Origin of the sequence: Azorhizobium sp. AG788 (genome assembly GCF_943371865.1) — a bacterium.
Classification (GTDB): Bacteria; Pseudomonadota; Alphaproteobacteria; order Rhizobiales; family Xanthobacteraceae; genus Azorhizobium.
Map to the genome: position 1 here is coordinate 1 of NZ_CALRWL010000050.1, position 46,867 is coordinate 46,867.

General features: G+C 68.0%; 44 protein-coding genes. 25 read left to right on the forward strand and 19 right to left on the reverse strand.

From position 1 onward, the window contains the following. Positions 1–64: 64 nt before the first annotated feature. Entirely contained in the window at positions 65–1,018 is a 954-nt protein-coding gene (locus AAG816_RS22210; RefSeq protein ID WP_341991872.1) for an alpha/beta hydrolase, read from the reverse strand. 127 nt (positions 1,019–1,145) lie between these two features. On the opposite strand from AAG816_RS22210, the gene AAG816_RS22215 reads away from it, so the two are divergent. The 3 genes from AAG816_RS22215 (at position 1,146) to AAG816_RS22225 (ending at position 2,683) form a co-directional block, all read left to right on the forward strand. Then, complete coding sequence (locus AAG816_RS22215; protein WP_341991873.1) at positions 1,146–1,616, forward strand: secondary thiamine-phosphate synthase enzyme YjbQ; 471 nt, start codon at positions 1,146–1,148, stop codon at positions 1,614–1,616. Positions 1,617–1,788: 172 nt separating this feature from the next. Further along, positions 1,789–2,100, forward strand: a complete 312-nt coding sequence (gene rpmB / locus AAG816_RS22220) for a 50S ribosomal protein L28 (protein WP_341991874.1) — start codon at positions 1,789–1,791, stop codon at positions 2,098–2,100. Between the two features lie 67 nt (positions 2,101–2,167). Then, positions 2,168–2,683: a queuosine precursor transporter gene (locus AAG816_RS22225; protein WP_341991875.1), complete on the forward strand. Its 516-nt coding sequence runs from the start codon at positions 2,168–2,170 to the stop codon at positions 2,681–2,683. 30 nt (positions 2,684–2,713) lie between these two features. Here AAG816_RS22225 and AAG816_RS22230 read toward each other — a convergent pair whose 3' ends face one another. The 3 genes from AAG816_RS22230 to AAG816_RS22240 all read right to left on the reverse strand — a co-directional run bounded on the left by AAG816_RS22230 (position 2,714) and on the right by AAG816_RS22240 (position 7,690). Beyond that, complete coding sequence (locus AAG816_RS22230) at positions 2,714–4,303, reverse strand: AMP-binding protein (protein WP_341991876.1); 1,590 nt, start codon at positions 4,301–4,303, stop codon at positions 2,714–2,716. A 195-nt stretch (positions 4,304–4,498) separates the two neighbouring features. After that, on the reverse strand, positions 4,499–5,089 hold the full coding sequence (locus AAG816_RS22235; protein ID WP_341991877.1) for a CAP domain-containing protein: 591 nt from the start codon (positions 5,087–5,089) through the stop codon (positions 4,499–4,501). A gap of 84 nt (positions 5,090–5,173) precedes the next feature. Continuing rightward, complete coding sequence (locus AAG816_RS22240) at positions 5,174–7,690, reverse strand: DUF3772 domain-containing protein (protein ID WP_341991878.1); 2,517 nt, start codon at positions 7,688–7,690, stop codon at positions 5,174–5,176. A 349-nt stretch (positions 7,691–8,039) separates the two neighbouring features. Between AAG816_RS22240 and dapE the strand changes: the two genes are divergently transcribed. Continuing rightward, positions 8,040–9,230, forward strand: coding sequence for a succinyl-diaminopimelate desuccinylase (gene dapE / locus AAG816_RS22245; protein ID WP_341991879.1), 1,191 nt, complete (start codon positions 8,040–8,042; stop codon positions 9,228–9,230). A gap of 26 nt (positions 9,231–9,256) precedes the next feature. Then, positions 9,257–10,039, forward strand: a complete 783-nt coding sequence (locus AAG816_RS22250; protein WP_341991880.1) for an alpha/beta hydrolase — start codon at positions 9,257–9,259, stop codon at positions 10,037–10,039. A gap of 48 nt (positions 10,040–10,087) precedes the next feature. Here AAG816_RS22250 and AAG816_RS22255 read toward each other — a convergent pair whose 3' ends face one another. From AAG816_RS22255 to AAG816_RS22275, 5 genes are all read right to left on the reverse strand, one after another. After that, the gene (locus tag AAG816_RS22255) at positions 10,088–11,074 is read right to left on the reverse strand and encodes an MDR family oxidoreductase (protein ID WP_341991881.1); all 987 of its coding nucleotides are present in this window, start codon (positions 11,072–11,074) and stop codon (positions 10,088–10,090) included. A 55-nt stretch (positions 11,075–11,129) separates the two neighbouring features. Further along, on the reverse strand, positions 11,130–11,903 hold the full coding sequence (locus tag AAG816_RS22260; RefSeq protein WP_341991882.1) for an HpcH/HpaI aldolase/citrate lyase family protein: 774 nt from the start codon (positions 11,901–11,903) through the stop codon (positions 11,130–11,132). A gap of 53 nt (positions 11,904–11,956) precedes the next feature. Continuing rightward, complete coding sequence (locus tag AAG816_RS22265) at positions 11,957–12,958, reverse strand: tripartite tricarboxylate transporter substrate binding protein (protein WP_341991883.1); 1,002 nt, start codon at positions 12,956–12,958, stop codon at positions 11,957–11,959. A gap of 589 nt (positions 12,959–13,547) precedes the next feature. Next, complete coding sequence (locus AAG816_RS22270; RefSeq protein WP_341991884.1) at positions 13,548–14,552, reverse strand: tripartite tricarboxylate transporter substrate binding protein; 1,005 nt, start codon at positions 14,550–14,552, stop codon at positions 13,548–13,550. 230 nt (positions 14,553–14,782) lie between these two features. Beyond that, the gene (locus AAG816_RS22275; RefSeq protein ID WP_341991885.1) at positions 14,783–15,355 is read right to left on the reverse strand and encodes a type 1 glutamine amidotransferase domain-containing protein; all 573 of its coding nucleotides are present in this window, start codon (positions 15,353–15,355) and stop codon (positions 14,783–14,785) included. A gap of 255 nt (positions 15,356–15,610) precedes the next feature. On the opposite strand from AAG816_RS22275, the gene AAG816_RS22280 reads away from it, so the two are divergent. From AAG816_RS22280 to AAG816_RS22290, 3 genes are all read left to right on the forward strand, one after another. Then, positions 15,611–16,795 (forward strand): pyridoxal phosphate-dependent aminotransferase, encoded by a 1,185-nt coding sequence (locus tag AAG816_RS22280; RefSeq protein WP_341991886.1) that lies wholly within the window; start codon positions 15,611–15,613, stop codon positions 16,793–16,795. Positions 16,796–16,863: 68 nt separating this feature from the next. Then, on the forward strand, positions 16,864–17,352 hold the full coding sequence (locus AAG816_RS22285; protein ID WP_341991887.1) for a lysozyme inhibitor LprI family protein: 489 nt from the start codon (positions 16,864–16,866) through the stop codon (positions 17,350–17,352). A 144-nt stretch (positions 17,353–17,496) separates the two neighbouring features. Beyond that, on the forward strand, positions 17,497–18,420 hold the full coding sequence (locus tag AAG816_RS22290) for a sugar kinase (protein ID WP_341991888.1): 924 nt from the start codon (positions 17,497–17,499) through the stop codon (positions 18,418–18,420). A 49-nt stretch (positions 18,421–18,469) separates the two neighbouring features. Here the strand turns inward: AAG816_RS22290 and AAG816_RS22295 are convergent, their stop codons facing one another. After that, positions 18,470–19,330 (reverse strand): SDR family oxidoreductase, encoded by an 861-nt coding sequence (locus AAG816_RS22295; RefSeq protein ID WP_341991889.1) that lies wholly within the window; start codon positions 19,328–19,330, stop codon positions 18,470–18,472. Between the two features lie 117 nt (positions 19,331–19,447). Here AAG816_RS22295 and AAG816_RS22300 point away from each other — a divergent pair, with 117 nt between their 5' ends. Continuing rightward, on the forward strand, positions 19,448–20,341 hold the full coding sequence (locus tag AAG816_RS22300) for a LysR family transcriptional regulator (protein WP_341991890.1): 894 nt from the start codon (positions 19,448–19,450) through the stop codon (positions 20,339–20,341). On the opposite strand, the gene AAG816_RS22305 is transcribed toward AAG816_RS22300, so the two are convergent. After that, positions 20,338–20,979, reverse strand: a complete 642-nt coding sequence (locus tag AAG816_RS22305; protein WP_341991891.1) for a LysE family translocator — start codon at positions 20,977–20,979, stop codon at positions 20,338–20,340. The two genes, AAG816_RS22300 and AAG816_RS22305, sit on opposite strands and share 4 nt — an antisense overlap. Positions 20,980–21,003: 24 nt before the next feature. Continuing rightward, positions 21,004–21,651 (reverse strand): bifunctional 4-hydroxy-2-oxoglutarate aldolase/2-dehydro-3-deoxy-phosphogluconate aldolase, encoded by a 648-nt coding sequence (locus tag AAG816_RS22310; protein ID WP_341991892.1) that lies wholly within the window; start codon positions 21,649–21,651, stop codon positions 21,004–21,006. Positions 21,652–22,057: 406 nt separating this feature from the next. On the opposite strand from AAG816_RS22310, the gene AAG816_RS22315 reads away from it, so the two are divergent. The 5 genes from AAG816_RS22315 (at position 22,058) to AAG816_RS22335 (ending at position 26,023) form a co-directional block, all read left to right on the forward strand. Then, positions 22,058–22,240 (forward strand): hypothetical protein, encoded by a 183-nt coding sequence (locus AAG816_RS22315; RefSeq protein WP_341991893.1) that lies wholly within the window; start codon positions 22,058–22,060, stop codon positions 22,238–22,240. Then, positions 22,237–22,977 carry a zinc ABC transporter ATP-binding protein AztA gene (gene aztA / locus AAG816_RS22320; protein WP_341991894.1) on the forward strand — a complete coding sequence of 247 codons (741 nt, stop codon included), beginning with the start codon at positions 22,237–22,239 and terminating at the stop codon, positions 22,975–22,977. Before AAG816_RS22315 ends, aztA begins: the two co-directional genes overlap by 4 nt. A 44-nt stretch (positions 22,978–23,021) precedes the next feature. Next, a complete protein-coding gene (locus tag AAG816_RS22325; RefSeq protein WP_341991914.1) occupies positions 23,022–23,846 on the forward strand; it encodes a metal ABC transporter permease in 825 nt (274 codons plus the stop codon). A 12-nt stretch (positions 23,847–23,858) separates the two neighbouring features. After that, a complete protein-coding gene (locus AAG816_RS22330; protein ID WP_341991895.1) occupies positions 23,859–24,812 on the forward strand; it encodes a metal ABC transporter substrate-binding protein in 954 nt (317 codons plus the stop codon). Between the two features lie 101 nt (positions 24,813–24,913). Beyond that, positions 24,914–26,023 (forward strand): GTP-binding protein, encoded by a 1,110-nt coding sequence (locus AAG816_RS22335; RefSeq protein ID WP_341991896.1) that lies wholly within the window; start codon positions 24,914–24,916, stop codon positions 26,021–26,023. Here AAG816_RS22335 and AAG816_RS22340 read toward each other — a convergent pair whose 3' ends face one another. From AAG816_RS22340 to AAG816_RS22350, 3 genes are all read right to left on the reverse strand, one after another. After that, positions 26,024–26,368: a type II toxin-antitoxin system RelE/ParE family toxin gene (locus AAG816_RS22340; protein ID WP_341991897.1), complete on the reverse strand. Its 345-nt coding sequence runs from the start codon at positions 26,366–26,368 to the stop codon at positions 26,024–26,026. Further along, on the reverse strand, positions 26,369–26,614 hold the full coding sequence (locus AAG816_RS22345) for a type II toxin-antitoxin system ParD family antitoxin (protein WP_341991898.1): 246 nt from the start codon (positions 26,612–26,614) through the stop codon (positions 26,369–26,371). It abuts the gene before it with no gap. Positions 26,615–26,693: 79 nt separating this feature from the next. After that, positions 26,694–28,130, reverse strand: coding sequence for a sodium:proton antiporter (locus AAG816_RS22350; protein ID WP_341991899.1), 1,437 nt, complete (start codon positions 28,128–28,130; stop codon positions 26,694–26,696). A 211-nt stretch (positions 28,131–28,341) separates the two neighbouring features. Here AAG816_RS22350 and leuS point away from each other — a divergent pair, with 211 nt between their 5' ends. The 3 genes from leuS to holA are packed head-to-tail and all read left to right on the forward strand — an operon-like array spanning position 28,342 to position 32,621. Beyond that, positions 28,342–30,966: a leucine--tRNA ligase gene (leuS, locus tag AAG816_RS22355; RefSeq protein ID WP_341991900.1), complete on the forward strand. Its 2,625-nt coding sequence runs from the start codon at positions 28,342–28,344 to the stop codon at positions 30,964–30,966. Next, complete coding sequence (gene lptE / locus AAG816_RS22360; protein ID WP_341991901.1) at positions 30,953–31,600, forward strand: LPS assembly lipoprotein LptE; 648 nt, start codon at positions 30,953–30,955, stop codon at positions 31,598–31,600. The genes leuS and lptE overlap by 14 nt, the downstream gene beginning before the upstream one ends. A gap of 4 nt (positions 31,601–31,604) precedes the next feature. After that, positions 31,605–32,621 carry a DNA polymerase III subunit delta gene (gene holA, locus AAG816_RS22365; RefSeq protein WP_341991902.1) on the forward strand — a complete coding sequence of 339 codons (1,017 nt, stop codon included), beginning with the start codon at positions 31,605–31,607 and terminating at the stop codon, positions 32,619–32,621. 23 nt (positions 32,622–32,644) lie between these two features. On the opposite strand, the gene AAG816_RS22370 is transcribed toward holA, so the two are convergent. The 3 genes from AAG816_RS22370 to AAG816_RS22380 form a co-directional block, all read right to left on the reverse strand. Then, complete coding sequence (locus AAG816_RS22370) at positions 32,645–32,815, reverse strand: hypothetical protein (RefSeq protein WP_341991903.1); 171 nt, start codon at positions 32,813–32,815, stop codon at positions 32,645–32,647. Positions 32,816–32,906: 91 nt separating this feature from the next. Then, positions 32,907–34,316: an MFS transporter gene (locus AAG816_RS22375; protein ID WP_341991904.1), complete on the reverse strand. Its 1,410-nt coding sequence runs from the start codon at positions 34,314–34,316 to the stop codon at positions 32,907–32,909. A 156-nt stretch (positions 34,317–34,472) separates the two neighbouring features. Further along, complete coding sequence (locus AAG816_RS22380; protein ID WP_341991905.1) at positions 34,473–35,144, reverse strand: response regulator transcription factor; 672 nt, start codon at positions 35,142–35,144, stop codon at positions 34,473–34,475. Between the two features lie 897 nt (positions 35,145–36,041). Here AAG816_RS22380 and AAG816_RS22385 point away from each other — a divergent pair. Together AAG816_RS22385 and AAG816_RS22390 are read left to right on the forward strand one after the other, a co-directional pair. Beyond that, positions 36,042–37,523, forward strand: coding sequence for a PAS domain-containing methyl-accepting chemotaxis protein (locus tag AAG816_RS22385; protein ID WP_341991915.1), 1,482 nt, complete (start codon positions 36,042–36,044; stop codon positions 37,521–37,523). A 196-nt stretch (positions 37,524–37,719) separates the two neighbouring features. Beyond that, complete coding sequence (locus AAG816_RS22390; RefSeq protein ID WP_341991906.1) at positions 37,720–39,201, forward strand: PAS domain-containing methyl-accepting chemotaxis protein; 1,482 nt, start codon at positions 37,720–37,722, stop codon at positions 39,199–39,201. 72 nt (positions 39,202–39,273) lie between these two features. Here AAG816_RS22390 and AAG816_RS22395 read toward each other — a convergent pair whose 3' ends face one another. Further along, positions 39,274–40,185 carry a LysR family transcriptional regulator gene (locus tag AAG816_RS22395; protein WP_341991907.1) on the reverse strand — a complete coding sequence of 304 codons (912 nt, stop codon included), beginning with the start codon at positions 40,183–40,185 and terminating at the stop codon, positions 39,274–39,276. Between the two features lie 127 nt (positions 40,186–40,312). Between AAG816_RS22395 and AAG816_RS22400 the strand changes: the two genes are divergently transcribed. The 6 genes from AAG816_RS22400 (at position 40,313) to AAG816_RS22425 (ending at position 46,707) form a co-directional block, all read left to right on the forward strand. Further along, positions 40,313–41,809, forward strand: coding sequence for a CoA-acylating methylmalonate-semialdehyde dehydrogenase (locus AAG816_RS22400; RefSeq protein ID WP_341991908.1), 1,497 nt, complete (start codon positions 40,313–40,315; stop codon positions 41,807–41,809). 70 nt (positions 41,810–41,879) lie between these two features. Continuing rightward, positions 41,880–42,104, forward strand: coding sequence for a hypothetical protein (locus AAG816_RS22405; protein ID WP_341991909.1), 225 nt, complete (start codon positions 41,880–41,882; stop codon positions 42,102–42,104). 381 nt (positions 42,105–42,485) lie between these two features. Then, complete coding sequence (locus AAG816_RS22410; RefSeq protein WP_341991910.1) at positions 42,486–43,628, forward strand: isobutyryl-CoA dehydrogenase; 1,143 nt, start codon at positions 42,486–42,488, stop codon at positions 43,626–43,628. A gap of 27 nt (positions 43,629–43,655) precedes the next feature. Beyond that, positions 43,656–44,549 (forward strand): 3-hydroxyisobutyrate dehydrogenase, encoded by an 894-nt coding sequence (mmsB, locus tag AAG816_RS22415; protein ID WP_341991911.1) that lies wholly within the window; start codon positions 43,656–43,658, stop codon positions 44,547–44,549. A gap of 137 nt (positions 44,550–44,686) precedes the next feature. Further along, the gene (gene mnmA, locus AAG816_RS22420; RefSeq protein WP_341991912.1) at positions 44,687–45,859 is read left to right on the forward strand and encodes a tRNA 2-thiouridine(34) synthase MnmA; all 1,173 of its coding nucleotides are present in this window, start codon (positions 44,687–44,689) and stop codon (positions 45,857–45,859) included. Positions 45,860–46,065: 206 nt separating this feature from the next. After that, complete coding sequence (locus tag AAG816_RS22425) at positions 46,066–46,707, forward strand: class I SAM-dependent methyltransferase (protein ID WP_341991913.1); 642 nt, start codon at positions 46,066–46,068, stop codon at positions 46,705–46,707. Positions 46,708–46,867: the final 160 nt, after the last annotated feature.

Here is a 46,867-nt window from a genome sequence, read left to right on the forward strand (position 1 = left end):
GGCTTTGGCCTCGCCACGCTGACGCTCAGGCCTGGGCGAGGCTGCGGCCTCGCCACGCCGAGGTTCAGGCCTGGGTGAGGAACTCCGCGATCCGCGCCCGGCCGCGCTCGGCCAGCGTGCCCACGAAGCCAACGAACACATGGCAGCCGCCGGGAAAGGCCTCCAGCGTGGCCTCATTGCCGCTGGCGAGCCAGCGATTGGCCATGAACAAGCTGTCGTCCAGCAACGGATCCCGCGTCCCCACCGTGAACAGCGCCGGCGGCAGACCCTTGAGGTCCGCCAGCAGCGGCGACACGTCGGGATGGTCCGCCTCCCCCTCCAGGCGCAGATAATTGCGCACGAACCGGGCGATATCGGCGGTGTTCAGCACCAAGGGCGTCTCGCCCCAGTTGCGGGCGCTGGGCGTGAGCCGCAGGTCGAAGCAGCCCGCATGTAGATTAGCGGCGCAGAATGGCATCAGGCCATGGCGATCGCGCAGCCGCAGCAGTGTGGTGACGGCCAGATGCGCCCCGGCCGATTCGCCGCCGATGGAAAAGCGCGTGGTGCCGAACAGGCTCTCGCCCTCCCGCAGCAGCCAGAGCGCCGCCGCCTCGCAATCGTCGGGGGCGGCGGGGTAGGGGATTTCCGGGGCCAGGGCATAATCCACCGACACCACCGCCAGGCCGGCGGCGGCGAGGGGATCGTTCAGTCCGTCATTCTCCCGCGCGGTGCCGATGGTCCAGCCGCCGCCATGGAAATGCAGATAGACCCCGCTGGGCGGACCGTCCGGCATGTAGATGCGCACGGGAATCGGTCCGCGCGGGCCGTCGATGGCGGTGGTGCGGGCGCGCGGGCTCTCCGGCGGCAGCGGGAAGGTGCCCTTGCCATTCAGCCGGGCTTGGCGGACCACCGCCACCGGCACCAGCCCCCGGTCGGGAATCGCGGACAGCGCCTTGATGATGGCGGCGTTGATCATTTTCGTGTCCGCCGCGACAGCAGCGTCGGAAAACAGCTCGGGAGCGATGGAAAGGCTGGGCATGGGCTCCGTTCAAGGCGAGGATTGGCGGCGCCGGTTGCGGTGCGCAATAAGCCTCACCGTGGCGCGGGCCGCGGCCGCTGGCAAGGTGCCGCAAGGCAAGGATGAACGCCCTGAGCAGGAGACCCCAGTGACGCGCACCCGACGCAGCCCCGCGCTCACCGTGCCGCTGGAGATCCAGGCCCAGAGCCTGCTGGAGGTGGACACCTCCGGCCCCGGTTTCACCGAGATCACCCGTGAGCTTCAGGCGTTTCTGACGGAAATCGCCGCCGATCAAGGCCTTCTGACGGTGTTTTGCCGGCACACCTCCGCCTCTTTGACCATTCAGGAGAATGCCGATCCGGATGTGCAGCGCGATCTCCTGATGGCGCTCGATGATCTGGCCCCGCGGGATCGCGGCTGGGTGCACGACACTGAAGGCCCGGACGACATGCCCGCCCATGTGCGCACCTTGCTGTGCGATACGGCGCTGACGATCCCGGTGCTGGAGGGGCGGGCACGGCTCGGCACCTGGCAGGGCGTCTATCTGCTGGAGCATCGCGACCGGCCCCATCGCCGGGAACTGGTGCTGGGCTTTCTCGGACGGGCACGGAGGCGGTAGAAGAGGGCGGCGGAGGCGGCATCCCGGCCGGTGGGGTGCCACTGCGGCTTGACGGCGCCGCGCCCGACCCTTATACGAGCGCCTTCCCGATACAGCGGGTTCGAGCCGACTGTCGCAGATCGCGACGACAGGCTTGTGACCCGCGTCCACGAACCAAAAAAGGACTTCTGCCATGTCCCGGCGGTGCGACCTGACAGGCAAAGGCGTGCAGAGCGGCAACCTCGTGAGCCACTCGAACCACAAGACCCGGCGCCGTTTCCTGCCCAATCTGTGCCAGGTGACGCTCCAGAGCGACGTGCTCAAGCGCTCCGTGCGCATGCGCATCAGCGCCAATGCGCTGAAGTCGGTGGATCACCGCGGCGGCCTCGACGCCTTCCTGGTGAAGGCTCGCGACGAGGAACTGGCGCCCCGCGCGCTGATCCTCAAGCGCCTGATCGCCAAGGCGAAGGCGGAAGCCGCCGCTGAGGCGCCTGCGGCCGCCTGAGGCTGTGGGCCTGTTCCACTCGGTTCTGAAATCTGAACCGCGGGCGTTCGCGCTCGCGGTTTTTGCCATGGGTGCGGCGGTTCTCACCGCCAACATCCTGGTGCAGTTTCCGTTCACGCCGTTCGGGTTGCAGGATTACCTCACCTACGGCGCCTTCACCTATCCGGTGACCTTCCTCATCAATGATCTGACCAATCGCCGCCTCGGTCCGGGGCGCACGCGGCGGGTGATCTATGTGGGGTTTGCGCTCGCGGTGCTGCTGTCGGTGCTGTTCGCCACGCCGCGGATCGCTCTGGCCTCGGGCGCCGCGTTCCTGAGCGCGCAGCTCTTGGATACCACGGTGTTCGACCGGCTGCGCCGCCGCGCCTGGTGGATGCCACCGGCGGTGTCGGGCCTGTTTTCCAGCGCGCTGGATACGGTGGTGTTCTTCTCTTTGGCCTTCGCCGGCACTGGCCTGCCCTGGACCTCCTGGGCCCTGTGCGACTATGGGGTGAAACTGGCCATGCTGCTGGTGTTCCTCGGCCCCTACCGGGTGATCACCGCCCGCATGCCGGCCTGGCAGCCCCGCGCACTGCGCGCCTGAGGGCGCTTCCATCAAGAGAGCTTTGAAGCGTCAGACCTGATCCCGCAGCAGGCGGCGGATGACCTTGCCGGTGGTGGTCATGGGCAATTCGTCCACGAACACGATCTCGCGGGGATATTCATAGGCCGCCAGCCGGGTGCGGACGAAGGCCTGAATGTCGCCCACCAGCGCCGCATCGGGCCGGATGCCGTCGCGCAGCACCAGCACCGCCTTGACGATCTCCGTGCGCAGCTTGTCCGGCTTGCCCACCACCGCCGCCAGTTGCACGGCGGGATGGCGCAGCAGGCAGTCCTCAATTTCGCTCGGGCCGATGCGATAGCCGGACGAGGTGATCACATCGTCATCCCGGCCGAGGAAATGCACATAGCCGTCCTCATCCAGGCGGGCGAGGTCGCCGGTGAGCATCAGATCGCCCAAGGGCGGGCTTTTCAGGAATTTCGCCGCAGTGGCCTCCGGCCGGTTCCAATAGCGCAGGAACATCACCGGGTCGGGCGCCCGCACCGCGATCTGGCCCATCTCGCCAATATCGCACGGCGTGCCGTCGTCGCGGATGATCGCCACGTCATGGCCGGGCAGCGGCTTGCCGGTGGCTCCCGCGCGGGCGATGCCCAAAGCGGCGTTGGAGCCGATGACATAATTGCATTCGGTCTGGCCGTAGAATTCGTTCACGTCCACGCCCAAGGCGGCGCGACCCCATTCGAACGTCTCCGCCCCCAGCGCCTCGCCGGCGGTGCCGAGCGTGCGCAGGTTGAAGCCGAAGGTTTCGCGCGGTGTCGCCACGGCGCGCATCATCTTCAAAGCGGTGGGTGGGATAAAGACATTGCGGACCTGCGCGTCCGCCATCAGCCGGAACGCGGCTTCGGGATCGAACTTGCCCGGCGGCTGCACCACCACCGGCACGCCCAGGGCCAGAGAGGTGAGCATGGTATTGAGCAGCCCGCCGGCCCAGGCCCAGTCCGAGGGCGTCCACATGCGGTCGCCGGGCTGGGGCAGGTCGTCATGGGTGAAGCGCATGCCGGCGGTGTGGCCCAGCAGCACCCGGTGGCCATGCAGCGCCCCCTTGGCGGGGCCAGTGGTGCCGGAGGTGTAGATCATCAGCGCCGGATCATCCGGGCCGGTGGCGACCGTGGCGGACACCGGGCGGCCCCGCGCCACCAGATCGTCAAAGCCCAGGATGCCCGGTTGGGCACCGTCGCGGGAGATGACGAGGGTGAGATGGTCCGGGCGGTCGATGACCTTGGCGAGGCCCGCGGCATCAGCCACCAGGGCCTTGGCGCCGGAATCCTGCAGCCGATAGGCCAGCGCCTCGACCCCGAAGGCGGAGGCCAGAGGCACGGCAATGGCGCCCAATTTATAGACCGCCAGATGGGTGACGAGCACTTCCACGCTCTGCGGCAGCAGGATCGCCACCCGGTCGCCGGGGCCGATGCCGTGGGCGGCCAGCGCGTTCGCGAAGCGATTGGAGGCCTGCGCGATATGGCCGTAGCTCACCGGCGCGAAGCCGGCGTCGCCCTTCACATAGAGCGCAGGGCGGGCGGGATCCTTCGCCGCCCAGCCGTCGCAGGCATGGACCGCCATATTGTAGCGGGAGGGAACGCGCCAGCGGAAGGCGGCGCGCATCCGCGCATATGCGTCGAGATGAGCGAGCATCTCCGTGTGATTAATACGGAGGCACTGGAAGCGCCAGTGCATGTGCGAGATTTTCTCGCCGCGCTGCGGTAGAAACCCCGTTGTCGCAAGGCACGGCCGTTACGGAAGGCCGTGTCTTCACATTTTCGCGGGCACAGCGTCGGGCGGCCTCTGCCGCCTTTCTGGCTATTTGGCGCGGTCGTCCGGGGTGGCCAGCACCAGCGCCCAATAGACCTTGTATTTGGAATTGGGGTTGAAGGCGGTGGCGATGCCCATGCGGGTCACGCCGGCGGCCAGCATGTTCTTGTTGTGCGGCGGGCTGTCGCGCCAGCCGGAGAAGGCTTCCGCCAGGGTGTGATAGCCGGCGCCCACATTCTCCACCGCCACCTTCGGCTTATAGCCGGAGGCATTCATGCGCTGGACGAAGGTGCGTCCGCCCACTTCATGCGACAGGGTGTCGGCCTTGGCCATGGCATTGGCCTGGTCCTGCGCCACCTTGTTCAGGGCCGGATCCACGGAGACCGCGTTCAGGCCCTTGGTGTTGCGATAGTCGGAGAACAGCGAGGCGGCGGCCTCGGGGTCCACCGGCTGGCCGGTCTTTGCGAGGTTTTCGTAGAAGGCCGGCTGCTTCGGCGTGTCTTGCACCGGGGTGCCGCAGCCGGCGAGCGCCAGCGCCGCCAGCACGCAAAAGGGGAGGGCATGGCGGGCGCCGGGACGGCGGGCCAAGGCGGAGGGGCCGCGGCGTGCGCCGGGGACGGGAAAACCGATGTCGCTCATGATCCCCTTTGTGCGGCCCGACAGTTGAAGAAGCGTTAGCAGCGGACGCGACACAGCCGACGGCAGCGTCGCGCGCCGGCCGGATCAGCTGGAGGTGGCGCCGCCGAGCGGCGTCTCGCCGCGGGTCTGCTGCGACGCCCCCTCTGCAGGCGGGGCGATGGCCGGGGGCGCGGTGTCGGACATCGGCGCCGGAGGCACCATGTCCGCCGGTGCCCGGCCCAGCGCCGCCCAGGGCTGGCTGGTCATGGCGATGCCGCTCTTGCGGAAGCGGCTGAGGATGGAGAAATGCAGGTCGCTCTTCACGGTCAGCGCATAGTCCACATTGGCCACGACGCAGCGCAGTTCGAAGGCGATGCCCGCATCGGTGAACTTGATGATGAACACCCGCGGCGGCGGGGTCTGGAGCACTTGCGGATTGTCGCAGGCGGCGGCCACCAGCAGGTCCCGCACCTCTTCCGCATCGGCATCATAGGCCACATTCACCGCCACGATCACCCGGCCGGTGGTGTTGGAGTGGGTCCAGTTCTTGACCATGCCGGTGATGAGGTCCGAGTTCGGCACGATCACCGTGGCGCGCTCGAAGGTCTCGATCTCGGTGGAGCGCACCGAAATGCGCCGGACATAGCCTTCCTCGCCCTTCACATTGATGGTGTCGCCCACGCGGATCGGCCGTTCGGTGAGCAGGATCAGGCCGGAGACGAAGTTGGAAATGATCGCCTGGAGACCGAAACCGATACCCACCGACAAGGCGCCGGCCACCAGGGCGATATTCTCCAGATTGAGCCCGATCTGCCCCATGGCCACCATGATGGCGATGATCACGCCCACATAGCCGATGATGGTGGAGATGGAGGATTGCAGGCTCACTTCCATGCCGGTGCGCGGCAGCAGCTTCACCGACATCCATTTCTGCAGGCCGCGGGCCAGCAGAATGCCCACCAGCAGCAGGCCGATGGCGTAGAGCACGTTCCACAAGGTGATGGTGGTGGAGCCGATATGGATGCCGAAGGTCACCCGGTCCAGCGTGTCCATCACGTCGGAGGAGGACGTGCCCCAGCTGCCGGCCATGATCAGCGCCGCGACGATGAACAGGAACAGCTTCAGCAGTCCCGACACCAACGTGGCGATCACCTCCAGGCTGGCGGGCCGCAGGCCGAGGGTCTTGGAAAAGACGCGGGCGCGGTGGGTGTCCGCGCTGAGGCCCTCGCTGAAGAAGGCGTCGATCAGGCTGTAGAGCACATAGAGGCCCGACAGCACCGCCGCGGCGATCAGCATGCGGGCGGCGATGAAGGTGGCAAAACCCACATAGCCCGCCACCAGGGCACCGCTCATCACCGCGATCACCACCCACAATAAGGTGCGGATCCACGGCACGCCGCTGGTTTCCATATAGGAGCCGGTGGCCGGTGCGGTGGCGGTCTCGGTCGACGGTTCATCGTCCGTCTTGGCCATGGCCACCAGCATCAGGCCGGTGAAGACGCAGGTGAACACCACGATAATGCCGGAGACCAGCACGGTCAGCGCCACCGGCGTGAACAGCGCCCGGTTCAGGGCGTTGAAGAACGAGCCGATGGCCAGCACCCACACCGACCACGTATAATAACGGAAGATGACGTCCGCGGTGGCGTCCGCGAACGGCGGCAGCCGCCGCCAGGACTGCCCCGGTGCCAGCAGGGCGCGGGCCATGGCCCGGCCGATGGCCAGCACGAACACAGACACCACCAGGCCGTGCAGGATCTCCTGGGCACGGGGCGGCACCACGTCGAAGCCGCTGATGAAATTGGTGGCGGCCATGGCCGCGAGCGGTGCCACCAGGGAATCGAACACCGCGACCTTGATCGCCTCGCGGGCGGCCCGCAGCCGGGAGAGGATTTCGCCGTCGGGCGGCGGGGCGCAGCTCAGGCGCCGGCGCAGCAGCCGCCCGGCCCAGACGATGGCGCCGGAAATGGCCACCAGCGCGACGCCGATGCCCAGCAAGGTGAGGATGTCCTGGCGCTGGCGGGCATAGCCCAGCCAGTCGGAGACCAGCAGATTGAGGCTGCGGATTCCCTGGCGCAGCGCCACCACGCCGGTGGTCCACAGGCTCGGGTCGACGATGGAGATGGAGCGTTCGAACAGCTGGCCGGCGAACAGCTCGCGGCGGCGGGTGGAGATGCGATCGGACACCTGCTCGGCCCGCAGCGATAGCGCGCGGTTCTGCTTCACCAGCGCATCGATGTCGCTGCTCAATGCCTGCAGGCGCTCACGGTCGGCGGTGATATTGGCATCTTCCGCCGGGGCGCCGGCGGCGGGGACGGGACCCAATTCCTCCAGCCGCACCTTGGCGTCGGCGGCGCGCGGGGTGAGTTGCTCGCTGCGGACCTGGAGTTCGCGGCGCACCGGATCGAGGCGGGTGCGCAATTCGTCGAGGTCGGGGGCGCGCAGGCCCTCCAGGCCCAGACTGCCCTCGATGCTGTCCAGGGCCGAGCGGTTGGCCTCCAGCCGTTCCCGCGCAGCCTGAGCCGTCGGATCCGCCGCCGGGGCGGCAAGCGCCAGCGGCCCGGCCAGGAGCGACAGGAGCAGAGCCAGGAAAACGGCGGTCCGCGCAATCGCACGCTGCATCAGGAAAATCTCCAGGGGTATCTGTCCCATCCTCCGGGAGGCGGGGCCGGGTGTGAGCAGATACCACCATTGGGTTTGCTTCCCGTAAAGCAAAGCCGATGGCGGCGATCATGAGGGGCACGCCACATCCCAGGTCCGCTGCACACGGTTTCAGCCGTGCCCATGGTCCGTCGAAGGGCGCCGGGGCCGGTGACCCCGGCGGGGGCCTAGGGGGCGAAGGCGGCAGTCTGATGGCGGGGCCGCCGTGCGTCCCGTCCGTGGCGGGGCCCCGCAGGGGAGAAAGCAGTTGACGCCACCGGCGGCGCGCGCGAGGCAAAGCCGTGCCCCGCTGCCGGACTTCGTGACGCCCATGACCCAGACCGCCGCCTCTGAAAATACCGCCGCCGCCATCGCCGCGCTGGCCGATCCCCTGGCCCTCGCCCAGGCGCTGATCCGCGCCCCCTCGGTGACGCCCGATGCCGGGGCGGCGCTGGACGTGGTGGCCGGGGTGCTCACGCGGGCCGGCTACACAGTGGAGCGGCTGGTGTCGGCCACCGGCGGCGTGGCGGTGGACAATCTCTATGCCCGCATCGGCACCACGGCGCCGAACCTGTGCTTTGCCGGCCATGTGGACGTGGTGCCCCCCGGCGATCTGGCCAGCTGGACCCACGATCCCTTCTCCGGCGACGTGGCCGACGGGCAGCTCTATGGCCGCGGCGCGGTGGACATGAAGGGCGCGGTGGGCGCCTTCCTGGCGGCGGCGCTGCGCCATGGTGCGCCCGAGACCGGCAGCATCTCCTTCCTGATCACCGGCGATGAGGAAGGCCCCGCCCTCGACGGCACGGTGAAGGTGGTAGAATGGCTGGCGGCGCGGGGCGAGCGGCTCGACCATTGCGTGGTGGGCGAGCCCACCAATCCCGACGCCCTGGGCGACATGGTCAAGATCGGCCGCCGTGGCAGCCTGTCCGGCGTCATCACCGTCCATGGCAAGCAGGGCCATGTGGCCTATCCGCACCGGGCGGAAAACCCCATTCCCAAATTGCTGCGGCTGCTGGAGTCCCTGACCGCGACGCCGCTGGACGAGGGCTCGGCGCATTTCCCGCCCACCAATCTGGAACTGGTGAGCGTGGACGTGGGCAACCCGGTGTTCAACGTCATTCCGGCCCAGGCGACGGCGCGCTTCAACGTGCGCTTCAACGATCTTTATTCGCTGCCCACCCTGAAGTCGGAGCTGGAGCGGCGCCTGGACGGGCCGGGCCTGACCTATGATCTGGCGTTCCGCGAAGGCCCCAGCGAGAGCTTCCTCACCGCGCCGGGGCCGTTCGTGGACACGGTGCTGGATGCGGTGGCGGATGTGACCGGCCGGCGGCCGGAAACCTCCACCACGGGGGGCACCTCGGATGCGCGCTTCATCAAGGATCTGTGCCCGGTGGTGGAATTCGGCTTGGTGGGCCGCACCATGCACATGTCCGACGAGGCCACCCCGGTGGACGAATTGCTGGCACTGACCGCCATCTATGAGCGGCTGCTGGCCCGCTATTTCGACACCTTCGCCCGCTGATCGCCACACCCCAAGGACCACGCTTCATGGCTTCCGAGATCGAAACGCGCCTCTCCGTGGATGGTCGCGATATTGCCGTGCGCGCTCTGGCGGGGGGCTCCCCCGGCGTCATCTGGCTCGGTGGCTTCCGCTCGGACATGACCGGCACCAAGGCCCAGGCGCTGGCGGATTGGGCGCAGGCGCGCGGCCAGGGCTATGTGCGCTTCGATTATTCCGGCCATGGCGCCTCCAGCGGCGCGTTCGAGGACGGCACCATCACCCAGTGGCTGGCGGACGCCCGCGCGGTGTTCGACCAGACCACCGGGCCGCAGGTGCTGGTGGGCTCGTCCATGGGCGGCTGGATGGCGCTGTTGCTGGCCCGCGCCCTGCTGGCGGCGGGCGACACCCGCCTTGCCGGCCTGGTGCTGATCGCCCCGGCACCGGACTTCACCGAAGAGCTGATGTGGGCCGGCTTTCCCGAGGCGGTGAAGGCGGAAATCCTCGCCACCGGCCGCTATGCCCGGCCCTCGCCCTATGACGGCGGCCCGTTCGTCATCACCCGCGCCTTGATCGAGGACGGGCGGCAGCATCTCTTGCTGGGGGCGCCGTTCCAGGTGGGGTGCCCGGTGCGCATTCTCCAGGGCGCGCAGGATGCGGATGTGCCGTGGCAGCATGCCATGCGGCTGGTGACGTGCCTAGCCGAGGACGACGTGGTGTTCACCCTGGTCAAGGATGGCGACCATCGCCTGTCCCGCCCGGCGGATATCGAGCGCCTCATTGGCCTGCTGGACGATCTGCTGGCGGAACTGGCGGCGGACGCGGCGCGCTGAACCGGCGGGGCGCGCGCGCCCCGCCAATCACCTCAGAGCCTCACGCCCTCAAATGCGCACCACGGTGCGGCCGCGCACCTGCCCGGCGATGATGGCGTCGGCCCGCGCGGGCAGGTCCTCCAGCGCCACCTCCTGGATCATCCCGTCGAGATCGGCGGGGCTCAAGTCCCGCGCCAGCCGCGCCCAGGCGGCTTCGCGCTTGGGCTTGGGCGTATCCACCGAATTGATGCCCAGCAGGCTCACGCCGCGCAGGATGAACGGGAACACCGTGGTGGGCAGATCGGTGCTGCCCGCAAGGCCGCAGGCGGCCACCGCGCCGTTGCCGGCGGTGGAGGCGAGCACATTGGCCAGCACCACGCCGCCCACCGTATCCACCGCGCCGGCCCAGCGCTCCGATTGCAGCGGCTTGCCCGCGGTGGTGAGCAAGGCGCGATCCATGATCTCCGCCGCCCCCAGGCCGGTGAGGAAACCGGCTTCCGCCGGGCGCCCGGTCAGCGCCACCACCCGGTAGCCCAGGCGCGAGAGCAGGCGCACGGCGATGCTGCCCACCCCGCCGGCGGCTCCGGTCACCAGCACCTCGCCGCCTTTGGCGATGCCGGCCTGCTCCAGCGCCATCACGCTCAGCATGGCGGTGAAGCCGGCGGTGCCGATGGCCATGGCGTGGCGGGGATCAAGGCCCTCGGGGAGCTTGACCAGCCATTCGCTCTTCACCCGCGCCCGGGCGGCAAAGCCGCCGGACCAGGTTTCGCCGACGCCCCAGCCGGTGAGCACAACGGGGTCGCCGGGGGTGAAGGCCGGGCTGTCGCTGGTGCGCACGGTGCCGGCAAAATCCACGCCGGGGACCATGGGAAAGGTGCGCAGGATACGGCTCAGCCCCTTCAGGGCGAGGCCGTCCTTATAGTTGAGGGTGGAATAGGCGACATCCACGGTGACGTCGGCGGGCGGCAGGAAGGCCTCATCCACCTGTTCCAGGGCGATGGTCTGGCCGCCGTCGGCCTTGCGCGCGACGAGGGCCTTGAAGGTGTCGGTGCTCACGGGGTGTCTCCTCCAAGGAATGATGGCGGGGGCGCTGCGCGGCGCCCCCGTCGCATCAGCCGGCAAATGACGCGGCGAGCGCGTCGGAACTGCGGGCCAGCAGGCCGGCGTCCGAGCCCACGGCGGTGAACACCGAGCCGGCGGCCATGTAGCGGCGGGCGAGCGCGGCGTCGGGGGTGAGGATGCCGGGGCGGTTGCCGGCGGCGACGATGCGGCGCAGCGCGGCCTCCATCAGGCTGACCATGGACGGGTCGTTCTGGCCCCCCAGATGTCCGAGGCTGGCGGACAGGTCGCCTGGTCCGATGAAGACGCCATCGACGCCTTCCACGGCGCAGATTTCTTCCAGTTCGCCCAGGGCGTCGGCGGTTTCCACCTGCACCAGCAGGCACAGCTCCGCCTCCGAGCGGGCGTGATAATCGGGGATGCGGCCGAAGCGGGTGGCGCGCGAGCCGCCGGCAAATCCGCGCACGCCGCGCGGGGGATAGCGCATGGCTTCCACCGCGGCCTTCGCCTCGGCGGCGGTCTGCACCATGGGCACCAGCAGGGTCTGCACCCCCGCATCCAGATAGCGCTTGATCGCCACCGGGTCGTTCCACGGCACCCGCACGATGGGATGGGCGGCACCGGCGGCGGCGGCCTGCAGCTCGCCATAGACCTGCGGCAGGTCGGCGGGTGTGTGCTCGGTGTCCAGCAACAGCCAGTCGAAGCCGGACCCGGCCAGCAGTTCCACGGTGTAGCTGCTGGGGATGGAGCACCACAGGCCGATCTGCTGTTGGCCAGCATGAATGGCACGCTTGAAGGCGTTCAGAGGCAGGTCTTCGACGGGCATGGGGGCATTCCAGGCGGGGAAGAGGAACCGGTCGATGCAATCGGTAGCAGGCGCTACTGGTTTTGCAACGCCGCCGGCGCCTGAAGGCTGCGGGCGCGTTCGCGCTCCTCGTGCAGCACGCGGGCGAGCTGGCGCGAACTGCTGGCCACCACTTCCGATCCGCTGGCTTGCAGGGCGCTGATCACGCCACGGTCCAGCAGGGCCTCGCGCAACCCCTGCTCCAGCGCCCGCCGGACCTCCGGGCGCAGCCCCATGGGCGCGGCCACCGCCTGCCAGGTGTAGCTGTTCATTTCCGGCAGGCCCTGCTCGGTGAAGCTCGGGACGTTGGGCAGCAAGGCGCGCACATCCCCGTTCGCCGCCAGGATCCGCAATTGATTCGCCGCCACCGTCGGCGCCACGACACCCACATCCAGGAAGGCCGCCTGCACCTTGCGGGCCAGCAGTTCGCCGAGGATGCGGGCGCTGGAGGGGGTGTAAGCGGTGGTGCCGGAGGTGCCGGTGTCGTGCCAGAACTGCCGCAGGGCCAGATCGTTGATGGAGCCGGGCGCCGTGGCGCCGAAGACCACTTCGCGCGGATGGGCCTGAAGATAGGTGATGAAGCTCTGGAGGTCCGCGACCGGGAGGGCGGGATCGACCGCCAGCACCAGGGGGGCTCGGATGGCCATGATCAGCGGATCAAGGTCATGCTCGGGATTGAATTTGCGCTCGGGCCGGTTGGTGGGATCGAACAGCAGCAGGCCGCTGGGGGCGATCAGGAGGGTGTTGCCATCCGCGGGGGCGCTGACCACGAATCGGGAACCGACGCCGCCGTTTTCACCGGTCATGGTCGAGATCACCACCGGCACTTTCATGACGCGGGACAGCGCCGGGGCCAGAATCTCGGCGAGGCGCATGGTCACGCCGCCTGCGGGAACCGGAACCACCAAGGTGATGGGACGGCCGGGCGTGTCCTGGGCCTGCAGCGCGCCGCAGACCAGTCCGTAGCCGAGGGGAACCGCCGCGCACAAGACCACGGCTGCAACCCATGCGGACAAAAGCTTTAGAGGACCCACCACGAACTCCTCCCGCAGTGCGGCAAAATTGGCCGCCCGCTCCTGTCTTGGTCCCCACCACAACACAGGCATATGACTGCAACACTTAAGGCGAGCGCGGTCAAGGAGAGTGTGTCGCTCGCAGACCATGGGGCGTAATAAAATGCGTCTTCTTTAACTGTGTTCGCAAAAGTCTCCCAAGGGGTATCGCCGCGCCGTACTCAATTTGCGGGAGGTGTTTGCATACAAGTTTACTTTGCGGAATGCAGCGGCGGTCGTGCGGCAGCCGGTGGGTGTGGCGCGATCCCCCGGTCGGAGGGAAGGACCACCGGCTTGGGCTCGCGCCGATCCACCTGCAAAGCAGGCGGATCTGAAAATGTGTTCTATATCAATGGGCTGGAGAGTTATTCGCCGATCAGATGGTTTCCATCTGATCGGATCGCGCTCAAGACGGGCGGGATGGGCCGGAACGCGCGGCTGGCACCGTTGGCACGCTGGACGCGGGGAGGCCGGGGCTGCGCGCACCGCTGCCAGGCCCCGGTGCCTTCGCGGCCGGTCGGCGCGGCCGGGCACGAACATCATGCCGGCCCCACGGTGGGGTAGGGCCGAGGGGCTAGCGGGTATTTCCGGTCGGCAAGAGCAAGGAACGCCAGCGGCGGCGCGCATCGCGAAGCGTGCGTGCGAACTGCCGCGAATCCGTGGCGACCACTTCCGAGCCCAGCGCATCCAACGACGCCATCACGCTGCGATCCAAAAGCGCGGCGCGCAAGCCGTCCTCAAGCCGTTTGCGGACATCGGGCGGTAGGCCGACGGGGGCGGCGATCGCCTGCCAGGTGAAAGCGTCCAGGCCCGGCAGGCCTTCCTCGGTAAAGGTGGGGACCTCGGAAAACAGGGGGGTGCGGGTCTCGCTGGTGACGGCGATGGCGCGAAGCCTCCCGGTTTGCACGTCGCCGGCGATGTCGCCCACATTCTGGAACGCGGCGGAGATGGTGCCGTCCACGAGCGCGGCCCTGATGGCACCGACGTCCGCCACATAGGTCATGCGACCCGCCGTGCCGGTTTCGGCCCAGAATTGCGCGGCCAGGAGATCGTTGATGGCACCGGTCCATCGGGCGGCAAAGTTCACGGTGCCCGGCCTAGCCTTCAGATAGGCCACGAACTCGGTCAGGGTGCGCGCCGGGACGGACGGATTGACCACCAGGACATAAGGCGCGCGGACCGCCATGAGGAGGGTGTCGAGGTCGCGCTCGGGCACATAGCCGGCGTCCGGGAGGGCGGCGAAGTCGAACAGGAACAGGCTGCTGGGGCCCAGCAGCAAGGTGTAGCCGTCCGGTGCGGCGCGGACCACGGACCGGGCCCCCAGAAAGCCGCTCTCGCCGGGCCGGCTCACGACCTGAACCGGAACCGACAGCACCCGCGTCAGCCCGATGGCCAAGGCATTGGCGATGCGCGTGCTCATGCCATTGGGCGGCACCGAGACGACGATGGTGATGTCGCGCTCGGGATAGCCTTGCGCCCGGACGGTGCCGGCGATGATCGCAAGGCCCAACAGCGCAAGACCGATCGCGCGGACTGCCGCCAGCAGCCCCGCTGCGACGAGGTGATATGGTCTGCGCACCGGCTCCCCCACTGCCCGCCGACGTCGCCGCCGGCCCCGGTCCCTCCCGCGTGCAAATTTATGACAGATGTGAAGCTTACGCTACACACACGCTTGTGAGAGGTATCATGATGGGCGAAAGTTGCGCTCTGTGGCGAGGCAGGCGTCCGGCGTCGCAATGCCAAGAAAAAGCCCCGGCATATTTGCATGCCGGGGCCGAAGTCATGAACGCTCGCGCTTCAGGTCACGCCTTACTCTGCGGCAGTGCGCTGTCCCGCATGCCGGCCTTCCCCGAATTCCTCGATCATCTTGGCGTTGAACGCCGGGATGTCGCCGGGGTTGCGGCTGGTGACGAGGCCCTGGTCCACCACCACGGCGGTGTCGCTGACCTGAGCCCCCGCATTGGCCAGATCCACCTGGATCGCCTTGTAGCCGGTCATCTTGCGGCCCTTCACCACGCCGGCCGAGATCAGCAGTTGCGGTGCGTGGCAGATGGCGGCCACCGGCTTGCCGGCCTTGAAGAAGGCGCGGGTGAAGGCGATGGCGCTTTCGTTGATGCGCAGGGCATCGGGGTTCATCACCCCGCCCGGCAGCATCAGCGCATCGAACTGCGCCGGGTCGGCCCGCTCCAGGGCCAGATCCACCGCAATGCTGTCGGCGGGTTTGTCGTGGTTGACGCCTTGGACCTTGCCGGTCTCCGGGCTGACGATTTTCACATCCGCGCCGGCGGCCTTGAGGGCCTTCACGGGCTCGGTCAGTTCCACCTGTTCGAAGCCGTTGGCGACGAGAACGGCGATCTTGCGCCCATCGAGACGATTGGCCATGGGATCTCTCCTCTGTTCGTCGTTGATGCTGTCGGTGCGGCGCGCCGGCCGGCCTGGGCCCGGACGATTACGGTCGAATTGACCTGAAATCTGAATCCGGCTCTACACCAAGCGTGAGAGCATGACGTTCCCGTCAGGCTCTGGCGCAGCGCGCGGGGCTGAGCACCGCAGCTGCAAGGACAACCCACAGGCCGGGTAAGGGTTCCTGTTGTGACGCTTGATAGGCGGCGCGGACCCACCCAAGGGGAGACGCTTATGCTGACCACCGTTGCCGACTTCGACCGCATCGGCGAAGAAAACGCCTTCGCCGTTCTGGCCCGCGCCACCGCTTTGGCCGCCCAGGGCCGCGACGTGGTCAATCTCGGCATCGGCCAGCCGGATTTCCGCACCCCCGAGCATATCGTCGACGCCGCCATCAAGGCGCTGAAGGACGGCCATCACGGCTACACCCCCTCGGTCGGCATCCTGCCGCTGCGCGAGGCGGTGGCGCGCGATCTCAACCGCCGCTTCGACGTGGAGGTGGACCCCGACCTGGTGCTGATCGTGCCCGGCGGCAAGGTCACCATGTATGCGGCCATCCGCCTGTTCGGCGAGCCCGGCGCGGAAATCCTCTATCCCGATCCCGGCTTTCCCATCTATCGCTCCATGATCGAGCACACCGGCGCCACCCCGATCCCGGTGCCGATCCGCGAGGAAAACGGCTTTGCCTTCTCCGCCGCGGAGACGCTGGCGCTCATCACTCCCAAGACCCGACTGCTGATCATCAATTCCCCGGCCAATCCCACCGGCGGCGTCACCCCCAAGGCGGAGATCGACAAATTGGTGGCGGGGCTCGCCGCCCATCCCCACGTGGCGCTGATGTCGGACGAGATCTACGACCAGTTCCTGTTCGACGGCGAGCGCCACCAGACCTTGCTGGCCTACCCCGAAATCCGCGACCGGCTGATCCTGCTCAATGGCTGGTCCAAGACCTATGCCATGACCGGCTGGCGGCTGGGCTATTCGGTGTGGCCGAAGGATCTGTACGAGAAGGTGCGCAAGCTGTCGGTGAATGCGTGGTCGTGCGTGAATGCGCCCACCCAGTTCGCCGGCATCGCCGCGCTGGAGGGGCCGCAGGATGCGGTTCATGCCATGCTGGCGGAGTTCGACCGCCGCCGCGCGCTGGTGGTGGCGGGGCTGAACGCCTTGCCGGGCGTCTCCTGCGCCACCCCCAAGGGCGCCTTCTACGCCTTCCCCAATGTGACCAAGACCGGCTGGCCCTCGGCCAAGGCGTTGGCCTCGGCGCTGCTGGAAGAGGCGGGCGTGGCGGTGATCGGCGGGCCGGACTTCGGGGTTCATGGCGAGGGCTATATCCGCCTGTCCTACGCCAATTCGCCCGAAAACATCTCCCGCGCCCTGGAACGCATGGGCGCCTTCCTCGCCCAGCGCAAAGTCGCCTGAGCGCGGCGCCCAAGGCCCTCGGCCGGGGCGCATCCCGGCGCGCCATCGTCCTCCTCGCGGGGATGGTGATGGGCGTGCTCGCATGCCCCGCCACGGCCGCCGAGGAGGGGCCGTGGCGCGAGCCCAATCCCTGCGTCACCGGTAAGCTGCCGACGCCGGACTATAGCCGCTGCCTGTTTGAGGCCACCCAATCCACCGATCGCGCCATGACCGCCGCCTTCGAGGCGGCCATGGCGGTGGTGGAGGGGCGCACCGATCTGGCCGGGGTGCAGCGCGCCCGCTGGAAAAGCCAGTTGGACGAGGCGCAGGTGCGCTTTCTGGTGTTCCGCAATTTCGATTGCCAGAGCGTGGCGCCGTTCGAGGGCCGGCGCGGCATCGGCGATTTCGAGCAGCGCGCGCTGTGCCTGATCGAGAACAATCTGCGCCGCGAGCGCGATCTGCGCGCCCGCTATCGCCCGCCGCCGCAAATGGCGGGGCGAGCGCCTTCCGACCCGACGGAGCGGGCGCGCCTGCATCCCGCCACCTGGACCGGGCCATCGCCGCCGGTGCTGGACTGAGGCCGGTTTGGTGGGGAGGTCCGGCGCCGCTGCTCTTGCATGGGTCGCGTGCATGGCTCAAAGGTGCCGGCCGCAGAGTGGCCCCCGGGCGCCTCTCGCGTCATGCCGGGCCGGATCCGGCCCAGAGGAAGATGAGGAGCGCACATGGCCAAGGTGGTTTCCATAGGCGAGGTCATGGTGGAACTGGCGCGCGGTAATGACGGGCGCTTCGGCCTGGCGTTCGGCGGCGACACCTTCAACACCGCCGTCTATCTGGCCCGTGCCGGCATCGAGACCGCTTATGTCACCGCCTTGGGCGACGACGCCTTCTCCGCCCAGATCCAGGATCTGGCCACCAGCGAGGGCCTGTCCACCGCGGCGATCCTCAAGGTGCCGGGCCGCATGCCGGGCCTCTACATCATCACCACCGACGACAAGGGCGAGCGCACCTTCCATTATTGGCGCGACACCTCCCCGGCGCGGGTGCTGTTCGAGCTGGACGGCTGGCAGAATGTGGCCGAGCAGGTGGTCTCCGCCCAGGCGGTGTATTTCTCCGGCATCACCTTGTCGCTTTATTCCAACGCCGGCCTCGGGCGGTTTCTCGCTACCCTGGAAGTGGCCGCCGAGCGCGGCGCCTGGCGGGTGTTCGACGGCAATTTCCGGCCGCGCGGCTGGGCCGGTGATCTGCCCCGCGCCCGCATGGTGTTCGCCGAGGCGCTCAAGCGCGCCTCCATGGCCCTGCCCACCTTCGAGGACGAGGCCATGCTGTGGGGCGATGCCTCGCCGGAAGCCACCATCGCCCGCATCACCACTTATGGGGTGAAGGAAGTGGTGGTGAAGAACGGCCCTGGCGGCGCCTATGTGCATGCCAACGGCCAGACGGTGTTCGTGCCGGTGGAGCGCGAGGTGCTGCCGGTGGACACCACGGGGGCCGGCGACAGCTTCAACGCCGGCTATCTCGCCGCCCGCCTGAAGGGCGAGAGCCCGGAAGCCGCCGCCCGCGCCGGCCATGCGCTGGCGGGCGCGGTCATCATGCACCGCGGCGCCATCATCCCGCGCACCGCGCTGGAAGGCGTCAGCTCGCACTGAGGCAGACAATCCCGACGCCTCGGGCGCCGGGATTGTCCGGACGTATGCCTCACGCATCCAGATCCGTGGACAGCGCGATGGCCTTCTGGGCCTCAAGGGCGGCGAGGCGCGCGCTGAGGCCGGCGTGGACGTGCGCATAGGCATCGCTGCCCAGGGTGAGCCGCCGCGGAGCGGGGGTGACGTCCACGCTGTCGATCATCGCCCGCGCCATCTTCGCCGGGTCGCCGGGCGACGGGAAGATCCCGCCCAGCAGCGCACGGCGCGCGTCGGCGGCTGGCGTGTCGTCATAGGCCGCGAGGGTGGGAGCCAGCACCCGGCTGGTGCTGCCGAAATTGGTCTTCGCGCTGCCCGGCTCCACCAGCGTGAAGTCGATGCCGAAGCCGGCCACTTCCGGCGCGGTGGCATCGATGAAGCCTTCCATTGCCCATTTGGTGGCGTGGTAGAGGCTGAGGCCGGGGAAGGTGATCTGCCCGCCCATGGAGGAAAGCTGCAGAATGCGCCCCCCGCCCTGCGCCCGCAGGTGCGGCAGCACCGCGCGGATGAGCTGGATCGAGCCGATGACGTTGGTATCGATCTGGTGGCGGATCTGCGCGTCGGTCACTTCTTCGGCGGCGCCCAGCAGGCCGTAGCCCGCATTGCTCACCACCACGTCGATGCGGCCCAATTCGGCGAAAGCGCGGTCCACCACGGCGCGGATGGCCCCGGTGTCGGTGACATCGAGCGGCGCCACCCACAGGCGCTCGCCATACTGCGCCTTGAGATCGTCGAGGGCGGCGGGGGTGCGCAGCGTGGCGGCGACGCGGTCGCCGCGGGCCAGCAATTGCTCGGTCATGGAACGGCCGAAGCCGGTGGACGTGCCGGTGATGAACCAGGTCTTGGCGGCGGGGGGTGTCGTGCGGGCGGAGGTCATGGGATTTGCCTTTCGGGATCGGCGGCCGCGGTGTGCGGCGCGTCTTGAGGGCAAACCTATTCCTCTCAATTGATGTTACTATCGCAGCAATTTTATATGCCTTGATGCAAATCAGCCATGAATGCCAAGCCTACACTCGCCGATCTCACGGCCCTGGCCGCCATCGTCGCCCATCGCTCCTTCCGCAAGGCGGCGGACGAGCTGGGGCTTCAGCCGTCCACGCTCAGCCACATGATGCGCACGCTGGAAGCGAACATGGGCATGCGCCTGCTCAACCGGACCACGCGCAGCGTGTCCGCCACCGAGGCCGGCGCGCGGTTGGTGGCGCGGCTGGGGCCGGTGCTGCGCGATCTTGATCTGGCGTTGGCGGAAGTGGACGCCTTCCGCAGTCGGCCCAGCGGCACCTTGCGCATCAATGCCAGCGAGATGGCGGCGCGGATGCTGCTGCACACGGTGGTGCCCACCTTCCTCGCGCGCCATCCGGAAATGGCGCTGGATCTCGTCAGCGAGGGCCGGCTGATCGACATCGTGGCGGAGGGCTTCGATGCGGGGGTGCGGCTGGGCGAGCAGGTGCCGCAGGACATGATCGGCGTGCGCTTCGGCGGCACGGCGCGGTTCGTGCCCATCGCCGCGCCCGCCTATCTGGCCCGCCGGCCGGCGCCGCAGGTGCCCGACGACCTGAAAGGCCATGCCTGCATCCGCTTCCGCCTGCCCTCGGGAAAACTGTTCCGATGGGAGTTCGAACGCCATGGCCAGGAACTGGTGGTGGACGTGTCCGGCGCGCTGACCCTTGACCATCTGGGGCTGATGGCCGAGGCCGCCGCCGAAGGCCTGGGCATCGCCTATGTGCCGGAGAACACCGCACGACTCCATCTGGCGCGTGGCGAGGTGGTGATCGTGCTGGACGACTGGTGCCCGCAGATCCCCGGCCTGTTCCTCTATTACCCCGGCCACCGTCATGTGCCCGCGGGCCTGCGCGCCTTCATCAATGTGCTGAAGGAACTGGATTAGCCCCGTTCCGCCAATGCCAGCCGCAGGCCAAAGGCGACGAACACGCAGCCGGTGGCGCAATCGAGGCCGCGCACCACGGCAGGGCGGGCGAGCAGCCGGCCCAGGGGCACGGTGAGCGCGATCAGCAGCGCGAACCACATCAGCGACAGCAGCACATGCAGGCCGGCCAGCAGCAGCGAAAAGCCGGGCACGGCGATGCCGTGGGGAATGAATTGCGGCAGGAAGGTCATGTAGAACACGCCCACCTTCGGGTTGAGCGCATTGGTCAGCAGGCCGCGCCGGAATGGGGCGGCAAGGCCGGCATCACGTGGGCCGGTCGTCGCCATGGGTGCGGAGAGGGTGGCCGAGCGGGGGGATGCCAGCAGCCGGCCCCCCAGATAGAGCAGATACGCGGCCCCGGCCCATTTGAGCGCGGTGAAGGCCACCGGCGAGGCGGCGAGAATCGCCGTGAGGCCCACCGCGGCCCCGAGGCCCCAGCCCAGCAGCCCGAGGCAGATGCCCAGCCCCGCCGCCGCGCCCGCTCGCGGTCCGGATGCCGCGGCCGTGCGCAGCACCAGGGCGGTGTCCACGCCGGGGGTGAGGGTGAGCAGGCTCGCCGCCGCCGTGAAGGCCAGCAGCGAGACCATCATCTCAGGCATGGGCAGGCGCGCCGGTGGCGCGGCTCAGTCGAATTTTGCCGCCCGCACCAGGTGCGAGGCGGCCGTCGAGAGATCGCGCACGGTGTCGAAATCGCCCGCCTTGATGGCCGCGCCCGGCACCACCCAGGAGCCGCCCACCGCCACCACATTGGGCAGGGCCAGATATTCATGGGCGTTGTTGGGGCCGATGCCGCCGGTGGGGCAGAAGCGCAGATGCGGAAGCGGGCCGCCCAGCGCCTTCAGGAACGGCGCGCCGCCGGACGGCTCGGCCGGGAAGAACTTCAGCACATGGAAGCCCAGCGCGGCCAAGGTCATGGCCTCGCTGGCGGTGGCGCAGCCGGGCAGCACCGGGATCGGCGCTTCGGCCAGGGCCTTGGCCAGTTCCGGCGTGGTGCCGGGGGTGACGATATAGGTGGCGCCCGCCTTGATGACAGCGTCGATCTGGGCGCGCTCGGTCACGGTGCCGGCGCCGACGATGGCGCCTTCCACTTCAGCGGCGATTAGGCGGATCGCCTCCAGCGCCACCGGGGTGCGCAAGGTGACTTCGATCAGCGGCAGGCCGCCGGCCACCAGCGCCCGCGCCAAGGGCACCGCATCCTCGATCCGGTCGATCACCACGACGGGGATGACCGGCGCACGGGCGATGAGCGGAAGGGGGTTCGGCTGGCTCATGACGCATCTCCTTGGCAGGCGCGTGGACCGCGCCTCGGGCTGTCGCAGGCCGATCCGCCCGCGCCGCCTATGAAGCCCAGCCGCCCGCCGCTGTCGAGAGGCGGCGGGATTTTCGGCGACGCGGACGCGAGGCGGACGGGGGACCGGCCGGTCTTCCCGGCACCGGTGCCATGCACGCCACGCGGGGCCGCTTTGCACCAGACGGCGGTGGCGGGGCCGCAGCGCGCGGACGGCCCGCTTCTGGCCCCTGCACCTGCGCGCTCCCGGCGGCGATGCGCCGTCCAAGGGCTTGCGGCGCAAGGGGTTGCATGACGTTCGGGCAGCCGAAATCCAGGGGCCCTGCGGCCGGACAGGGGTGGACAGGGGAAATGATACTCTGTATCTTTTCCGTCGAAAGCGAGTTTCCATGTCGTCCACCGTCGCTCATAGCCCCCCCAATTCTTCTGCCGGTGCGACCCGTCGCACCGCCCGGCAGCCGGCCCAGGTCGGCAGTTCGGCCCTGCGCGCCTCGCTCGTGGCGCGGCTCGGTGTTGCGGCGGTTCTGTCCGCGGTGATGTGGGTCGCGGTGGCTCTGGTGGTGCACCTATGACCGCGCAATTGCGTTTCCGCGATCTGGCCCTCGGCTATGAGCGTCACCCGGCCGTCCACCATCTGGACGGCGTGGTGGAGGCGGGCGACCTGCTGGCGGTGTGCGGCCCCAATGGTGCCGGCAAGTCCACCTTGATGAAGGGCATTTCCGGCGCCCTGCGGCCCCTATACGGCTCCATCGATCGCGCCGGGCTGGATTCGCGGGATATCGCTTATCTGCCCCAGAGCGCGGAAATCGACCGCTCCTTCCCCATCAGCGTCTATGACATGGTGGCCATGGGCCTGTGGCGCCGCGCCGGCCTGTTCGGCGGCATCGGCAAGGCCGATCGGACCCGCATCGCCGAAGCCATCGCCGCCGTGGGCCTGGAAGGGTTCGAAGCCCGCACCATCGGCACCCTGTCCGGCGGCCAGATGCAGCGCACATTGTTCGCCCGCCTGCTGCTGCAGGACGCCCGGCTGATCCTGCTGGACGAGCCCTTCACCGCCTTGGACGCCAAGACGGTGACGGATCTTCTGGATCTGGTGCGCCGCTGGCATGGGGAAAAGCGCACCGTCCTGGCGGTGCTGCATGATTTCGATCTGGTGCGTGAACACTTCCCCCACACCCTGCTGCTGGCGCGCTCCGCCGTGGCCTGGGGGCCGACGGCGGAAGTGTTGGCGCCGGAGAATCTGCTGAAGGCCCGGCGCATGGGCGAAGCCTGGGACGAAAGCGCCGAAGTCTGCGAGCACGCGGCGTGACCCTTTACGATCTGCTGGTCGCGCCATTCGCGGAGTTCGAGTTCATGCGCCGGGCACTGGTGGGCGTGTTCGCACTCTCGCTGGGCGCGGGGCCGGTGGGCGTGTTCCTGATGCTGCGGCGCATGAGCCTGACCGGCGATGCCATGGCACACGCGATTCTGCCGGGGGCCGCCATCGGCTTCCTGGTCTCCGGCCTCGATCTTTTCGCCATGACCATCGGCGGCCTCGCGGCCGGGGTGCTGGTGGCGGTGGGGGCGGGCGTCGTCGCCCGCGCCACCGAGATCAAGGAGGATGCCTCCATGGCCGCCTTCTATCTGGTGTCGCTGGCCTCGGGCGTGATGATCGTGTCCATGAAGGGCTCCAATGTGGATCTGCTGCACGTGCTGTTCGGCACCGTGCTGGGCCTGGATGACCCGACCCTGATCCTGGTGGCGGGCATCGGTACCGTCAGCCTGGTGACTTTGGCCTTCATCTGGCGGCCGCTGGTGCTGGAATGCGTGGATCCCAGCTTCCTGGCTTCGGTCAGCAAGTCCGGCGGCGTCAGCCACATCGGGTTCCTGGCCCTGGTGGTGCTCAATCTGGTGGGCGGGTTCCACGCCTTGGGCACGCTGCTCTCGGTGGGCCTGATGATGCTGCCCGCCGCCATGGCCCGGTTCTGGGTGCGCGATCTCACCCGGCTGGTGGTGGTGGCCACGGGCATCGCCTTCGTCTCCGGCGTGGCCGGATTGCTGATTTCCTATCATGCGGGCGCCCCCTCCGGCCCCGCGATCATCCTGGTGGCCGGCGCCGGTTATGCGGTCTCGGTCATCTTCGGTCCGGCGGGGGGTGTTCTGTCCCGCCAGCTTCCTCGTCGTCATCTCGAGGCATAACGGAGCCTTCTCATGCTGTCCCGTCGTACCCTGCTCGCCGCGGCACTCCTGCTCGGCGCATCCCCGGCGCTTGCCCAATCGCCGGCCCCCACCGCCAAATTGCCGGTGGTGGCGTCCTTCTCCATTCTCGGCGATTTCGTGAAGAATGTGGGCGGCGACCGCATTTCGCTGGCCACCATCGTCGGCCCCAACAGCGATACCCACGTCTATCAGCCCACCCCCAACGACGCCAAGAAACTGGCCGCCGCCAAGGTGATCTTCGTCAACGGCCTCGGCTTCGAGGGCTGGATGGACCGGCTGGTGAAGGCCTCCGGCACCAAGGCCACCGTGGTGGTGGCCACCAAGGGCATCACCCCGCGCGAGCGCTCGAAGGACGAGCCGCAGGAGGACGAGGCGCCCAAGGGCAAGAAGGATGCGCACGCCGGCCACGACCACGGCCCGATCGATCCGCACGCCTGGCAGTCGGTGGCCAATGCCAAGATCTATGTGGCCAATATCCGCGACGGCCTGATCGCCGCCGATCCCGCCGGCAAGGACGTCTATACCGCCAATGCCGCGGCCTATACCGCCAAGCTGGATCAGCTGGAAACCGAAGTGAAGGCGGCCATCGCCGCCATTCCCGAGCAGAACCGCCGCATCATCACCTCGCACGATGCCTTCGGCTATTTCGGTGATGCCTATGGCCTGAAGCTGCTGGCCCCCGAGGGCGTCTCCACCGAGAGCGAGGCTTCCGCCAAGGACGTCGGCAAGATCATCCGCCAGATCAAGACCCAGAAGATCCCGGCGGTGTTCCTGGAGAATGTCACCAACCCGCGCCTGGTGGACCGCATCGCCAAGGAGAGCGGCGCCATCGTGGGCGGCACGCTTTATTCCGACGCTTTGTCCGATGACAAAGGCCCGGCGACTTCCTACATCGACATGGAACGCTACAACATCCGCCAGCTGGCGGGTGCGCTGACCAAGTGACAGCGCCCTCCGGCGCGGACGTATTGGAATAAGCGGCGGCCGCGCTCCTCGGGGGCGCGGCCGTTGCGGCTTGCGCGGGCACGGCCCGCATTGGAGATCCCATGGCTGAGACCGGCGCTGACACCCTCCCGGGTGGAAAAATCCCCGTCACCGTGATCACCGGCTATCTCGGCGCCGGCAAGACCACGCTGTTGAACCGCATCCTCTCCGAGCCGCACGGCAAGAAATACGCCGTGATCGTCAATGAGTTCGGCGAAATCGGCATCGACAACGATCTGGTGGTCGGCGCCGACGAGGAAGTGTTCGAGATGAACAACGGCTGCATCTGCTGCACCGTGCGCGGCGATCTCATCCGCATCATCGACGGGCTGATGCGCCGCAAGGGCCAGTTCGACGGCATCATCGTGGAAACCACCGGCCTCGCCGATCCTGCCCCGGTGGCGCAGACCTTCTTCGTGGACGAGGAAATGGGCGCGCGCACCAAGCTGGATGCGGTGGTCACCGTGGCCGATGCCAAATGGCTCACCGCCCGGCTGAAGGACGCCCCCGAGGCCAAGAACCAGATCGCCTTTGCCGACGTGATCCTGCTCAACAAGACCGATCTGGTGAGCGCGGACGAACTGGCGGAAGTGGAAGGGCGCATTCGCGCCATCAACCCCTATGCCAAGCTCTATCGCACCCAGAAGTCGGCCATCGACATCAACAAGGTGCTGAACCAGGGCGCGTTCGATCTGGAGCGCATCCTCGCCGTGGAACCCGAGTTCCTCAACGAGGGCGAAGAGGAAGGCCATGTGCATGGCCCCGGCTGCGGCCATGAGGGCCACGATCATGACCACCATGATCATGATCGCGATCACGACCATGGGCATGCCCACGCCGGCCACAGCCATGGCGGGCTGAAGCATTATCACGACGAGGACATGCAATCGGTGTCCTTCTCCACCGACAAGCCGGTGGATCCGGACAAGTTCTTCCCCTGGGTGCAGGACGTGGTGGCGGTGGATGGCGCCAGCATCCTGCGCTCCAAGGGCATCCTGTCGTTCAAGGATGATCCGGACCGCTTCGTGTTCCAGGGCGTGCACATGATCCTGGACGGCGACCATCAGCGCCCGTGGAAGGACGACGAGAAGCGTCAGAGCCGCCTGGTGTTCATCGGCCGCAAGCTCGACACCGCCAAGCTGGAAGCCGGCTTCCTGTCCTGCGTGGCGTGATCATTCCTCTTCGGGCGTCGCCGCTGGGTCGGTGGCGCCCGGAAGGGTCTGCGACCAACGGGCCATATCCCGGTGTCCTTCGATGATGCCGACGATCTCCAAGGCATCACGGATATAGCGGAAGAAGATGACGTAGCCCTGGGACGCAAAGCTGCGAATGTCCGGATGAAGCTCCGGACGCGCCGTGCCCAGGAGGCCTGGTGTGTCGGCAATCAGGCGACACCGGGCGCGTAGCCGCTCTGTAAAGCGGCGCGCCGCCAAGGGATTGTCGTTCTGCTCGGCAATGAACTCAAAAATCGCGATCAAGTCTCGCCGCGCCGCCGCTAGGTAGCGCAGGCGTCTCATTCAGCCTCTGTCGGCAAGGCGGCGTGCAACGCGCGCTTCCAGTTCCGCCTCGATCTCGGCGTCCGTGAAGCTGCCACCTTCGTCGATGGCTGCCTCAAGATGAGCACGGAGTTCGTCCTGCCGGCGCTCGCGCTCCGCCACCAGCCGCAACCCCTCCTCGACCACGGCCGCTGACGAGGGAAAGCGCCCCGTGCGCACCGCCTCATCCACAAAGGTCTGCCATTTCCGGTTCAAGGGAACGCTCATCGCTGCCCGCCTTGTGCCAAGGGTCCGATCTAAAGGTGACACCGGCGCGGTGGCTGGGCAACCCAGCCGGCCGTCCCGCTCAGATGAAATACAGCCAGGTGATGAGCGCGAAGCAGGGCAGCAGGAACACGATCGACCAGCCCATGTAGCCGAAGAAGCTCGGCATCTTCACGCCGCGATGCTTGGCGATGGACAGCACCATGAAATTGGGGGCGTTGCCGATATAGGTCAGGGCGCCCATGAACACCGCGCCGGCCGAAATGGCCTCCAGCGTCACTTGCAGCGGCCCCATCAATTGGTGGGCATCGCCGCCGGCCAGATTGAAAAACACCAGATAGGTGGGGGCGTTGTCCAGGAAGCCTGACAGGCCGCCGGTCAGCCAGAAATAGGCCGCGTTCACCGGCTGGCCGTCCGGACCGGTCACCAGGGCCACCAGCGGGGCGAAGGCGCCGTTGCTGCCGGCCTTGAGAATGGCGATCACCGGAATGATGGTGAGGAAGATGGCGGCGAACAATTTGCCCACCTCCAGGATCGGCTCCCAGTCGAAGCCGTTGCGCTCACGCAGCAATTGCGGGGTGATCAGCACCGAGACCACGGCGACGAGCACGAGGAGCACGTCGCGCACGATCCATTGCAGTTCCAGCCGAGTGCCATAGACATCGAAGAACACGCCCGGCTTCCACAGCGCGCTGAGCAGGATGGCGCCGATCACCGCGAACAGCAGCGGCACATTCTGCAGGCCGCGCAGGCTGAGCTTGGTCTCCGCACTGGCTTCGGGCGCGGCGGCCAGATCGACCTCGCGGCTGTAGAAATAGCGCTCCAGGAGGTAATAGGCGACCAGGAGGATGCCCGCCACCACCGCGGTGTCGTGGAACAGATGGGTGGTGGTCCAGAAGAAGCTGACCCCCTTCAGGAAGCCCAGGAACAAAGGCGGATCGCCGAGCGGGGTGAGCGAGCCGCCGATGTTCGACACCAGGAAGATGAAGAACACCACGGTGTGGACATTGTGCTTGCGGCCCTCATTGGCGCGCAGCAGCGGGCGGATCAGCACCATGGAGGCGCCGGTGGTGCCGATGAGGCTGGCCAGCACCGTCCCCAGCGCCAGGATGGCGGTGTTGGTGGCCGGCCCGCCATGGATGTGCCCGGCCACCAGGATGCCGCCAGAGACCGTGAACAGTGCCGCCAGCAGCACAATGAACGGGATATATTCCAGCAAGGCGGTGTGGACCACCTCATGGGTGGTCATGGACGGGCCGAAGGTGAGGGTGAAGGGCACCAGGAAGGCCAGCCCCCAGAACAGCGCCACCTTGCCGTAATGGTGATGCCAGAAGCGGTTCGCCAGCAGCGGGAACAAGGCGATGGACAGCAGCATGCCGGCAAACGGCACCGCCCAGAGCGGCGACAGGCCGACGCCGGACAGGGCCGCCGTCGCGCTCGCCGCATGGGCGCTGGACAGGGGAACCAGGAGCGAGAGAATCCCCGCCACGACCGCGCTCCACCGTCCCATGCCCGCCATGCCGCACCTCTTAAGTTATAACGCCTGTTGATGGACGATGCGGGGGAGCGTGGCAAGGGTGGCGCTTGCAGGGACGCGCGCCCTATGACACCGCGCACGGTGCGGCGCACCCGATCACCGGCGTCTGCGACCCAGCCGTGCGCCCGCAACGGTTGACCCGTGCGCCTGTTTCTGTCCTAGTCCGCCCGCGTTGGGATCAGCATTTTCGGACATGAGCACAGACCGTTATAACGCGCGTGACGCGGAACCCCGTTGGCAGGCCGCCTGGAGCGAGCGCGGCATCTTCCGCACCCGCAACGACGACCCGCGCCCGAAATTCTTCGTGATGGAGATGTTCCCCTATCCATCGGGGCGCATCCACATCGGCCACGGCCGCAACTATGTGATGGGCGACGTCCTCGCGCGCTACAAGCGCATGAAGGGCTTCAACGTGCTCCATCCCATGGGTTGGGACTCGTTCGGCCTGCCGGCGGAGAATGCCGCCATCGAGCGCGGCATCCATCCCAAGAGCTGGACCTACGAAAACATCGCCTCCATGAAGGAGCAGTTGCAGCTGCTCGGCCTCTCGCTGGACTGGAACCGCGAGATCGCCACCTGCGACCCCTCCTATTATGTGGAGCAGCAGCGCATCTTCCTGGATTTCCTGGAGAATGATCTCGCCTATCGCAAGGAGAGCGAGGTCAATTGGGATCCGGTGGACAACACCGTGCTGGCCAATGAGCAGGTGATCGAGGGGCGCGGCTGGCGCTCGGGGGCCATCGTCGAGCGGCGCAAGCTGTCGCAATGGTTCTTCCGCATCACCGCTTTTGCCCAGGAGCTGCTGGACGCGCTCGACACCCTGGACCGCTGGCCGGACAAGGTGCGCCTGATGCAGCGCAACTGGATCGGCCGCTCCGAAGGCCTGGAAGTGCTGTTCGAACTGTCCAAGGCCTCGCTGGCCGCGGCCGGCACGGCGGCGGTGAAGGTCTATACCACCCGTCCCGACACGCTGTTCGGCGCCTCGTTCCTGGCCTTGTCGCCGGACCATCCCCTGGCGCGCCATCTGGCGGCGAGCCGGCCGGAGCTGGCCGCCTTCATCGCCGACTGCAAGACCGGCGGCACCTCCGCCGAGGCGATCGAGACCCAGGAAAAGAAGGGCTTCGACACCGGCCTCACCGTGGTCCATCCGCTGGACGCGGACCTGACCGTGCCGGTCTATGTGGCCAATTTCGTGCTGATGGACTACGGCACCGGCGCCATCTTCGGCTGCCCGGCGCACGATCAGCGCGACCTGGACTTCGCCCGCAAATACGGACTGACCGTCACCCCGGTGGTGCTGCCCCCCGATGCCGATCCCGCCACCTTCGCGGTGGAAGAGATCGCCTATGACGGCGAGGGCACGCTGTTTCATTCGCACTTCCTGGACGGCCTCACCATCGCCGCGGCCAAGGAGGCGGTGGCCCGCCGGCTGGAGCGCTTCCGGGTGGGCGAGGAGCCGCAGGGCACGCGCAAGGTCAACTTCCGCCTGCGCGACTGGGGCATCTCGCGCCAGCGCTATTGGGGTTGCCCGATCCCGATCATCCATTGCGACAGCTGCGGCCCGGTGCCGGTGCCTCGCGACCAATTGCCGGTGACGCTGCCGGACGATGTCACCTTCGACCGTCCCGGCAATCCTTTGGACCGGGCCAAGGCCTGGCGCGACGTGCCGTGCCCCAAGTGCGGCGCCCCGGCCAAGCGCGAAACCGACACCATGGACACCTTCGTGGATTCGTCCTGGTATTTCCTGCGCTATGCCAGCGACGACGTGAACACGCCGCTGGACAAGGCGGCGGTGAAGCACTGGCTGCCGGTGGACCAATATATCGGCGGCATCGAGCACGCGATCCTGCATCTGCTCTATTCGCGCTTCTTCACCCGCGCCCTTGCCGCCTGCGGCCGGGTGGATGTGACCGAGCCGTTCGCGGGCCTGTTCACCCAGGGCATGATCGTCCACGAGACCTATAAGGATCCGCAGGGCCGCTGGCTGTTCCCCGAGGAGATCACCCTCACCGGTCCCGGCACCGCCGTGATGGTGGAGGGCGGCGCCCCGGTGACGGTGGGCCCGCCGGAGAAGATGTCCAAGTCCAAGCGCAATGTGGTGGCGCCCGAAGTGGTGGCCGACACCTATGGCGTGGATACCGCCCGCTGGTTCATGCTGGCGGACACGCCGCCCGAGCGCGACAGCGAGTGGACCCAGTCCGGCATCGAGGGCGCCTGGCGCTTCGTGCAGCGGGTGTGGCGGCAGGTGAACGAGGCCATCGAACTGGGCGCGGCCGCCGATGCGGCCAAGCCGGACGCCTTCGGCCCCGAGGCCACCGCCTTGCGCCGGGCCGCCCATGGCCTTGCCCATCAGGTGGCGGACGATGTGGAGCGCCTGCGCTTCAACGTCGCTGTGGCCCATGTGCACGAATTCTCCAACGCCTTCGGCCAGGCCATCGCCGCCGCCCGTGGCGCCAGCCCGGTGCCGGACGATCTGGCCTTCGCCTTGCGCGAGGCAGCCGAGATGCTGGTGCAGGTGGTGGGCCCCATGACCCCGCATCTGGCGGAAGAATGCTGGGTCCTGCTGGGCCACGACACGCTTCTGGCCGAGGCATCGTGGCCGCAGGTGGACGAGGCCTTGCTGGTGGAAGACACCATCACCTTGCCGATCCAGGTCAATGGCAAGCGCCGCGGCGATGTCACCGTGCCGCGCGATGCCACCCCTGCCGAGGTGGAAGCCGTGGTGCTGGAGCTGGACAGCGTGCGCAAGGCCCTCGACGGCAAGCCGCCCAAGCGTATCATCGTCGTGCCACAGAGGATCGTGAATGTCGTCGCCTGACGCCCCCGCGCCCATCGCCGCCCGACGGACCGACCGCCGTTCGCTGGCCATCCGCCTTGCCCGCCTCGCCGTCGTCGGCCTGCTGGCGGGCGGATTGGCGGGCTGCTTCCAGCCCATGTATGCGGAAAAATCCACCGTGGGCGGCACGCCGCTGCTGGAGAAGCTGCGCTCCATCGAGATCGTCAAGATCGAAGGCCGGCTCGGCAACGAGCTGCGCAACGACCTGATCTTCGAATTCACCGGCGGCGCCGGCAATCCGGTGGGGGCGCCGTACAAATTGTTCATTTCGGTGGGGGCCACCTCGGCTTCCTCCATCGTGGATACCGCCTCGGGCCTGCCGGAGAACAAGATCATCCACGTCGTGGCCAATTGGCGCCTGATGCGGGCAGGCGAGGAGACCAAGCCGGCGTTGGTCAGCGGCAAGGCCTCCGGCACCGCCTCCATCGACGTGAGCGACCAGCGCTTCGCCAATTACCGCGCCACCCGCGATGCGGAAGCCCGGGCCGCCCGCGTGGTGGTGGAGCAGATGCAGGCGCAATTGATCGACTTCTTCGTCAACCCGCCGCCGCCGCCCGCCGCCAAGCCGGCGACCCCGGCCACCTCGCCGGCCACCGCCAAGCCGCCGGGCAGCTGAGCTGATGGTTGCGGTGCGCGCGGGGGATGCGGATGCGGCCCTGGCCCGCCGCGACCCCAAGCATGCGGTGGTCCTGATCTTCGGGCCGGACCTCGGCCTGGTGCGCGAGCGCGCCGGCGCGCTGGTGAAGCGTGTCGTCCCCGATCTCACCGACCCGTTCGCCGTGATCCGGCTGGAGGGGGATGAACTCTCCAGCGATCCCCGCCGGCTGATGGACGAGACCCGCACCGTGGGCCTGTTCGGCGGCGAGCGGGTGGTGTGGATCCGCGCCGGCTCGCGCAACATCGTCCCGGCCCTGGAGCCGGTGTTGGCGGAACCCTGCGACACGCTGGTGGTGGTGGAGGCCGGCGACCTGAAGAAGGGCGCGCCTTTGCGCAGCCTGTGCGAGAACTCTCCCCGCGCTTTGGCCATTCCCTGCTATGCGGACGGCGACCGCGATCTCGCCCGGCTGGTGGACACCATGCTGGGGGCGGAGGGCCTCACCATCGAGCGTGATGCCCGCGAACTGCTGGTATCGCTGATCGGCGGCGATCGCCTCGCCTCGCGGGGCGAGATCGCCAAGCTGGCGCTCTATGCCAAGGGGCAGGGCAAGGTCACGCTGGAGGACGTGCGGGTCATCGTCGGCGATGCCTCGGCGCTGGCCCTGGACGACGTGGTGGATGCGGCGCTGGCGGGCAATGCGCCCGAGGCCACCGCCGCTTTGGCCAAGGCCTGGGGCGCCACCACCCGCCCGGACGCGGTGCTGGGCGCCCTGCTGCGCGGGCTGATGAGCGTGCACCAGATGGCGCTGGCAGTGGCGGGGGGCTCCACCATCGAGCGGGTGATCGATCAGGCCCGCCCCATGGTGCATTTCTCCCGCAAGCCGAAGGTGGAGCGGGCGCTGCGCGGCCTGACCCCGGAGCGCTGCATCAAGGCGATCCTGGTGGTGGACGAGGCCATCCTCACCGCCCGCCGCAATGCGGCTTTGGGCGAGGCGGTGGCCGAACGGGCAGTGCTCCAGGTGGCCGCAGCCCGGCGCTGAGACGGCCCGGCCTCAAGGCCGTTTCAGCCCCGGCGGACCGCATCCCGCCGCGCCGCGAACGTGGCCTCGACCTCGTCATTGGAGCGGCCCTCGCCGATGCGCACCGACTCGCGCGCCGCCGCGACCTTGCGGCTGAGGAAGTCGTCATAGGCCCGCGGGTTGGGCGGCGGCTTGATCGCGTTTCGCACGGACATTGGGTCTATCCTTCGCCAGACGGGCTGCCGCCAATATAGCCGTCCCCGGCGGCGTGTCGTCGCGCGCGCGCAACAGCGGCGCTGAGGATGCTCAGGCTTTGGCGGACAGCTCCCGGAAATGCCCGCGCGCCTGGAGCCACAGCAGCAGCGCCAGGCCGGGCAGGCCGGCGATGACGGAGATGGTGAAGAACCAGGCCCAGCCGGTCATGTCATAGATATAGCCGCCGCCTGAGGCGAGCACCGTGCGGCCCACGGCGGTCAAAGCGGTGAGCAGGGCATATTGGGTCGCCGTATGGGCCCGCACCCCGCACAGGGACGAGAGATAGGCGACGAAGATCACCGTGCCGATGGCGCCGGTGAAATTCTCCACCACCATGGCGAAGGTGAGGAAGGCCACGTCCGGCCCGATCAAGGCCTGGGCCGTGAAGGCGAAGTTGGAGACCATCTGCAGGAGGCCGCCCACCCACAGGCACCACAGCAGCGAGCGCTCGCGCGCCAGCATGCCGCCGGCAAAGCCGCCCGCCAGCGCGGCGATGAGGCCGACCCCCTTGGCGATGGCCGCATAGGTGGCCTTGTCGAAGCCGATGGAGATGATGAAGGACGCGGTGAGCCCACCGGCCAGCGCATCGGAGAATTTGTAGAGGGTGACGAACAGCAGCACCGCGACGGCATCGCGCCGGGTGAGGAATTCAGAGAAGGCGCTGAAGGCGGTGACGGTCACCCGCTTGATGGCGGCGATCACGCCGCCCGGGTGCACGCCCCCTTCCTGCGTCCGGCCCTCATGGGCCACGCGCGGCGCGCCGTCGGGCTCGCGCGCCAGCAGGGTGGCGACCATGCCGATCGCCATGCCGGCGGCGGCCACTCCATAGCCCCAGGCCCACACCTTGTCGTGGGGCAGGCCCTTCAGCTCCAGCCACGCCACCAAGGCGATGATGCCGGCGCCCGACACCAGCATGCCGATGCGATAGGCGGCCACATAGCCGGCCATGCCGGCGGCCTGCTCGGAAGTGTCGAGCTTTTCCACCCGATAGGCATCCACCACGATGTCCTGGGTGGCGGAGAGGAAGGCCACGGCGACGGCGCCGATAACGAGGGCCAGCGAGGCGACGGACTTGGTGCCGTCCGCCGAAGTGGTGAAGCCGAGATCCTGGAAGCCGAGGAACAGGATGGCGGCGGCCAGCATGAGCTGGGTGGCGAGCAGCCAGCCCCGCCGCCGTCCGAGCCAGCGCGACAGCAGCGGCACGTCGAGCGCGTCCACCAGCGGCGCCCAGAGGAATTTCAGCGTGTAGGGCAGGCCCACCAGATGGAACAGGCCGATGGTGGCGATGTCCACCTTGCGCTCGGTCATCCACACCGCGAGCGTGGTGCCGGTGAGCGCCAGCGGCAGGCCGGAGGAGAAGCCCAGCAGGATCACCACCATCACGCTGGGGTGCAGATAGACCTTCAGAGCGTCGAGGGCCGAGGGCTTGGCCGGGGTGGTCCGCAGAGTATCTTCGCTCATGCCCTTGGGCGCCTCATTCATCTTCACCGCACATGCCGCCGGGCACGACCCAAGGGCAAGCGACCATGGCGCGGATTGCTTTACATCCTGTCACCCCGGAGCCGGCGGCGATCCGAAAGCGGCCGCTGCGTGCCGGGTCCGGTCCCCGCACGGGGCTCAGGCCTGATTGGCACTCCACAGCCCGGCGTCCACCTTGGAGACGGCGATCACCGCCTGGGTGCGGCTCTCCACGCCGAGCTTCTGCAGGATGGCGGAGACATGGGCCTTCACCGTGGCCTCGGAGACGCTCAGCTCATAGGCGATCTGCTTGTTGAGGCGGCCTTCCGCCAGCATCATCAGCACCCGCACCTGCTGCGGCGTCAGGGTGGACAGGCGGGAGATGATGGTGTCGGTCTCGCTGTCCTGCCGGGCGGCCATGTCGATGTCGGAGGGGGCGGAGGTGCCGCCCGCCAGCACCACCGCCACCGCATCGCGCATGGCGGCGGTGCCCATGGTCTTGGGAATGAAGCCGGAGGCGCCCAGATCCAGGCAGCGGCGGATGACGGCGGGCTCGTCATTGCCCGAGACCACCACCACCGGCACGCCGGCATATTGCGCGCGCAGATAGATCAGGCCGGAGAAGCCGCGGGCGCCGGGCATGGTGAGGTCGAGCAGGATCAGGTCGAAGTCCGCCTCGCGCTCCAGGAGCGCGTGCAGATCGTCGAAAGTGCCCACTTCGGCGATTTCAGCCTTGGGAAACTGTCCGAGCACGGCCTCGCGCAACGCGCCGCGAAAGAGCGGGTGGTCGTCGGCGATGACCAGCCGAAACGCGGTGTCGGCATCTGCCAATAGGTGTCTCCCGGTTCCCCGCCCCCGGTGGCGCAATCCCACATGCGCAAACCGACGAATCGATCCCGCGATCATCGGCGGGAGACGGCCAAGAGGCAAGGTGGCAAAGGGCCGGGCGCGGGTTCTGCCGGGGAGCCGGCACCGCTGGCACGTGGTGCGATCGCCACGTCATGGCCAAGATCGAACGAAGGCTCGGGCGTGGCCCTGGGAGCGCGCATGGGGCGGCGGGGGGGAGGGCATGTCGCGCGTGGGTCCGGAGCGGGCTCTGCTCCGGGATCATCACCTGCCTGGTGCTCCTCCCTCACAACCGGTGTTGCCGATCTGTGCGGGCGATGGCGGCGGGCCTTCTGTCATGCGCTTGCGGGCATGCAAGCCCCGCACTGATCCAACGCGTCTTGCGCCCGTATACATCATTGCGAAATCGAGCGTGGAACGCAGATGCCGGGCGCCCGAGCGTCCGACATTGCTGAAATGACTGAAGACGCACGCGTAACGGGCGCAGATGTCCTCTGCGGCGTGGGGCTCGTCGTGCCGTTGCGGAACGAAATGTCTTCGCCAGATGAGCCGTAGCGGGATGTGCGCTTGGTGATGCTGGGCCGCAAGATGTCCGGAGATGGATGCGTGGCGGAGTGCTTGCCGTCGGTTGGGCACCGTGTCTGCGACAGTATCCGTTGTTGATGAGCCGAGGTCAAATTGCACCCTAAGGAGGGTCGCAAGGCAAGTCGGGCCGAGATCTAGTTCAAAACCGGATGTAATTTGGTGGCAATTATCCGCCGAAGCAAGCCAGACGCAAGCCTCGAGGTCGTGAGGTGCGCGCCGCGATGATATCTTCGGATGTAGAGCGAGTGCATTGCACCAACAAGAAGACCTGTGTTTTCGATTCAGAGGGGAAGCGTGATGTTTCATTTCGGCAGTGACAAGGAAGCGGCCTATACGCTGGCGGCGCTCGAGAAAGCGTTGGCGGTAATCGAGTTTACCCCAGCGGGCGAGATCCTGCGGGCAAACGAGAACTTCCTGGCCGTGGTCGGCTATTCCGCCGCCGAACTGAAGGGCAAGCATCACAGCCTGTTCGTTGATCCCAAGCTGCGCGATACGCCTGCCTATGCGGCGTTCTGGAAGGACCTTGGCCAGGGCCGCTTCAATTCCGGCGAATACAAGCGCATCGGCAAGGGCGGCGCCGAGGTGTGGCTTCAGGCCTCCTACAACCCGGTCCGGGACAGCGGCGGCAAGGTGCTGAAAGTGGTGAAGTTCGCCGCCGACATCACCGCGCAGAAGATGCGCAACGCCGATTTCGAGGGCCAGATCGCCGCCATCGGCAAGTCGTCGGCGGTGATCCATTTCACCCTGGACGGCATTGTCACCGAGGCCAATGCCAACTTCCTGGATGCGCTCGGCTATCGGCTGGACGAGATCAAGGGCCAGAGCCATTCCATGTTCGTGTCGGCGCAGGATAAGGCCAGCCCCGACTACAAGCGCTTCTGGGAGGCGCTCAATCGCGGCGAATACCAGGCGGCCGAATACAAGCGCATCGGCAAGGGCGGGCGCGAGGTCTGGATCCAGGCCAGCTACAATCCCATCGTCGATGACACCGGCAAGCCGTTCAAGGTGGTGAAATTCGCCACCGACATCACCCCCATGGTGGTGGAGCGCCAGCGCCGCGCCACCATCCAGAAGGAGATCGACGCCGATCTGCAGGAGATTTCCGGCCAGTTGTCCGAGACCAATCTCCAGGCCGCCTCCGCCGCCGCCGCCACCAACCAGACCGCCTCCAACGTGCAGTCGGTGGCCGCGGGCGCCGAGGAATTGTTCGCCTCGGTGGAGGAAATCAGCCGGCAGGTGAAGCAGTCCTCAGATCTGGCCCATTCCGCCGTGGCCGAGGGCGCCCGCACCCACACCATCGTGCAGAGCCTCACCGGGGCGGCGCAGAAGATCGGCGCCGTGGTGGAACTCATCAACAATATCGCCGGCCAGACCAATCTGCTGGCGCTGAACGCCACCATCGAGGCGGCGCGTGCCGGCGAAGCCGGGCGTGGCTTCTCGGTGGTCGCCTCCGAGGTCAAGAGCCTCGCGGGCCAGACCTCCAAGGCCACCAGCGAGATCGCCGCCCAGATCGAGTCCGTCCAGCAGGCCACCCGCGAGGCGGTGGACGCCATCGGCTCCATCACCGGCATCATCTCCGAACTGAGCAACATCTCCTCCATCATCGCCGCGGCGGTGGAGGAGCAGACGGCGGTGACCCGCGAAGTCTCGTCGAACATGCAGGTGGCGGCCCAGGGGGTCGAGACGGTGAAGCACAACATGGGCTCCATCGCCTCGTCCACCGAGCAGGTGGAAGCCTCCACCCGCCGGGTGCGCACCGCCTCTGCGGCCATCGCCTGAGGCGCGCCGCGGGCCCGCAGGTCATGCGGACCCGCGCCGAGGGCCGGGCGGGGCGGCAGCCGGTGCGGGATCAATCCGTCAACGCATTGTATCGAGCGCGGGGCGCACGCTTGGCGTGTTCGGCCGCAGGCCTGAAGCAAGGTCGGGGGCTTATCTTCGGGAGAAGCCTCCGGTTCATCGGCAGAGATCGACAGTCATGTTTAGCGTTGGTAGCGGTAATGAATCCCAGCTGAAGCTGGCGGCGCTCGACAAGGCCCTGGCGGTCATCGAGTTTTCCCCGTCGGGGGAAATCCTGACGGCGAACGCGAACTTCCTCAAGGTGGTCGGCTACGACCTCGCCGAGATCAAGGGCCGGCATCACAATCTGTTCGTGGAGCCGGCCTATCGCGACAGCGCCGCCTATCGCGAGTTCTGGCGGCGGCTGGGGGCGGGCGAGTTTCAGGCGGCGGAATATCGCCGCATCGCCAAGGGCGGCGCCGAGATCTGGCTGCAGGCCACCTACAATCCGTTGATCACGCACGCCGGCAAGGTGCTGAAGGTGGTGAAGTTCGCCGCCGACATCACCGCGCAGAAGCTGCGCAACGCCGAGTTCCAGGGCCAGGTGGAGGCCATCTCCAAGTCGCAGGCGGTGATCCATTTCGCCCTCGACGGCACCATCCTGGACGCCAATGAGAATTTCCTCGCCGCCGTGGGCTATGGCCGCGAAGAGATCGTGGGCAAGCACCACAGCCTGTTCGTGGTGCCCGGCGAGCAGGACACTCCGGCCTATCGCCAGTTCTGGGACGCGCTGCGCGCCGGCACCTATCAGGCGGCGGAGTACAAGCGCGTCGGCAAGGGCGGGCGCGAGGTGTGGATTCAGGCCACCTACAACCCGATCTTCGATCCCGACGGCCGCCCGTTCAAAGTGGTGAAGTTCGCCACCGACGTGACCGCGGACGTGCGCGAGCGCAACACCCGCGCCGGGGTCCAGAAGGACATCGACACCGAACTCTCCATGATCGCGGACGAATTGACCGAGGCCAATCATCAGGCCGCCGCGGCGTCCGCGGCCACCAATCAGACCGCCGCCAACGTCAAATCCGTGGCCGCCGGGGCCGAGGAACTGGCCACCTCGGTGGAGGAGATCAGCCGGCAGGTGCGCCAGTCCAACGATCTGTCCGCCGCGGCCGTGGAGCAGGGCAATCGCACCAACCAGATCGTCGGCAGCCTCAGCGGGGCGGCGCAGAAGATCGGCCATGTGATGGAGCTGATCAATTCCATCGCCGGCCAGACCAACCTCCTGGCGCTGAATGCCACCATCGAGGCGGCACGGGCCGGGGCGGCGGGGCGCGGCTTCGAAGTGGTGGCCTCGGAGGTCAAGAGCCTGGCGGGCCAGACCTCCAAGGCGACCAGCGAAATCGCCGAGCAGATCAACGCGGTGCAGCAGGCGACCCGCGACGCGGTGGCGGCCCTGGACACCATCACCGGCTCCATCAGCGAACTCAGCAATATCTCGTCCATCATCGCTGCGGCGGTGGAGGAGCAGACGGCGGTGACGCGGGAGGTCTCCGCCAACATGCAGACCGCCGCCCAGGGCATCGAAATGGTGCAGCAGAACATGACCGCCATTGCCGCCTCCACCGAGCATGTGGAAGCCGCCACCCGCAAGGTGCGCACCGCATCGGCGAGCCTCGCCTGAGGCGCTGCCGTGCCGCGCCCGGCCCGCGCTCCTGGCGGGCCGGCCGGCGCCGCCTGCCCCTGATGCCGGCGTTCAGAACACCATGGGCAGGAAGCGGGCCTTGGCCTCGCTCACCTGCCCGGCGATGAAGTCCGCCGCCGCCCGCACCCGCGCCAGATCGCGCATGTCGGTGTGGGTGATGAGATAGAAGGTGCGGGTCAGCGACACCTCCTGCGGCAGGATCGGCACCAGATCCTCCTGCCCGTCGCCCATGAAGCAGGGCAGCACGCACACCCCGGCCCCGGCGCGGGTGGCCATCATCTGGGCAATGAGGTTGGAGCTTTTCAGCCGCGCCTTCAGATCGCGCGAGATCAGCGGCACATAGTCCAGCTCCGGCGCATAGATCAGGTCATCAATATAGCCGATGAAGGCGTGGCGGGGCAGGTCGCCCGGTGCGGTGATGGGGCCGTGGCGGGCCACATAGTCCCGCGACGCATAGAGCCTCAGCCGATAGTCCGTGAGCTTGCGGGCATGCAGTCGGCCTTCCTTCGGGCGCGACAGCGAGATGGCGATGTCCGCCTCGCGCTTGGACAGCGAAAACGTGCGCGGCATGGCCAGCAGCTGGATTTCCAGCCCCGGATGCAAAGCGGAGAACGCCCCCAGCCGCGGCGCCAGGAACATGCTGCCGAACCCGTCCGGCGCGCCGATGCGCACGCTGCCCGAAATGCCCATGTCCGCCCCGGCGATATCCCCCAGCGCCCCCAGCGCCAGGCTCTCCATGGCTTCCGCCGAACGCAGCAGCAATTCGCCCTGGGCGGTGAGGGCGAAGCCGGCGGGGCGGCGGTCGAACAGCTTCGCCCCCAGCGCCCGCTCGAGAGCGGCGATGCGGCGGGACACGGTGGAATGCTCCACGGCGAGCGCCTGGGCGGCGGCGATCAGCTTGCCGCTGCGCGCCACCGCCAGGAAGAAGCGCAGGTCCGACCATTCGAAGTCCGCAGCCTTCATGGCGATCGTCTCTCGAGCCTATCGAAAATCGCACAGACTTCGTGCACAAATTGCCCTGGTGGTGCAAAAAAAGCCAGTGCATTGTGCCGGCCAACCAAAACACGTCATCTCAGGGAGAGACCGCATCATGCGCGATATCGGCCATTTCATCGGCGGCAAGCACGTTCCCGGCACCTCCGGTCGCTATAGCGACGTCTGGCAGCCCATGACCGGCGAAGTGGTCGGCCGGGTGGCGCTGGCCTCCTCGGCCGAAATGCGCGCGGCGGTGGAAAACGCCAAGGCGGCGCAGATCGGCTGGGCCAACACCAATCCGCAGCGCCGCGCCCGCGTGCTGATGCGGTTCCTGGAACTGGTGCAGCGCGACTATGACGCCTTGGCCGAACTGCTGGCCCGCGAGCATGGCAAGACCATTCCCGACGCCAAGGGCGACATCCAGCGCGGGCTGGAGGTGATCGAGTTCGCCGTCGGCATCCCCCATCTGCTGAAGGGCGAGTTTTCCGACAGCGCCGGCCCGGGCATCGATGTCTATTCCATGCGCCAGCCCTTGGGCGTGGTGGCGGGCATCACCCCGTTCAACTTCCCGGCCATGATCCCCATGTGGAAGTTCGGCCCGGCCATCGCCTGCGGCAACGCCTTCATCCTCAAGCCGTCCGAGCGCGATCCCGGCGTGCCCATGCGTCTGGCCGAACTGATGATCGAGGCCGGCCTGCCCGCCGGCATTCTCAATGTGGTCAATGGCGACAAGGAAGCGGTGGACGCGATCCTGGACGATCCGGACATCCAGGCGGTGGGCTTCGTCGGCTCCTCGTCCATCGCCCAGTATATCTATTCGCGCGCGGCGGCGACGGGGAAGCGTTGCCAGGGCTTCGGCGGCGCCAAGAACCACATGATCGTCATGCCCGATGCGGACATGGACCAGGCGGTGGATGCACTGATCGGCGCCGGCTACGGCTCGGCGGGCGAGCGCTGCATGGCCATTTCCGTGGCGGTGCCGGTGGGCGAATACGCTGCCGAGAAGCTGCTGGAAAAGCTGGTGCCCCGCGTGGAAGGCCTGCGCATCGGCCCGTCCACCGACATGACCGCCGACTTCGGCCCGCTGGTGACCCGCGAGGCGCTGGAGCGGGTGACCAATTATGTGGGCATCGGCGTGGAGGAAGGCGCCAAGCTGCTGGTGGATGGCCGCGGCTTCAAGCTCCAGGGCTATGAGAACGGCTTCTATCTGGGCGGCTGCCTGTTCGACCATGTGACGGCGGACATGCGCATCTACAAGGAAGAGATCTTCGGCCCGGTGCTCGCGGTGGTGCGGGCCAAGGACTACACCGAGGCGCTGCGCCTGCCGTCCGAGCATGAATATGGCAATGGCGTCGCCATCTTCACCCGCGACGGCGATGCCGCCCGCGATTTCGCCTCCAAGGTGAACGTGGGCATGGTGGGCATCAATGTGCCGATCCCGGTTCCGATCGCCTACCACACCTTCGGCGGCTGGAAGCGCTCCGGCTTCGGCGATCTCAACCAGCACGGGCCGGACGGGGTGCGCTTCTACACCAAGACCAAGACCGTGACCTCGCGCTGGCCCTCCGGCGTCAAGGACGGCGCCGAGTTCGTCATCCCCACCATGGGGTGAGCGGGACGTTCGGTTCGGGCGTGTGCTAGGCTTTTATGCCGAGCAACGCCCGCCTTCGGAAGGGACCGCCATGGCGCAGCCCGTGAACCGGAGCCTTTACGACGACGCACTGCGCTTCTTCGAAGCGCGGGCGCGCCAGAATGGCACCACGGCTGAGATCGAGCTGGACAGGATGACGGCGCTCGGGCGTCCCTATACGCCCGAGGAGCGCGTGGCTGTGTCGAGATACACCCGTGCGTTCACGAAACCCTCCCGCCCGTTGACCCTCGATGAGATCCGGGAAGGCCTGGAATGAGCACGCTCTTGGCCGGTGCGCGTGTCGCCCGTGAGGGGATCTCCCCTCAGCGGCTCGGTATTCGGCGGCTCGGTGATGCCGGAGGTGGGCGGCGGACCTTGTGCCCGTGCCCGGCCGTTTCACCCCCCTCCCTGCCCTCCCCCGCAAGGGGGGAGGGTTGCCGTCCGCGCGCCGAGACGTTTCGCCCCATGACGCTCGCTCACGGGGACGCTCGCTCACGGGACGGCCACTCACTTCCCACCCCCCGAGCGGCCCGCGTGCCGCGCCCCCTCCCCCCTTGCGGGGGAGGGCTGGGGAGGGGGGTGAAACGCTCTCCACACCAAGCGTTCAGACCGTTCCAGCCACCACCGCTCCTGCATCTCTCCCCATGGCGGCCCTGACATGTTCGAACTGACCGAAGACCAGATCGCCATCCGCGACATGGCGCAGACCTTCGCCAATGCCGAGATCGCCCCCCATGCGCTGCAATGGGATGACGAGGCCTATTTCCCCATCCCGACGCTCAAGGCCGCCGCCGCGCTGGGCATGGCGGGCATCTATGTGCGGGACGATGTGGGCGGCTCGGGCCTGTCGCGGCTGGACGCCACGCTGATCTTCGAGGCGCTGGCCACCGGCTGTCCGGCCACTTCGGCGTACCTGTCCATCCACAATATGGTCGCCTGGATGATCGACCGCTTCGGCGCGCCCGAGCAGCGCAGCTATTGGCTGCCCAAGCTGTGCGCCATGGATCTGGTGGCCAGCTATTGCCTCACCGAGCCGGGCTCCGGCTCGGACGCGGCGGCGCTGAAGACCCGCGCGGTGCGGGACGGCGATCATTATGTGCTGCATGGCGAGAAGCAGTTCATCTCCGGGGCCGGCGCGTCCGATCTCTATGCGGTGATGGTGCGCACCGGCGGCGAGGGGCCGTCGGGCATCTCCACACTGCTGGTGGAGGCGGGCACGCCGGGCCTGTCCTTCGGCGCCAATGAGAAGAAGATGGGCTGGAAGATCCAGCCCACCCGCGCGGTGATCTTCGACGGCGTGCGGGTGCCGGTGGCCAACCGCCTCGGTGCCGAGGGCGAGGGCTTCAAGTTCGCCATGGCCGGTCTCGACGGCGGGCGGCTCAACATCGCCGCCTGTTCGCTCGGCGGGGCGCAGGCGGCGTTCGACAAGGCGCTGACCTATGCGAGCGAGCGCAAGGCGTTCGGCAAGGCCATCAACCAGTTCCAGGCGCTGCAATTCAAGCTGGCGGACATGGAGACCGATCTGGAGGTGGCCCGCACCTTCCTGTGGCGCGCCGCCGCCGCGCTGGATCGCGCCGACCCCAAGGCCACAAGGCTGTGCGCCATGGCCAAGCGCTTCGTCACCGATGCCGGCTTCGAGGTGGCCAACCAGGCGTTGCAGCTGCATGGCGGCTACGGCTATCTGGCTGATTACGGCGTCGAGAAGATCGTGCGCGACCTGCGGGTGCACCAGATCCTCGAAGGCACCAATGAAATTATGCGGGTGATCATTGCCCGCGCCCTGGTGGCGCGCGGCAACTGACGGCCTGGCCCTTTTCAGGAGAATGACATGGCGACGATCGGCTTCATCGGACTGGGCAATATGGGCGGGCCCATGGCGTCCAATCTCACCAAGGCGGGCCACACGGTGGTGGGCTATGATCTCTCGCTCTCGGCGCTGGACGCGGCGGTGGCCCGCGGCCTGAAGCTGGCCGGCAGCGCCGCCGATGTGGCGGCGCAGGCGGATGTGGTCATCACCATGCTGCCTTCCGGCCGCCATGTGGTGGGGGTGGCCACCGGCCCCGACGGCGCCTTTGCCGCCGCCCGCAAGGGCACGCTGTTCATCGACAGCTCCACCATCGATGTGGAAAACGCCCGCGCCTTCCACGCCGCCGCGCAGGCCGTCGGCCATGTGAGCCTGGATGCGCCGGTGTCCGGCGGCGTGTCGGGGGCCGAGGGGGCGACCCTCACCTTCATGTGCGGCGGGTCGCCGGAGGCGTTCGCCGCCGCCCAGCCGATCCTCGCTCTCATGGGCAAGAAGATCGTCCATTGCGGCGATGGCGGCGCCGGACAGGCGGCCAAGATCTGCAACAACATGATCCTGGGCATCTCCATGATCGCGGTGTCGGAAGCCTTCGTGCTGGGCGAGAAACTGGGCCTGTCGCATCAGGCGCTGTTCGACGTGGCCTCCACCTCGTCCGGCCAATGCTGGGCGCTCACCACCTATTGCCCGGTGCCCGGTCCCGTGCCCACCAGCCCGGCCAATCGCGACTATCAGCCGGGCTTTTCCGCCGCCCTGATGCTGAAGGATCTCAAACTCTCCCAGGAAGCCGCCAGTCATGCGGGCGCCGCCACGCCGCTGGGGGCCACCGCCGCCGGGCTCTATGCGGCGTTCGAGGGCGAGGGAAATGCCGGCAAGGATTTTTCCGGCATCGTCGAATGGGTGCGCGCCCGCACCAAATGAGCGGGGCAAAGACGCCGATGGGGACAAGCCTCCCGCCCGTTTGACCCCAGCTATGCGGCATGAGAATTGCGTCGGCGGCATTGCACCCTATATTAGGTGCGGCGCCGCTGGCGGCGTCGTGCCGAAAGAGCCGCCTCGTGCTTCCAGACATTGCCGACATCGGGACCGATCCCGCTTCCACCCGCGTGGTGGTGGCCATGTCCGGCGGGGTGGATTCCTCCGTGGTGGCGGGCGTGCTCGCCCGCGCCGGCTTCGATGTGGTGGGCGTCACCCTCCAGCTCTATGACCAGGGCGAGGCCGCCCAGCGCAAGGGCGCCTGCTGCGCCGGCCAGGACATTTATGACGCCCGCGACGTGGCCGACCGGCTCGGCATTCCCCATTATGTGCTCGATTATGAAAGCCGCTTCCGCGAAGAGGTGATCGAGCGCTTCGCCCAGAGCTATGCCTCCGGCTTCACCCCCATTCCCTGCGTGGACTGCAACCGCACGGTGAAGTTCCGCGATCTGTTGGCCACGGCGCAGGATCTCGGCGCCTCGGTGCTGGCCACCGGCCATTATGTGGCCAGCCGCGGCCTGCCTGATGGCCGCCGCGCCTTGTTCCGCGCCGCGGAAGAGGGCCGCGACCAGAGCTACTTCCTCTACGCCACCACCGAGGCGCAGATCTCCCGGCTGCGCTTTCCGCTCGGCAGCATGAAGAAGAGCGACGTGCGCGCCTTGGCGGTGGAACTGGGCCTGCCCATTGCCGACAAGCCGGACAGCCAGGACATCTGCTTCGTGCCCGGCGGCGATTATGCCGAAGTGGTGGAGCGCCTGCGCCCCGAGGCCGGGGAGGCCGGCGACATCGTCCATCTGGACGGCCGCACCCTCGGTCGCCATCGCGGCGTGATGCATTACACCATCGGCCAGCGCAAGGGCCTGGGCATTTCCACCCCCGAACCTTTGTTCGTCGTCGCCATCGATGCCGCCCGCCGCGAAGTGCGGGTCGGCCCGCGCGAGGCGCTGGCGGTGCGCACCATCCATCTCTCCGACATCAACTGGCTGGGCGACATGCCTTTGGCCCGCGCCTGCGCCGAGGGGCAGGAGGTGCATGTGAAAGTGCGCTCCACCCGCCCGCCCACCCCGGCCCATCTGGGCCTGTCGGCGGCGGGCGCGCCGGTGGTGCATCTGCTGTTGGGCGAAGAAGGCGTTGCACCGGGGCAGGCTTGCGTGTTCTACGATGCGGCGAGCGGCGCCGCCCGCCTTCTGGGCGGCGGCACCATCCAGCGCGCCGAAGGCGCCGCAGGAGGCCTGCTGCGCGCCCAGGTGGCGTGACGGTCGGCGTGCCAGGTGAGATCAGGGCCGGTTGCACCGGATCCCGCCGCTCCGGCGGCATGAGGATCGGGCAGCGGCAAGACGATTTGGACCCGGTTCCATGGTTCGCATCTGCGGCCCTGGGGGCGGGTTTTGTCTGGGCAGACGGGAGCGCGTGCCGGAGTGTCCGGCCGTCCTCCCGGTCGTGAGGCTAGGATAGGGCAGGGATGGCCGTCCAATACGATCTCGAAGGTCAGAAGCGGGCCTATGCCAAATGGGCGCCGATCTATGACAAGGTCTATGTGAAGCTGCTGGCGGATGCCCAGCGCAAGGCGGCCGCTGCGGCTTCCGCCTGCGGTCCGGAGATCCTGGAGGTGGGTGTCGGCACCGGTCTGGTGCTGCCCTATTATCCCAAGGGCTGCCACGTCACCGGCATCGATCTGTCGTTCGACATGCTGGAAAAGGCGGTGGAGAAGAAGCGCTTCCGCCAGCTCTCGCAGGTGGGCCTGCTGGCCGCCATGGACGCGTGCGCCCTGGGCTTTGCCGACGCGCGCTTCGATGCCATCACCGTGCCGTTCGTCATCACCTTGGTGCCGCACCCCGAGCGGGCGCTGGACGAGATGCGCCGGGTGCTGAAGCCCGGCGGCGAGATCATCATCGCCTCCAAGCTCGGCGCCGATGCCGGTCCTGCCATGCATGTGGAAAGCGCCTTGGCGCCGCTGGTGAAGAAGGTGGGCTGGAGCATCGCCTTCAAGGCCGGCCGCCTGCGCAAATGGGCGGCGCGCCATCCGGACATGTCGGTGGTGGAGATTTCTCCGGTGTTCCCGGTGGGCTTCTTCAAGCTGGTGCGGATCAAGAAGGCGCTGTGAGGGCGGCTTCCCGGCCGACCTTCTGCTATCGCGCCCGTGTGGCGCGCGGGCACGGCTTCCCTCTCCCCTGACGTTCCCTCCGCTTGCGAACCCGCTCCCCCTCTGGCGCAGGCTCCTCCCCCCTTGCGGGGGAGGGCAGGGAGGGGGGTGAACCGGCCGG

Coding starts and splice junctions, on each gene's coding strand:
- AAG816_RS22210 (WP_341991872.1), bottom strand. CDS start 1,018: ATGCCCAGCCTTTCCATCGCTCCCGAGCTGTTTTCCGACGCTGCTGTC.
- rpmB (WP_341991874.1), top strand. CDS start 1,789: ATGTCCCGGCGGTGCGACCTGACAGGCAAAGGCGTGCAGAGCGGCAAC.
- AAG816_RS22225 (WP_341991875.1), top strand. CDS start 2,168: ATGGGTGCGGCGGTTCTCACCGCCAACATCCTGGTGCAGTTTCCGTTC.
- AAG816_RS22230 (WP_341991876.1), bottom strand. CDS start 4,303: ATGCGCGCCGCCTTCCGCTGGCGCGTTCCCTCCCGCTACAATATGGCG.
- AAG816_RS22235 (WP_341991877.1), bottom strand. CDS start 5,089: ATGAGCGACATCGGTTTTCCCGTCCCCGGCGCACGCCGCGGCCCCTCC.
- AAG816_RS22240 (WP_341991878.1), bottom strand. CDS start 7,690: ATGCAGCGTGCGATTGCGCGGACCGCCGTTTTCCTGGCTCTGCTCCTG.
- dapE (WP_341991879.1), top strand. CDS start 8,040: ATGACCCAGACCGCCGCCTCTGAAAATACCGCCGCCGCCATCGCCGCG.
- AAG816_RS22250 (WP_341991880.1), top strand. CDS start 9,257: ATGGCTTCCGAGATCGAAACGCGCCTCTCCGTGGATGGTCGCGATATT.
- AAG816_RS22260 (WP_341991882.1), bottom strand. CDS start 11,903: ATGCCCGTCGAAGACCTGCCTCTGAACGCCTTCAAGCGTGCCATTCAT.
- AAG816_RS22275 (WP_341991885.1), bottom strand. CDS start 15,355: ATGGCCAATCGTCTCGATGGGCGCAAGATCGCCGTTCTCGTCGCCAAC.
- AAG816_RS22280 (WP_341991886.1), top strand. CDS start 15,611: ATGCTGACCACCGTTGCCGACTTCGACCGCATCGGCGAAGAAAACGCC.
- AAG816_RS22285 (WP_341991887.1), top strand. CDS start 16,864: ATGGGCGTGCTCGCATGCCCCGCCACGGCCGCCGAGGAGGGGCCGTGG.
- AAG816_RS22290 (WP_341991888.1), top strand. CDS start 17,497: ATGGCCAAGGTGGTTTCCATAGGCGAGGTCATGGTGGAACTGGCGCGC.
- AAG816_RS22295 (WP_341991889.1), bottom strand. CDS start 19,330: ATGACCTCCGCCCGCACGACACCCCCCGCCGCCAAGACCTGGTTCATC.
- AAG816_RS22300 (WP_341991890.1), top strand. CDS start 19,448: ATGAATGCCAAGCCTACACTCGCCGATCTCACGGCCCTGGCCGCCATC.
- AAG816_RS22305 (WP_341991891.1), bottom strand. CDS start 20,979: ATGCCTGAGATGATGGTCTCGCTGCTGGCCTTCACGGCGGCGGCGAGC.
- AAG816_RS22310 (WP_341991892.1), bottom strand. CDS start 21,651: ATGAGCCAGCCGAACCCCCTTCCGCTCATCGCCCGTGCGCCGGTCATC.
- AAG816_RS22315 (WP_341991893.1), top strand. CDS start 22,058: ATGTCGTCCACCGTCGCTCATAGCCCCCCCAATTCTTCTGCCGGTGCG.
- aztA (WP_341991894.1), top strand. CDS start 22,237: ATGACCGCGCAATTGCGTTTCCGCGATCTGGCCCTCGGCTATGAGCGT.
- AAG816_RS22325 (WP_341991914.1), top strand. CDS start 23,022: ATGCGCCGGGCACTGGTGGGCGTGTTCGCACTCTCGCTGGGCGCGGGG.
- AAG816_RS22330 (WP_341991895.1), top strand. CDS start 23,859: ATGCTGTCCCGTCGTACCCTGCTCGCCGCGGCACTCCTGCTCGGCGCA.
- AAG816_RS22335 (WP_341991896.1), top strand. CDS start 24,914: ATGGCTGAGACCGGCGCTGACACCCTCCCGGGTGGAAAAATCCCCGTC.
- AAG816_RS22340 (WP_341991897.1), bottom strand. CDS start 26,368: ATGAGACGCCTGCGCTACCTAGCGGCGGCGCGGCGAGACTTGATCGCG.
- AAG816_RS22345 (WP_341991898.1), bottom strand. CDS start 26,614: ATGAGCGTTCCCTTGAACCGGAAATGGCAGACCTTTGTGGATGAGGCG.
- AAG816_RS22350 (WP_341991899.1), bottom strand. CDS start 28,130: ATGGCGGGCATGGGACGGTGGAGCGCGGTCGTGGCGGGGATTCTCTCG.
- leuS (WP_341991900.1), top strand. CDS start 28,342: ATGAGCACAGACCGTTATAACGCGCGTGACGCGGAACCCCGTTGGCAG.
- lptE (WP_341991901.1), top strand. CDS start 30,953: ATGTCGTCGCCTGACGCCCCCGCGCCCATCGCCGCCCGACGGACCGAC.
- holA (WP_341991902.1), top strand. CDS start 31,605: ATGGTTGCGGTGCGCGCGGGGGATGCGGATGCGGCCCTGGCCCGCCGC.
- AAG816_RS22370 (WP_341991903.1), bottom strand. CDS start 32,815: ATGTCCGTGCGAAACGCGATCAAGCCGCCGCCCAACCCGCGGGCCTAT.
- AAG816_RS22375 (WP_341991904.1), bottom strand. CDS start 34,316: ATGAGCGAAGATACTCTGCGGACCACCCCGGCCAAGCCCTCGGCCCTC.
- AAG816_RS22385 (WP_341991915.1), top strand. CDS start 36,042: ATGTTTCATTTCGGCAGTGACAAGGAAGCGGCCTATACGCTGGCGGCG.
- AAG816_RS22390 (WP_341991906.1), top strand. CDS start 37,720: ATGTTTAGCGTTGGTAGCGGTAATGAATCCCAGCTGAAGCTGGCGGCG.
- AAG816_RS22395 (WP_341991907.1), bottom strand. CDS start 40,185: ATGAAGGCTGCGGACTTCGAATGGTCGGACCTGCGCTTCTTCCTGGCG.
- AAG816_RS22400 (WP_341991908.1), top strand. CDS start 40,313: ATGCGCGATATCGGCCATTTCATCGGCGGCAAGCACGTTCCCGGCACC.
- AAG816_RS22405 (WP_341991909.1), top strand. CDS start 41,880: ATGGCGCAGCCCGTGAACCGGAGCCTTTACGACGACGCACTGCGCTTC.
- AAG816_RS22410 (WP_341991910.1), top strand. CDS start 42,486: ATGTTCGAACTGACCGAAGACCAGATCGCCATCCGCGACATGGCGCAG.
- mmsB (WP_341991911.1), top strand. CDS start 43,656: ATGGCGACGATCGGCTTCATCGGACTGGGCAATATGGGCGGGCCCATG.
- AAG816_RS22425 (WP_341991913.1), top strand. CDS start 46,066: ATGGCCGTCCAATACGATCTCGAAGGTCAGAAGCGGGCCTATGCCAAA.